General features: G+C 43.7%; 56 protein-coding genes, 1 tRNA gene and 1 pseudogene (1 of these 58 cut by a window edge). 25 read left to right on the top strand and 33 right to left on the bottom strand.

Going from position 1 to position 57,311, the window contains the following annotated elements; all coding sequences use genetic code 11:
- Window positions 1-154: 154 nt before the first annotated feature.
- From L3J70_05015 to L3J70_05005, 3 genes are all read right to left on the bottom strand, one after another.
- Window positions 155-790, bottom strand: coding sequence for a hypothetical protein (locus L3J70_05015; GenBank protein MCF6235722.1), 636 nt, complete (start codon window positions 788-790; stop codon window positions 155-157).
- Window positions 791-1,333: 543 nt separating this feature from the next.
- Complete coding sequence (locus L3J70_05010) at window positions 1,334-2,023, bottom strand: hypothetical protein (protein MCF6235721.1); 690 nt, start codon at window positions 2,021-2,023, stop codon at window positions 1,334-1,336.
- 13 nt (window positions 2,024-2,036) lie between these two features.
- Window positions 2,037-4,367 carry a BspA family leucine-rich repeat surface protein gene (locus L3J70_05005; protein ID MCF6235720.1) on the bottom strand — a complete coding sequence of 777 codons (2,331 nt, stop codon included), beginning with the start codon at window positions 4,365-4,367 and terminating at the stop codon, window positions 2,037-2,039.
- Between the two features lie 265 nt (window positions 4,368-4,632).
- Here L3J70_05005 and L3J70_05000 point away from each other — a divergent pair, with 265 nt between their 5' ends.
- Window positions 4,633-8,193, top strand: a complete 3,561-nt coding sequence (locus tag L3J70_05000; protein MCF6235719.1) for an autotransporter domain-containing protein — start codon at window positions 4,633-4,635, stop codon at window positions 8,191-8,193.
- Between the two features lie 78 nt (window positions 8,194-8,271).
- Here L3J70_05000 and L3J70_04995 read toward each other — a convergent pair whose 3' ends face one another.
- The 3 genes from L3J70_04995 to L3J70_04985 are packed head-to-tail and all read right to left on the bottom strand — an operon-like array spanning window position 8,272 to window position 11,846.
- Window positions 8,272-9,732 (bottom strand): hypothetical protein, encoded by a 1,461-nt coding sequence (locus L3J70_04995; protein MCF6235718.1) that lies wholly within the window; start codon window positions 9,730-9,732, stop codon window positions 8,272-8,274.
- Window positions 9,733-9,746: 14 nt separating this feature from the next.
- Window positions 9,747-10,655, bottom strand: coding sequence for a DUF6384 family protein (locus L3J70_04990; protein ID MCF6235717.1), 909 nt, complete (start codon window positions 10,653-10,655; stop codon window positions 9,747-9,749).
- A gap of 18 nt (window positions 10,656-10,673) precedes the next feature.
- Window positions 10,674-11,846, bottom strand: coding sequence for a cell surface protein (locus L3J70_04985; protein MCF6235716.1), 1,173 nt, complete (start codon window positions 11,844-11,846; stop codon window positions 10,674-10,676).
- A 322-nt stretch (window positions 11,847-12,168) separates the two neighbouring features.
- Here L3J70_04985 and mgtE point away from each other — a divergent pair, with 322 nt between their 5' ends.
- The 4 genes from mgtE (at window position 12,169) to L3J70_04965 (ending at window position 16,783) form a co-directional block, all read left to right on the top strand.
- Complete coding sequence (gene mgtE, locus L3J70_04980; protein MCF6235715.1) at window positions 12,169-13,521, top strand: magnesium transporter; 1,353 nt, start codon at window positions 12,169-12,171, stop codon at window positions 13,519-13,521.
- Between the two features lie 51 nt (window positions 13,522-13,572).
- A complete protein-coding gene (locus L3J70_04975; GenBank protein MCF6235714.1) occupies window positions 13,573-14,778 on the top strand; it encodes an HDOD domain-containing protein in 1,206 nt (401 codons plus the stop codon).
- Window positions 14,779-14,864: 86 nt separating this feature from the next.
- On the top strand, window positions 14,865-15,635 hold the full coding sequence (locus L3J70_04970; protein MCF6235713.1) for a hypothetical protein: 771 nt from the start codon (window positions 14,865-14,867) through the stop codon (window positions 15,633-15,635).
- Between the two features lie 92 nt (window positions 15,636-15,727).
- On the top strand, window positions 15,728-16,783 hold the full coding sequence (locus L3J70_04965) for an undecaprenyl/decaprenyl-phosphate alpha-N-acetylglucosaminyl 1-phosphate transferase (protein MCF6235712.1): 1,056 nt from the start codon (window positions 15,728-15,730) through the stop codon (window positions 16,781-16,783).
- A 1-nt stretch (window position 16,784) separates the two neighbouring features.
- Here L3J70_04965 and L3J70_04960 read toward each other — a convergent pair.
- Together L3J70_04960 and rep are read right to left on the bottom strand one after the other, a co-directional pair.
- Window positions 16,785-16,861, bottom strand: a tRNA-Arg gene (locus L3J70_04960).
- Between the two features lie 39 nt (window positions 16,862-16,900).
- Window positions 16,901-18,931 (bottom strand): DNA helicase Rep, encoded by a 2,031-nt coding sequence (rep, locus tag L3J70_04955; protein ID MCF6235711.1) that lies wholly within the window; start codon window positions 18,929-18,931, stop codon window positions 16,901-16,903.
- A 103-nt stretch (window positions 18,932-19,034) separates the two neighbouring features.
- Between rep and L3J70_04950 the strand changes: the two genes are divergently transcribed.
- The 7 genes from L3J70_04950 to L3J70_04920 all read left to right on the top strand — a co-directional run bounded on the left by L3J70_04950 (window position 19,035) and on the right by L3J70_04920 (window position 22,710).
- The gene (locus L3J70_04950) at window positions 19,035-19,244 is read left to right on the top strand and encodes an addiction module protein (GenBank protein MCF6235710.1); all 210 of its coding nucleotides are present in this window, start codon (window positions 19,035-19,037) and stop codon (window positions 19,242-19,244) included.
- Entirely contained in the window at window positions 19,241-19,537 is a 297-nt protein-coding gene (locus tag L3J70_04945; GenBank protein ID MCF6235709.1) for a type II toxin-antitoxin system RelE/ParE family toxin, read from the top strand. The genes L3J70_04950 and L3J70_04945 overlap by 4 nt, the downstream gene beginning before the upstream one ends.
- Window positions 19,538-19,548: 11 nt before the next feature.
- Window positions 19,549-20,370, top strand: coding sequence for a bifunctional hydroxymethylpyrimidine kinase/phosphomethylpyrimidine kinase (thiD, locus tag L3J70_04940; GenBank protein ID MCF6235708.1), 822 nt, complete (start codon window positions 19,549-19,551; stop codon window positions 20,368-20,370).
- Between the two features lie 3 nt (window positions 20,371-20,373).
- On the top strand, window positions 20,374-20,988 hold the full coding sequence (gene thiE / locus L3J70_04935) for a thiamine phosphate synthase (GenBank protein MCF6235707.1): 615 nt from the start codon (window positions 20,374-20,376) through the stop codon (window positions 20,986-20,988).
- A gap of 137 nt (window positions 20,989-21,125) precedes the next feature.
- The gene (locus tag L3J70_04930) at window positions 21,126-21,353 is read left to right on the top strand and encodes a type II toxin-antitoxin system Phd/YefM family antitoxin (protein ID MCF6235706.1); all 228 of its coding nucleotides are present in this window, start codon (window positions 21,126-21,128) and stop codon (window positions 21,351-21,353) included.
- Entirely contained in the window at window positions 21,353-21,751 is a 399-nt protein-coding gene (locus tag L3J70_04925) for a type II toxin-antitoxin system VapC family toxin (GenBank protein MCF6235705.1), read from the top strand. The genes L3J70_04930 and L3J70_04925 overlap by 1 nt, the downstream gene beginning before the upstream one ends.
- A 509-nt stretch (window positions 21,752-22,260) precedes the next feature.
- On the top strand, window positions 22,261-22,710 hold the full coding sequence (locus L3J70_04920) for a prepilin-type N-terminal cleavage/methylation domain-containing protein (GenBank protein MCF6235704.1): 450 nt from the start codon (window positions 22,261-22,263) through the stop codon (window positions 22,708-22,710).
- 286 nt (window positions 22,711-22,996) lie between these two features.
- Here the strand turns inward: L3J70_04920 and L3J70_04915 are convergent.
- Window positions 22,997-23,260 (bottom strand): annotated as a pseudogene (locus tag L3J70_04915) (PIN domain-containing protein).
- Here L3J70_04915 and L3J70_04910 point away from each other — a divergent pair.
- Together L3J70_04910 and L3J70_04905 are read left to right on the top strand one after the other, a co-directional pair.
- Entirely contained in the window at window positions 23,234-23,545 is a 312-nt protein-coding gene (locus L3J70_04910; protein MCF6235703.1) for a DUF4143 domain-containing protein, read from the top strand. The pseudogene L3J70_04915 and the gene L3J70_04910 sit on opposite strands and share 27 nt — an antisense overlap.
- Window positions 23,542-23,787: a DUF4143 domain-containing protein gene (locus tag L3J70_04905; protein MCF6235702.1), complete on the top strand. Its 246-nt coding sequence runs from the start codon at window positions 23,542-23,544 to the stop codon at window positions 23,785-23,787. The genes L3J70_04910 and L3J70_04905 overlap by 4 nt, the downstream gene beginning before the upstream one ends.
- Window positions 23,788-23,799: 12 nt before the next feature.
- Here L3J70_04905 and L3J70_04900 read toward each other — a convergent pair whose 3' ends face one another.
- Window positions 23,800-25,032 (bottom strand): type II toxin-antitoxin system HipA family toxin, encoded by a 1,233-nt coding sequence (locus L3J70_04900; protein MCF6235701.1) that lies wholly within the window; start codon window positions 25,030-25,032, stop codon window positions 23,800-23,802.
- Window positions 25,029-25,331: a helix-turn-helix domain-containing protein gene (locus tag L3J70_04895; GenBank protein ID MCF6235700.1), complete on the bottom strand. Its 303-nt coding sequence runs from the start codon at window positions 25,329-25,331 to the stop codon at window positions 25,029-25,031. The genes L3J70_04900 and L3J70_04895 overlap by 4 nt, the downstream gene beginning before the upstream one ends.
- A gap of 206 nt (window positions 25,332-25,537) precedes the next feature.
- On the opposite strand from L3J70_04895, the gene L3J70_04890 reads away from it, so the two are divergent.
- Window positions 25,538-26,770, top strand: a complete 1,233-nt coding sequence (locus tag L3J70_04890) for an ATP-binding cassette domain-containing protein (protein MCF6235699.1) — start codon at window positions 25,538-25,540, stop codon at window positions 26,768-26,770.
- 112 nt (window positions 26,771-26,882) lie between these two features.
- Complete coding sequence (locus tag L3J70_04885; GenBank protein MCF6235698.1) at window positions 26,883-27,650, top strand: ABC transporter permease; 768 nt, start codon at window positions 26,883-26,885, stop codon at window positions 27,648-27,650.
- A gap of 19 nt (window positions 27,651-27,669) precedes the next feature.
- On the opposite strand, the gene L3J70_04880 is transcribed toward L3J70_04885, so the two are convergent.
- Window positions 27,670-28,152: an FxsA family protein gene (locus L3J70_04880; GenBank protein ID MCF6235697.1), complete on the bottom strand. Its 483-nt coding sequence runs from the start codon at window positions 28,150-28,152 to the stop codon at window positions 27,670-27,672.
- A 171-nt stretch (window positions 28,153-28,323) separates the two neighbouring features.
- On the opposite strand from L3J70_04880, the gene L3J70_04875 reads away from it, so the two are divergent.
- From L3J70_04875 to prmA, 5 genes are all read left to right on the top strand, one after another.
- Window positions 28,324-30,192 (top strand): protein-disulfide reductase DsbD, encoded by a 1,869-nt coding sequence (locus tag L3J70_04875; protein ID MCF6235696.1) that lies wholly within the window; start codon window positions 28,324-28,326, stop codon window positions 30,190-30,192.
- 102 nt (window positions 30,193-30,294) lie between these two features.
- Complete coding sequence (gene aroQ, locus L3J70_04870) at window positions 30,295-30,777, top strand: type II 3-dehydroquinate dehydratase (GenBank protein MCF6235695.1); 483 nt, start codon at window positions 30,295-30,297, stop codon at window positions 30,775-30,777.
- Window positions 30,764-31,195, top strand: a complete 432-nt coding sequence (gene accB, locus L3J70_04865; protein ID MCF6235694.1) for an acetyl-CoA carboxylase biotin carboxyl carrier protein — start codon at window positions 30,764-30,766, stop codon at window positions 31,193-31,195. Before aroQ ends, accB begins: the two co-directional genes overlap by 14 nt.
- Window positions 31,196-31,242: 47 nt before the next feature.
- Entirely contained in the window at window positions 31,243-32,586 is a 1,344-nt protein-coding gene (accC, locus tag L3J70_04860) for an acetyl-CoA carboxylase biotin carboxylase subunit (GenBank protein MCF6235693.1), read from the top strand.
- Between the two features lie 66 nt (window positions 32,587-32,652).
- A complete protein-coding gene (gene prmA / locus L3J70_04855; protein MCF6235692.1) occupies window positions 32,653-33,531 on the top strand; it encodes a 50S ribosomal protein L11 methyltransferase in 879 nt (292 codons plus the stop codon).
- Window positions 33,532-33,540: 9 nt separating this feature from the next.
- On the opposite strand, the gene msbA is transcribed toward prmA, so the two are convergent.
- Window positions 33,541-35,271: a lipid A export permease/ATP-binding protein MsbA gene (gene msbA, locus L3J70_04850; protein MCF6235691.1), complete on the bottom strand. Its 1,731-nt coding sequence runs from the start codon at window positions 35,269-35,271 to the stop codon at window positions 33,541-33,543.
- A gap of 140 nt (window positions 35,272-35,411) precedes the next feature.
- Window positions 35,412-35,585, bottom strand: a complete 174-nt coding sequence (locus L3J70_04845) for a hypothetical protein (protein ID MCF6235690.1) — start codon at window positions 35,583-35,585, stop codon at window positions 35,412-35,414.
- 111 nt (window positions 35,586-35,696) lie between these two features.
- On the opposite strand from L3J70_04845, the gene rsgA reads away from it, so the two are divergent.
- Window positions 35,697-36,701, top strand: a complete 1,005-nt coding sequence (gene rsgA / locus L3J70_04840) for a small ribosomal subunit biogenesis GTPase RsgA (protein ID MCF6235689.1) — start codon at window positions 35,697-35,699, stop codon at window positions 36,699-36,701.
- Between the two features lie 3 nt (window positions 36,702-36,704).
- Here the strand turns inward: rsgA and L3J70_04835 are convergent, their stop codons facing one another.
- Window positions 36,705-37,532, bottom strand: a complete 828-nt coding sequence (locus L3J70_04835; GenBank protein ID MCF6235688.1) for an RNA pseudouridine synthase — start codon at window positions 37,530-37,532, stop codon at window positions 36,705-36,707.
- A gap of 26 nt (window positions 37,533-37,558) precedes the next feature.
- On the opposite strand from L3J70_04835, the gene L3J70_04830 reads away from it, so the two are divergent.
- Together L3J70_04830 and L3J70_04825 are read left to right on the top strand one after the other, a co-directional pair.
- Complete coding sequence (locus tag L3J70_04830; GenBank protein ID MCF6235687.1) at window positions 37,559-38,290, top strand: YceH family protein; 732 nt, start codon at window positions 37,559-37,561, stop codon at window positions 38,288-38,290.
- Between the two features lie 8 nt (window positions 38,291-38,298).
- On the top strand, window positions 38,299-40,401 hold the full coding sequence (locus tag L3J70_04825; protein ID MCF6235686.1) for a bifunctional (p)ppGpp synthetase/guanosine-3',5'-bis(diphosphate) 3'-pyrophosphohydrolase: 2,103 nt from the start codon (window positions 38,299-38,301) through the stop codon (window positions 40,399-40,401).
- Between the two features lie 28 nt (window positions 40,402-40,429).
- Here L3J70_04825 and L3J70_04820 read toward each other — a convergent pair whose 3' ends face one another.
- The 12 genes from L3J70_04820 to L3J70_04765 form a co-directional block, all read right to left on the bottom strand.
- On the bottom strand, window positions 40,430-41,254 hold the full coding sequence (locus tag L3J70_04820; GenBank protein ID MCF6235685.1) for a hypothetical protein: 825 nt from the start codon (window positions 41,252-41,254) through the stop codon (window positions 40,430-40,432).
- An 80-nt stretch (window positions 41,255-41,334) separates the two neighbouring features.
- Window positions 41,335-41,826 (bottom strand): PilW family protein, encoded by a 492-nt coding sequence (locus L3J70_04815; protein MCF6235684.1) that lies wholly within the window; start codon window positions 41,824-41,826, stop codon window positions 41,335-41,337.
- A gap of 42 nt (window positions 41,827-41,868) precedes the next feature.
- A complete protein-coding gene (gene pilV, locus L3J70_04810; protein ID MCF6235683.1) occupies window positions 41,869-42,318 on the bottom strand; it encodes a type IV pilus modification protein PilV in 450 nt (149 codons plus the stop codon).
- 60 nt (window positions 42,319-42,378) lie between these two features.
- On the bottom strand, window positions 42,379-43,191 hold the full coding sequence (locus L3J70_04805) for a divergent polysaccharide deacetylase family protein (protein ID MCF6235682.1): 813 nt from the start codon (window positions 43,189-43,191) through the stop codon (window positions 42,379-42,381).
- Window positions 43,192-43,194: 3 nt separating this feature from the next.
- On the bottom strand, window positions 43,195-44,496 hold the full coding sequence (locus L3J70_04800; protein ID MCF6235681.1) for a S41 family peptidase: 1,302 nt from the start codon (window positions 44,494-44,496) through the stop codon (window positions 43,195-43,197).
- Window positions 44,493-44,756, bottom strand: a complete 264-nt coding sequence (tatB, locus tag L3J70_04795; protein ID MCF6235680.1) for a Sec-independent protein translocase protein TatB — start codon at window positions 44,754-44,756, stop codon at window positions 44,493-44,495. The genes L3J70_04800 and tatB overlap by 4 nt, the downstream gene beginning before the upstream one ends.
- 6 nt (window positions 44,757-44,762) lie before the next feature.
- A complete protein-coding gene (locus L3J70_04790) occupies window positions 44,763-45,080 on the bottom strand; it encodes a phosphoribosyl-ATP diphosphatase (GenBank protein ID MCF6235679.1) in 318 nt (105 codons plus the stop codon).
- A gap of 64 nt (window positions 45,081-45,144) precedes the next feature.
- Complete coding sequence (gene coaE, locus L3J70_04785) at window positions 45,145-45,744, bottom strand: dephospho-CoA kinase (GenBank protein MCF6235678.1); 600 nt, start codon at window positions 45,742-45,744, stop codon at window positions 45,145-45,147.
- A 3-nt stretch (window positions 45,745-45,747) separates the two neighbouring features.
- Window positions 45,748-46,638, bottom strand: a complete 891-nt coding sequence (locus L3J70_04780; protein MCF6235677.1) for an A24 family peptidase — start codon at window positions 46,636-46,638, stop codon at window positions 45,748-45,750.
- Between the two features lie 13 nt (window positions 46,639-46,651).
- Window positions 46,652-47,872 carry a type II secretion system F family protein gene (locus L3J70_04775; protein MCF6235676.1) on the bottom strand — a complete coding sequence of 407 codons (1,221 nt, stop codon included), beginning with the start codon at window positions 47,870-47,872 and terminating at the stop codon, window positions 46,652-46,654.
- Window positions 47,873-47,949: 77 nt separating this feature from the next.
- Window positions 47,950-48,846, bottom strand: coding sequence for a response regulator (locus tag L3J70_04770; protein MCF6235675.1), 897 nt, complete (start codon window positions 48,844-48,846; stop codon window positions 47,950-47,952).
- Window positions 48,847-48,902: 56 nt separating this feature from the next.
- Window positions 48,903-51,050 (bottom strand): transporter substrate-binding domain-containing protein, encoded by a 2,148-nt coding sequence (locus L3J70_04765; GenBank protein MCF6235674.1) that lies wholly within the window; start codon window positions 51,048-51,050, stop codon window positions 48,903-48,905.
- A gap of 284 nt (window positions 51,051-51,334) precedes the next feature.
- Between L3J70_04765 and L3J70_04760 the strand changes: the two genes are divergently transcribed.
- Window positions 51,335-52,819, top strand: coding sequence for a hypothetical protein (locus L3J70_04760; GenBank protein MCF6235673.1), 1,485 nt, complete (start codon window positions 51,335-51,337; stop codon window positions 52,817-52,819).
- A 161-nt stretch (window positions 52,820-52,980) separates the two neighbouring features.
- Here L3J70_04760 and folE2 read toward each other — a convergent pair whose 3' ends face one another.
- The 6 genes in view from folE2 to cmoB are tightly spaced (at most 60 nt apart) and all read right to left on the bottom strand, a layout consistent with a single transcriptional unit that may run on beyond the window.
- Window positions 52,981-53,781, bottom strand: coding sequence for a GTP cyclohydrolase FolE2 (folE2, locus tag L3J70_04755; protein ID MCF6235672.1), 801 nt, complete (start codon window positions 53,779-53,781; stop codon window positions 52,981-52,983).
- 2 nt (window positions 53,782-53,783) lie between these two features.
- Complete coding sequence (gene queD / locus L3J70_04750; GenBank protein ID MCF6235671.1) at window positions 53,784-54,164, bottom strand: 6-carboxytetrahydropterin synthase QueD; 381 nt, start codon at window positions 54,162-54,164, stop codon at window positions 53,784-53,786.
- 29 nt (window positions 54,165-54,193) lie between these two features.
- Window positions 54,194-56,074 (bottom strand): 1-deoxy-D-xylulose-5-phosphate synthase, encoded by a 1,881-nt coding sequence (dxs, locus tag L3J70_04745; protein MCF6235670.1) that lies wholly within the window; start codon window positions 56,072-56,074, stop codon window positions 54,194-54,196.
- 17 nt (window positions 56,075-56,091) lie between these two features.
- The gene (ispA, locus tag L3J70_04740) at window positions 56,092-56,985 is read right to left on the bottom strand and encodes a (2E,6E)-farnesyl diphosphate synthase (GenBank protein MCF6235669.1); all 894 of its coding nucleotides are present in this window, start codon (window positions 56,983-56,985) and stop codon (window positions 56,092-56,094) included.
- A gap of 1 nt (window position 56,986) precedes the next feature.
- Window positions 56,987-57,226, bottom strand: a complete 240-nt coding sequence (locus tag L3J70_04735; protein ID MCF6235668.1) for an exodeoxyribonuclease VII small subunit — start codon at window positions 57,224-57,226, stop codon at window positions 56,987-56,989.
- A 60-nt stretch (window positions 57,227-57,286) separates the two neighbouring features.
- A protein-coding gene (cmoB, locus tag L3J70_04730; GenBank protein ID MCF6235667.1) for a tRNA 5-methoxyuridine(34)/uridine 5-oxyacetic acid(34) synthase CmoB crosses the window boundary here: on the bottom strand, window positions 57,287-57,311 show its 3' end. Its footprint extends 956 nt past the window's final position; only the last 25 of its 981 coding nucleotides appear in the window; its start codon lies beyond the right edge, outside the window — the gene reads right to left on this strand; the stop codon is at window positions 57,287-57,289.

Below are 57,311 nucleotides of genomic sequence, written 5' to 3'. Positions count from 1 at the left end.
GCTGAGCTCCTTTGTTGCTAAGCCCTGATTTCATTATTTGGTTGCCACCACACTTCGGGCATTTAACTTCTTCATAACATTTCATAAATGCTATTATATCAAATAATTACAGCTTTAAGCCATCACCGTAATTTTGGGGTCAGAGTAAAATTCTTTATGGGGCAGATCCGCCAATTGTTATTGTTGTACCCGTTGTGGGTGCTGGATCATCACCGTCACTCCCTCCACCACTGCTTGCTATCGCACCGACGGCTAATACGCCGAGGCCTATCCATAACCACTTTTTACTTGATGATTTTTCAATCTCTATTTCTGGTTTTGTCTCTGCCTCTAATATTGAGGCGGTACTTTCTGTGGTTGGGGAGTCAACCGCAGTGTTGACGTTCACGATGAGGGGAGAGAAAGAGTAACCTCGCAATAGTGTGTTGCCTGCCAGATCGGTGGCCTGTAGGTAATATTCGATGCCGGGGCTCTGAACTGCGTCGATCGTGGTGTGATACTGGTCGGTCTGCTCTTCACGCTGTAGGGCGGTGCGCTCATAGTCTGAAGTGCCGATCGTTCGGTAAAAGAGTGTAACCGATTGCACTGCGACATTATCTGTCACTGTTGCGCTCAGTTCTAAAGCTTCATCTGCATTGATCGGTTTTGTTATGGGGGTGAAAACTATTTTGGGGGCGATCAGATCGCCGGAGGGCAAGGCAAGTTGTTCGGCGAAAACGACTGGTGAAAAAGCAAGTGATTGACACAGAAGCAGAATCAGTGAGGATCTGAAAATACGAAGAGATATCATTTTATTCCAGTGAGGTTGTTTATTGTTATTTCACCTCAAGAGGTAAGCAAGCGAGGTGACATCAGTAATTCTGATTATACCGTTCGATGATCAGACTTTGTCAACCTAAATTTGAAAGACCTTGGTTCGAGTGATTAGCAACCGTATGCTGCTCAGGTTCTTCGAGTCAGTCGTTTAATTCAGATTCGAAGATTCAGATTTTTGCGTCGACCAAGCACATAGGCCAGTATCGTATTGGTTGCGTGATCAACGCCATACCATAGCCGGCGTTGATTTGATTTCTTGATAGCATTTCATGCCTCGCATTATAGAATGCTTATCAGGTTTAACCCACTACTCGCTCCTGATTACTCAAGCTTTTTAGATATAGCAGAGTACAATAGATAGATAGGCAGCAAATATACTAAAACTGCCAATGTTGCAAAGATATTTGGCGAAGATGTTTCCACGGCCAATTTATCGCTTATAAAAAAAAATAAAAATATACAGCTTACTGCCGTGAATAAGAAATACGCACTATCAAAAACAAATGAAAGAGCTCTCTTAATTTGCATTGATCATTCCTTCAACCAATCGATTAAACTCCTCTTTGTTTTTACCACTCATTTTTATTGCATCAAGAATTGGTTTCATAGCATCTTCTACCAAGATAAAGGCCATATCCAGATTCTTTTCCTTTAAAGAATAATGTATTTTTGGGTGTGTTCGTTGTAGTTGTTTACTCGCGCCGGATGCCTTCTCTATAAGGCCTTGTAATAAAAGCGCGGAAACTGCAGCACCAATACCAAACTTTGTAATACGTTTTGCGGTAGATTTGAGTACAATTTCTTTGGCCAGTTTTCTAACAACTAATGTTGTCAGGGCTATTTGTGTTGCAACTCGGCCAGACATGTAACTTGTCCCAAGCCCCGCCTTTTTTGCAATGGCTTCTACCGTAGAGTCAGGTAAAAGATCATAAAAATCAGTTATAATAATTTTTACTATTTTGCTTATTGGTCCCGCTTCTGATGATCCAAAATCAAAACCCATTTTCAAGGTATACATAATCCTCTGGCGTTCTGCTCTATTTTGCTCCTTTACAATGGCACTACCCGCAATATCTTCATAGGTTCTTCTAGCGCCATATGCTAAATCTGCAGGAATTGATATAATCCCATCTATTACCGCTTTTCCTAGCTCCTTTATGTACATTTCTCCCCCTATTGTTATTTGATTTAAAGTAAAAACGCCCATTTTACACCATTGGTCATTCGACTTGGAGCGGCGCTGGAGTTAAGGGTGCATCATCAATGACTATCAAGCCAAAAGGGTCTACAACGCCACCATCGGTGACTGTCCAGCCAAAACCTTGAATGAGGATGTCTCTTGCATCTTGTGATGTGCTGGAGTACTGGCTGTTGCCGCCATCGAATGTGACATTACTTTGCAGGCTTCGTGAACTCCACCCTTTAAGTAGGGCATCGTAATTGGCTGGGGAGAGCGTTATTTCGTTAAATATTTCGCTCATGTCTGTCACCGCAGAGACATCCCAGTTGCTCAGATTTTGGTTGAAGGCGCTGGCACCATCAAACATACCCTCCATATTTGTCACCTTAGAGGCGTCCCAGTTGCTTAAACCCTGGTTGAAGGCGTTGGCTTCGCTAAACATTTTTCTCATATTTGTAACCGCAGAGACGTTCCAGTTGTTCAGGTTTTGATTGAAGGCGCTGGCAGCGGAGAACATGCCATTCATATTTGTAACCGCAGAGACGTTCCAGTTGTTCAGGTTTTGATTGAAGGCGCTGGCAGCGGAGAACATGCCATTCATATTTGTAACCGCAGAGACGTTCCAGCCCTCTAGGCTCTGATTGAAAGCGTTGGCATCGCGAAACATCAGGCTCATGTCTGTTACGCGTGAGAGATCAGGTGCATCAGGTGCTTTCACCGCCAGGTTTTTACATGAGCGAAACGCGCTGTTCATCGACTGCCACTTGATGTTTCCCCACTGCTCTATGGTGAGTAGTTTTTCAGCATCACTATCAGGGTCTTCTTCATCATAATTGCCAGAAACAATCCGCGGAAAATCACCATTGATCGACACCGTGTATGTTCCAGCGGCTGCATAGGTGTGGGTGATACTGCCTTTCACACCGGAATCGGTTTGACCATCGCCCCAGTAAATGGTGTAATTATAACCACCGCCTTCTGTCCCTATCCTGATCTGATTATCGTCACTCACTCCAGGGTTATCAGTCTTCCAGGTGGTAATAAATCCGTTGTTCACTACATCCACCGTGCGGTCGATGGTGGTATTATTGCCTGCGGCATCCTTCGCACTATAGGTGATTGTATAGCTGCCAACAGTATTGACATCGACACCGCCAGCGATGATGACCTCCACGCTGCCATCCACATCGTCGGTGGCGCTGGCGCTGGCCTCTGTATAGGTATCCGGTTGAGCGAGTGAAACGGAATCACTGCCGTTGAGCGTGATGACGGGCGGAGTGGTATCTAACACGGTGATGCCCGCCGAGGCTACGGCGCTGCCAGTGGTGCTTCCTGTTGCAGCAACGGGTGTGACTTCAAAGACAATAGTCTGACCACTGTCGGCCGCAACCAGAGTATAGCCTGTGCTGGTGGCTCCACTAATGGCCGCGCCGTTGCGTAACCAGCGGAAAGTGCTGGCACCTTCGGCATCCTTATCCACATCGGCAAAGGTGTAGCGACCCGTCAGGCGGTCACCGATCACAGTGCCCTGACCATTATCGTCGGTGGTGCTGACATCACGGGCTGTGGGCGCACTGTTTTTGATGTTTATGCTCTCTTTACAGGTGACTTTTACCGCAGAGACCGCCGCACCATTCACCTGTCCACTGCCCTCGGTCACCTGGCATGTCTGATCCGAACTGGTGGGTGAGGTGAGTATTGTGATCGCATAGGAGGCTTTATCAGCCAGCGCGACACTGAAGGTAAAGGTTCCATCGGCCTTGGTCACCAGATCATCGCCTCCGTTGTTTTGCAATACCAATTCAGTTCCAGCCAGTCCAGTGACGGTTCCCCCTACAAAATAGTTGGAGGCATTAATGTCAGTGCCCGCCGCCAGCTCATCCAGATTGCTGATGGAATCTCCATCTGAGTCGGTATAAGTAAGAGTGGTAGAGAAAAAGTCTGCGGGGTTCTCTTTGTTGGCTTCAACAACAACCTCAATTTCTGAAGTTCTGGTGACTTCAATAGTGCCCTTAGCAGGGTCATTGATTGAGTAAATCAGGGAGAGCATTGCTGTGCCTTCCGGGAAGTCGGTTATTTTGCCGGAAAAAGTGCCTGCTTCCGTATCAACAACGAGATCTTCAACCCGCCATGGGTTTTCGGTGTCGCCATTAATAATCACATCGACAATCAGGTTGGTGTCAGTCAGTTCAAGCGCGGTCATGGCTTTGGGAAAAGGGGCGCTGAGCTGGTCGCCAGAGATAACACCTTGTTGTGGGTCTGGGCTTTGACTACAAGCGGTCAGGATAAAACTAAAAAGCAGTAGACCCAAATATTGACACCATTGAGTACCGAGGTTTTTTTTTCGCTGGGTTCTCACTTGAGTGTGCATGCGCTATATTCCTGTTGTTTTTTTTATTGAAATTATGAGTTCGTAGAAGCTCCCGCCACGGAGCAAATAATAGCAGATCAGTGCTTTGTTGTGCGAGAGCTTGGTTTAGGTGTCAATTCGTTGTCGCCCTTATGATTAATAGCTGGAAGGTGGTAAGGGGTTATTTTTACGCTTTTTTAGAGCGATAAGTCAGGTATAATGCTTGAAAATATTGGTTAAATAATAGTGAGCATATCATAAAGTATATGCCTGAATAGGATCGGTTATGGTGTTTTTAGCGCGTATTGGTAGTGTAAAAAAGCGACTCTTTGCTCTATTTTTTCTTCTTTTTACTGTAGGTATTGCTTCTGCTGACCTTGTTGTTGGGCCGTTAAGCCAATCTCCCGCTAATCCAGTGGCTCCAGGTACGACAGTTGTGTATAGCTTTTCAGTTGGTTCAACCTTGCCAGCTCTGCCAGTCGTTCCAATAAGCTCGGCCGTTTCAGGTATTTCATTGCAATCAGATTTAATTGACGATGATAAGAAGCATGAAGATAGAAGGGGTAATACTTTTAATCTTTCTATCAATACAGGGTCTGCCCTCGATAAAAGGAGAATGTTTCTTGCACCGCCTGAGTGTACTCAACAGGCGCGTTCTATCAACGTTTTTAAATGCAAATTAGAGCCTGGCGAAAAGACACTTTATAAATTTTCTCATGCAATAGGAGAAAATGAAGAGGGGTTTTCAGCCAGCTTCAGAGTGAATTGTGATGATTTTGAAGGTGATTTAAAAAATATTTGTACTGTATCTGGTATGAATCCACAAAAAATTAATACTAAAGTGGGAGATGCACCAACCCCAGGAACAGTAGAGTTCAGCGCAGCCACTTACTCTGTTAAAGAAAGTGAGGGAGAAGCAATGATTACGGTTCGTCGTACTGGCGGCAGTGATGGTGAAGTCAGCATAAGTTATGCGACCAGTAGTGGTAGCGCGACGGCAGGCAGTGATTATACTGAGACATCAGGAATCCTGAGCTGGAAAGCGGGTGATAATGAGGATAAAAGTTTCACGATTCCTGTTGCTGATGACAAATTGGAAGAAGGTATCGAAACAGTTGCTTTAACTCTCAGTACATTAAATAAAAGTACAATATTGGGTAAGCTTTCCAAAGCGACCCTGAGTATTGAAGACAGCACCGTATTAACTCCTGGAAAATTAGAGTTCAGTAGTGCGACTTATTCAGTGAAAGAAGGTGATGGAACCGCCACTATTACAGTTGAACGTATTGAGGGCAGTGATGGCGAAGTCAGTGTGAGTTATGCGACGAGTGCTGGCACAGCGACAGCAGGCAGTGACTACACAGAAACATCAGGGACTCTGACCTGGCAAGATGGTGACTCGGTGGCCAAAAATTTTACAATTCTCGTGACCTCTGACAATTTAAAAGAGGATGCCGAAACGGTCTCTTTGGCGCTCAGCAAGCCAACAGGTGGTGAAGCATTGAACAAACGTTCTCAGGCGACCCTGAGCATTGTGGACAGCACTGTATTGACCCCGGGAGTACTGGAGTTTGATAGTGCAGACTATTCAGTGAAAGAGGTTGATGGCGAAGTTACCATTACAGTTCAACGTGTGGGCGGCAGTGACGGTGAAGTCAGAGTGGGTTATGCAACGAGTGGTGGCAGTGCGACAGCCGGCAGTGACTACATCGAAGCATCAGGAACTCTGACCTGGAGGAGTGGCGACTTGGCGGATAAAAACTTTGTGATTCAGGTGGCGACGGACGAAGAACTTGAAGGGACTGAGACTGTCTCTTTAATGCTCAAGGGTGAAGCGTTGGGTGAGCGTTCTCAGGTGACTCTTAATATTGAGAATAGCTCATTAGTGGAGGCTGCGGGAATGTTTAAATTCAGCGCAGCCACTTATACCGTTGAAGAAAATGCTAAGTCAATCACTATTACAGTTGAACGTGTTGGTGGGAGTGACGGGATTGTTTCTGTGCAATATGAGAGTCAGGATGGTGATGCGATGGCGGTTAGTGATTACCAAGCAGCATCAGGTCGTCTCACTTGGGCTGATGGTGATGCTGAAAATAAGAGCTTTACCATTAATGTGGTAACAGATTCGGTGGTAGAAGAAAATGAAAGTTTGCAGCTCTCCTTGAGTATGCCTGAAGGAGGCGCAGCGCTCGGTTCTCCCAGACTTGCAACATTGGATATCATTAACAGAGCAGGGACAAGAGAGGAAGTTTCGGGAGGCGCAAATAATATTGGTGTTTTAAAGTTCAAAAAAGAGACGTTCTGGGCGCTGGAAGAGAAAGGCAAAGCCATGGTAGCGGTCACTCGCAGTGGTGGAAGCCGTGGCGAAGTTTCGGTGACGGTTGAGATTGATGGCGGCACGGCTCTGGATAACAACGTTTTGACGTGGACTGATGGAGAGAGTGTGGATAAAACTCTGGAAATCTCAATTCAGCAGGGTGAAACTGAAAAGCCTGTCAAGCTTCTTCTTGTCAATGCGACTGGGGGCGTTAGGATAGATGATACTCGGGAGGTTACGTTACGAATTGTTGACAATGCTTCTGGCTTTTCCAAGGAGCAACCCAAGCTGGATGATAAACAGCAGGTGATTGCTGAGGTGCTTGATAAGTCATGTGCTTCATTAGATGACGGTGAAATTGTTGAATTGAAAGATCAGGATAAACTGGAGCTATGTGTGGCATTAACTGAGTCCGCTGACGACTTGCCAAGTTTACAAAATGCGCTCCAACAACTCTCCCCTGAAAAAGTGATCGCTCAGGCAAAGAGTTCTGTGGAAGCACTTAACGTTCAGAACAATAACATCAGCTCTCGTATTTCTGCACTACGCATGGGTGTGCGGGGCTTGAGTATTAATCAGTTGAGCTTGAGTGTTGATGGTCAGCAACTGTCGGGCGCACTTTTCAGCAGCTTGCTACCTTATGCTCAAGGAGGTGGCGCGAGTGCTGATGGGTTCAGTAAGTTTGGCTTTTTTTCCAACGGTACTATTGCGTTGGGAGACAGTGAAGGCAGTGCGAATCAATCGGGTTATGATTTTAGTACCAAAGGAGTGACCTTTGGTGTTGATTATCGCTATCGGAGTGATCTGGTGATGGGCGTTGCTGTGGGGGTGGCAGATACCCGAGCGGATATTGATGGAAATAGTGGCGAAATGAGGATCAATAACAATAGTCTATCGCTTTATGGTTCCTATTATCAGAACAGTCAGTTTTATTTGGATGGAATTGTTAATTTTGGCTGGAGCCGTCTGGATAGCATGAGAAAAATTGAGATCTCTACCATTAACCAGATCGCGGAGGGAGAGACCAATGGTAATGAATACTCTTTAGGGGTCAGTAGTGGTTATGATTTTGCTCATAAAGGCCTTTCTTTTGGCCCTTATGGCAGTTTTAATTATGTTGTAGCCAATATTGATGGCTATGACGAGCGTTCATCTGATGGTTCATCATCTGCGGTATTGTTAGCGATTGGTGAACAAAAGGTAACCTCAATGAGCAGCGCACTAGGTGCTCAGGCATCCTATGCGATAAGCACACAAAAAGGGGTGTTTATCCCTAAATTGAGTTTTGATTGGGAGCGTGAATACAAAGATGATAGCCGCCTTATTACCGCTCGATTTTTAAATGATACTTCGAATACGATCTTTTCAGTAAGCACGGATGAGCCAGATCGGAGTTACTTTAATATGAACATAGGTTTTTCAGCTGTACTTTCGCAAGGTCGCTCTGGTTTTGTTAATTACAGCCAGGTGATTGGGCGGGATAAAATTAAAACCTACTCTCTCTCTGGCGGGGTGAGGCTTGAGTTTTAAAGTCCCGTTTGTAAATCTCACGCCTTCAGGACTGAGAGGTGTGTAGTGGTCTTAGGTGTCGAGAGCTCCTTGTCCAATTTAAAATCCGCCTCCTGTGCGGAAGCCACCACCACCGCCGCGAGAGCTCCAACCACCAATTTTAGGTAGGCGAAAGCCGCCACCACTTGATCGGCCACGGCCACTGGGAAGATGCCAGGGGCTGCGGCGGCGTCCAGGAAGGCCTAAGCCTCCACTACCGAAGTCTGGCCATGCGCCTACATCCCGGTGGCGCTGAGAGCGTTCGAATACACGCCACAGTTCATTGCTGTTGACCAGACCATTGACAAACTGGCCAAGCATAGAGACGATCAGGTTTTCATTGCCAAAACCGGATCGGACATCATCAAAGCGGCGGTTTTTGAATTGTCGGCGAATACTCTCCAGTTGCTGTAGGCGATCCAGTTTGGCTTCATGTATCTTACGGTGATCTCTGAGTTCTTCCTTTAAATCATCATGTTGTTTACGTAGTTCAGCGATTTCACGAACGACCAGATTATCCTGGGGGCTGACCGTTTTATGCGCGGCATCATTGAGTTCGTAAATGCTCTTATTGTTCAGAGTCGCTGTCAATGTTTGCAGGCTTTGTTCCATGTAGGTGTCTTTGTCTTCCGCAAATTGGTTGCGCTGATTTAAAAGCTCATTGAGTCTGTTTTCCTGTTGCTCAATATCATCATCAATATTGTCAAGCGCTTGCAGAGATTTCGAATGATCTTCTTGCAGGGCAGGCAGGCCAGCTTGCTCTGTCTTTTCTGTCTCAATTTTAGCCAGCAATTCAAGCGCCTGATCCGAATCTTTGCGCGCTTGCTCGGCATGGGTGTTCAGACGTTTTGGAATTTCAAGCAAAGTCCAGTAATTGACTCGGTATTGGTCATAGTTGCACAGGTTTTCAACCCAGCGATCCAGGAACCGAACAAGTGGGTTGCCTTTGTATTCTGATGTTCCATATTTACGCTTCCACAGGTACATAAACAGGCGGTTATTTTCATAGGCTTTGCCTTTTTCTTGCCGATCTTGTTCGGCCATCTTAGCCTTTTCATCGGCTTTGTCAGCGATGCTGTCAAGCAATCGAGCATTCTGAAGTTGCTCTTGGTAGCGGCTATCCTCTTCCAGTTCAGCTTGAATTGTATTTTCAAGATTGATGATGGCGCGGGCTTTAGCATTCACTGTTTCCAGTGCGGTGCTGCGATCCTGCTCCCGTTGTTTTAAAGCTTTTGTATTGTGGGTAATGTCACTTTCCAGCTGGACGTAGGCCTGCTGGCGCTTTTCAATGAATGCGAGCGCGCGTTGGTCGGAGGCATTCAGGTCACCGATAAATGAGTTTTGTGAAATTTCATCCAGACGAACTTTAGCCAACTGTTTTAGTGACTGTGCTTGCGTGCGTAAATTGGCCTGCAGTGCCTCATTAGTGCTATTTAGGTCGCTGCTAATGCGATCAATGTCTTGGCGCACCGAACCCACGCCCTGATCAAGATGTTGTAAAGTTTGAAGACCGCTGATCATGTTATTTTATTCCTTTACCAGCTTGTGATGGCAGCGCCACTGGTCGATATGCTGTATTCAGGCTGAAGCATGCCACGACTTTTTTTGCCCACGTTACGGTTTTGGATGATACCATCATCCTGTTTGTCGGCAACGATACGTTGATAGGTTTCGGGCGCAACACGAATTCCCCATTTGCTGACTCTTTTGATCTGACCGCTCTCTTCGTTGGCAATGGGCAGTGTGAGTATATTGCCTTGATTATCGACGGCTTCTACAATCAAGTAATAGTTGCGGGCACGCTCATTAACATCGGGGATGCGCCATAAGCCTGAACGTTCACCAGGTCGTTGGACTATGCGTAGCGTATAGGCCGTTTTCAGCTGCCCTAGCATCAAGCTCAGGGCTTCAACAGCCTCTTGAGCTTCATCATAGTTTTCACTTTTCAGAGCTTGTTTACCACTTTTTTGTAACTGTCGAGCCTTTGTGATCACGCCTTGATCTTTTGCAACCGTGATCACTTCTTCATAATGCTGAGTCAGTTGACTCGGCAAGGCATTCTGGGCAATAACCCCCGGCCGGATGATGGCGAAATAATACAAAATTGGCAGAGCAATCAGAACAGCCAAACCGAGCATAACGGGCTTTAACCATTTGTCACGATTGACATAAATTGTTGCTAAACGGCTCATGAAGGAGGCTTCGGGCGGCGAATATTCGAAACGATCCTCTTCCATTGCCCGCACACCTTCGGCTAATACTTGATCACTAATATCCAGACCTTGGGCTTGATAGATTCCACGCAGTTTTTTAATCAGCCGCTCACGGCGGGTATCAGCATCCAGCTCGCGGTCAACTAGGAGTTGTTGGTGTCGGAGGGTATCGACAACATCCATGGCCGCCATCAGATCTTCCAGTGGTACTTTTTTTGTTATGCTCGCCATTAGCCTGAGACCGCCAAATTAGACTTTTTGTGGTAATGGTAGAGAGTCGCCACGACGAATAATGGCAGCCAGTCGTTGCTTGCCGTCTTCAACGGCATCACGAATTTCTTCTGCATTGTTTGTCGAAAGTTTACGCATTTCTGCAATAATTTCTGTACTGCGCTCCTGAAAATTAACGACGGACTCAACCAGTTTTTTTACAGCATCGGCACGTATCGTCGGGCCATACCCTGCTTTAATCGCCGCCTCTTGAACCTTGCCACCAATATCTGCCAGATCTTCCAGGCTTTTGGAAACACCTTCTTTCATGGCTTCCAGTGCCTGGGTGCTTTCATGCAAACCAAACAGACCCGTGAAAGAGGCTGACAGGGCGGTGAAGACGGTTTCATTAGTGCCGAAGAAGGTGATGGACTGTTTGTAAACTCGATCTTTTGCGTTGGTCGTTTGCATCAAACGCATCATAATCACTTCTGAAGTATTGTAGTTTACGGTCAGGTTGTCTGATAGATCTTTAGCGATTTGATAGCGGTCTTCAGCAAATTGCAGCTCACGCATGCGTTCGTCACGAGTCAGTTCCAGTTTAGCTCGGTCTACAAGAGCATCACCGGTAAAGTTGTCCACGGCTTCTGAAGCCTGTTTGAGTTCGTTCTGTGTCTTATTCCACAGCACTTCTGCCTTTTGTAAAATATCCAATGCATAGATTTCGGATTCCTTCATAGCACCACGAAAATCCTGATATGCATTGAGTATTATGCGTTCTCTCTCAATTTGGTCATTCGTATCGCTGGCGACTTCCAGATAGATTTTTTTGATTTTCTCAAAGCGGGAAGAGATATCACCGCGTGTGACTTTCATCCATACATTACTGATGCGTTCAAAAGTATCAATTTTACCGTCGTCAATCTGCTGAACCATGCTTTTGGCATCTTCACGAATACTATTGAATGCTGTAGTAATCTCTTCGTAACGTTCACCTATATTCATCAGCCCCAGTTGTTCTCGTACGACATCATTAAAAACAGACGCTTGGGATAAGGTTCGGGCGATGGCTAATGACTTTTCTTCATCAATATCGGAGATGCGTTCAAGCAGAGAAAGGATCGGCGCTTCTTCAACGGTCTCTGGCACCAAGCCGAGATCACGAAGTTGGTTCATGGCTTTATCAAGATACTTCAAAGGGGTACTGCTCATAATGGTGCTCCGTTTACGGGTTTGCCGAAATTGGGAAGAGTAAACACTCTTTCCCACAAGTTCATAGGTCGCTCCCTAATATAATTCAAATAGTAGGGGTAAGGCAATGCTGTTAGTTTATCCGAACTTTTCTGAGCTTAATTTGTGCTGAAAATTCCAGATGAGTATATCGTCGTATCGATACCATCAATTGAATTTGCACAAACAGTATCATCTAAACCCATATTTAACGGATTATTTGAATCGCGCCCCAAAACAGTGTTTGTATCAGTTAGACTATGCATCATCATAATAAAAACCTCGAAAACTAAATAGATAACCAATGCCTGAAATCGCAACTCAGCATCATCAAGAACGCCTGAAACTGCTTACTGAGACATTAGAGAGCGGTGCTTTGGCTAGCGTGCGCCAGATGCTTAGCAGTTTGCATCCGTCTGAGATCGCGCATTTACTCGAATCTTTGCCCGTTTATGAGCGTGAACTGGTCTGGGGTGCTGTCAGCAGTGAGCATGAAGGCGATGTACTGATTCATGTGAGTGATGATGTTCGCTCTGCCCTGATTGATGAAATGGATACCCAAAAACTTGTTGCCGCCACTGAGGGATTAGCGGCCGATGACTTGGCTGATATTTTACAGCAGCTTCCCGAAGCCGTGCTTCAGGAAGTATTGCAATCCATGGATGTTCAGGATCGTCATCGCCTTGAAACGGTCATGTCCTACCCGGAAGATACCGCGGGTGGTTTAATGAATACGGATGCCGTGACCGTGCGTGGCGATGTGACGTTAGAGGTTGTTATGCGCTATCTGCGTAAGCGTGGTGAACTTCCTGATACCACCGATAAACTCATTGTGGTTGATCGCAATGATTTCTATCTTGGTGTTTTATCGCTCAGTGATCTGCTCACTCATTCACCTGCAGAGCAAGTTGCAACGGTTATGAAGTCGGATGTGCAAGCACTGCTTGAGAGCACTTCGGTCTCTAAAGTCACTCATCTTTTTGAACATCGTGACCTGATTTCCGCCCCCGTAGTGAATGAATATGGGAAGTTGCTTGGGCGCATCACTATTGATGATGTGGTCGATGAAATTCGTGATTCCACAGAGCATTCAATGCTGGGTATGAGCGGCCTGGATGAAAATGAAGATATGTTCGCTCCTGTATTGGTCAGTGCACGCCACCGGGCAATCTGGCTGGGGCTTAATTTACTCACGGCCTTTCTCGCTTCATGGGTGATCGGATTGTTTGAAACCACCATTGAAAAAATAGTTGCGCTTGCCGTGTTGATGCCCATTGTCGCAAGTATGGGCGGCATTGCTGGCAGTCAAACTATGACACTCGTCATTCGTGGTATGGCGGTAGGCCAAGTTGGGTCAGCCAATGCGTCACGCGTATTTACCAAAGAACTCAGTGTGGGGTTTATTAATGGTGTGTTATGGGCCATTGTTGTAGCCATTATTACAGGGCTTTGGTTTAGCTATCAGATTGGTTTGATCATCGCCGCTGCCATTGTTGTCAACATGGTCATTGCAGCCGCTGCGGGGGTTATGATTCCACTCTTGTTGAAAAAGTTTGGAGCCGACCCTGCGCTCGGTGGCAGCGTCATGCTTACAACAGTCACCGATGTTGTTGGCTTCATGGCATTTTTGGGGTTAGCGACATTAGTCTTATTGTAAAATCGATTGCGGCCGATAGGTTAGAAACCTATTTACACAGGACGCTTCATCATGCTAGATATTTTTATTGGCCGACAACCCATATTTGACCGAAAACTTAATGTAACTGCTTACGAACTTCTGTTTCGGAGTAGTGAAAAAAATAGTGCTGAAGTTATTGATGGTGATAGCGCAACCTACCAACTTCTTTCTAATGCTTTTATTGAGATCGGCCTGGATAAAATTATTGGGCAACATGATGCTTTTATTAATGCGACTCGAAATTTTATTATTGGTGCATACCCGTTACCGATCCCGGTAGAGCGTGTCGTTGTTGAAGTATTAGAAGATATTGAAGTCGATAACGAGCTGATTGAATCACTCAAAAAACTCTCAAAAAAAGGCTATCGAATCGCGTTAGATGACTTTGTTTACCACGAGCGTCTGAAACCTCTTGTTGAAGTTGCTGATTTGATCAAAATTGATATCCTGGCATTAGATAGACCAACAATTACTGAGCATGTAAAAATTTTGCGTCAACTGGGTATCAAAAAACTATTAGCAGAAAAAGTAGAAACGCAGGATGAATACGCTTTTTGCAAAGAGTTAGGGTTCGATTATTTTCAGGGTTACTTTTTTGCTCAGACCCGAATTATCAAAGGTAAAAAATTACCCACAAACCGCCTCAATACCATTCAACTCATTGCTGCACTACAAGCACCTGATGCTGAAGTACAAGAACTCACAAGAATCATCAGCTGCGATGTTACGCTCAGCTTTCGATTACTACATTATCTGAACTCTGCTTTTTTCAATTTACCAAAAAAAATAACCAGTATTCAAGATGCAATTATCTATCTGGGTCAGGCTAAAATTAGAAATTGGGCGACATTAATCGCTCTCACTAAAGTTGACAATAGGCCGAGCGAATTAATTTTAATCACTTTGGTTCGTGCAAAAATGTGTGAGTTATTAACTCAAAAAGCGGGGGAAAAAGATGAATCTGCATTTCTTGTCGGTCTATTTTCCGCGTTGGATGCTCTATTAGAAACGCCGATAGAAGAAGTGATTGCAACCATTCCATTAGCAGACCATGTAACGAGCGCCATTCTCAAAAAAGAGGGCATCATGGGGGAAGCGCTTCAGTGTATTTTAACTTATGAACATGCCGACTGGGACTTGGCAAAATTCAGTCACCTTTCACCTTTCGAACTCACCAACTGTTATGCAGAAGCGATTCAGTGGGCAGAAGAAACGATGCAAGCCATGAACCGCTAAAGAGTTACGCCATATTTACCGATACGAAAAACAGGTACACCCCATTCACAAGGATCGTTCCTCACTCACTTTTTGTGGAATCTAAGATGATTCATTCACCAATTGATAATCGCCAGTTATTCGCCTCAATAATATTTGCTTCTTTAGTGTTTATCACTCTGATGCTTTGTCCGTTCAACACAACAAGCGCATCTGGTACGAACTCTTTCAATGTTAAAACGGTTATAAAAAATACTTCATACCCTTGGTATGAAAAAGCCTTGGATACAGTTTATGAAGTGAACGGTGAACAGGGAAAAACTTTGGTTTTAACGCGCGATAAAACATATCGTTTCAAGATCAATACAGGTCTTAAACATGACTTTTACTTTTCAAACAATGAGTCAGGGCGTGGTGCTGGAGTCATCACGAGCGGCATCAGCAAGCAATTTATACATAAAGGCATCATTCACTTTACACCCACGCTTGATACCCCAGAAGAAGTTTACTATCAATGTCAGAACCACCCCTATATGGGAGGGAAAATTTATATTGTAAATGAAGGTGAAAGCTTTACGCCGCCCTCTCAGAATATCAAGCCTGTCGAACAGGTAAAAGCTGAAAAAATAACCCCACAAAAACTAGCCCGACAGCATCTAGGCCAAGCGAGTGCAGCTCTTAATGCCAGTGCGGAACGTATTGCTAACAGTCAAAATGAGAAAGCAAAAGTATTATTTAACCGTGCTCTGGCAATTTCAGAAGATGCCAATGCATGGCTTGCTGGAGGTGACATCATCTCAGCCACAGAGGATACGGATATCGTGTTGATGCTCATTAATGCAGCTGAAAAAAAATTGCTGGAAGAACAAAGCCTGTAATACCTAAATTCAAATGTGAATTAAGAGTAAATTTTTTTCACTTTTTGACGATACAACTTTAAAATATTTTATAAATTTAAGGTAAGGATACGATGCAAAATTTTATAATCTATTGTTTTGCGGGTGTAACAACAGGGTTGTTTCTTTGGTCACTTCGCACAATAGCATCACGCATCGGTTTTGTAGATCATCCATGCTCGCGTAAAGCACACTGTGGGCAAGTGCCACTGGTGGGTGGTATTGCCATGTTTTTTGGTTTTATATTGGCTGTTTTTGTAGGGGGACTCATTAATGACCCTGCATTTTTGGCTTTTATTGTGGCTTCTGCTTTGCTAGTGGGTATGGGAGCTATTGATGATTATATTTCACTCTCAACACGTATACGTTTCATTATTCAGTTTATTGCTGCGTTCATTATGGTCGTTTGGGGGGGCGTGGTTATTGAAGATTTGGGTGCGTTAACAGGTCATGGCTCTATTGCTTTGGGGAGTTGGGCTGTGCCATTTACTATTGTTGCTATTGTTGGGATGATTAATGCCTTTAATATGACAGATGGTATTGATGGTTTGGCCGGTAGCCTGGCGATGTTAGCATTTTCTCTGATGAGTATTCTTGCCTTTTTGAATGGGCAGAGTGGCAATGGTTTGATTTTATTGCTGTTGGCCAGTGTGGTGGCAACATTTCTTTTGTTTAATTTGAGAGTGGGCAAAAGAGAGCAGGCGCTTGTGTTTATGGGAGATGCTGGCAGTATGTTTTTAGGGGGGGCTTTGTGCTGGTTCGCTATTGTTCTGACTCAGGGTGAGACAAAGGTGGTGGAACCTATTGCTGCCATCTGGATTCTGGCTATACCTCTTCTGGATACGTTATGCCTGATTATTCGCCGCTTAAGGCGTGGAGAATCTCCTTTTTCTGGCGGAAGAGATCATTTGCATCATGTTTTGATGGACTTTGGTTTAAGCGTGAATAGAACCCTATTGACCATTTTTAGTATATCAATCCTGCTGGGTGGCTTTGCAGTGATAGAGTCTATTTTTTGGAATGTTGGATCTTATTTTTATGTTATAAGTTTTCTTGTTCTGTTTGCAGCTTATCTATGGGTTATGTGTTTATGGGATGATCAGTCTATAAAAACTGAAGTTTTGGCATAAATGGCGCGCCCGACAGGATTCGAACCTGTGACCTTCGCCTCCGGAGGGCGACGCTCTATCCAGCTGAGCCACGGGCGCTTAATGAGGGGCGTAGGATACCTGACTTAATGGTCACGTTCAATTACCAAGCAACCCACGCAAATTTGCTAAATGTGCTTTACCTCGCTCCTGTCTCTCTTCGGGATCGACCTCTATTTTTCCACCTTCCCAAACCAGATCATCCGCAGGAAGCTCGTCAAGAAATCGGCTGGGCGCACAATCAATCATCTCACCATAACGCTTGCGCCGAATAGCCAGACTGAATGTTAAATTATGTTGCGCCCGCGTAATACCGACGTAGGCCAAACGTCGCTCTTCTTCAAGATTATCTTCTTCAATACTGGTGCGATGTGGCAACAACTCCTCCTCCATTCCCACCAAAAAAACATTGGGGAATTCCAGTCCTTTTGCGGCGTGCAGCGTCATCAGGTGTACGCTGTCTTGCGTGTCTTCCTCTTCATTACGTTCAATGATATCCATCAACATCATATGCGCGACCATATCGGCCAGACTTTTTTTACCTTCGCCCTCATCTTCTTTTTCATGAATATTTTGCAGCCACGACAGTAGCTCCGTAACATTTTCCATGCGCCGCTCAGCGGCTTTCAAATCTTTACAACTGTCTTTAAGCCACCCTTCGTAACCGACACTTTGAATCATCTCTCGAACGGTAGCGATAGGGTCGCCACGCGCCGCTCGATCACCCGTATCCACCACCCACTCGGCAAATTGCTTTACTTTTGAAATCGCCCGCTCACTCATCACCTGGGTCAACCCCATTTCGAAACAGGCATCCATCAGACTAATCTCTCGCCCAGTGGCGTAGCTTGCAAGCTTTTCAACCGTTGTCGGCCCAATTTCACGACGTGGTACATTGACGACTCTTAAAAAAGCATTATCATCATCTTGATTCACCAGCAGGCGCAAATAAGCCATGATGTCTTTCACTTCGCTGTATGCAAAAAATGATGTGCCGCCCGTCAAACGGTAAGGCACATTTTGCTCTCGTAAAATACGCTCAAATAGTCTTGATTGATGATTGCCGCGATAGAGAATGGCGTAGTCACTATGGCGTGTGCGGTGTTTGAAGCGATGGCTAATAATTTCTGAAACCACACGTTCGGCCTCGTGCATTTCATCGCGTGCCTGAATTACACGGATGGGATCGCCATAGCCCATATCACTCCACAATTTTTTCTCAAACACATGCGGATTGTTACTAATCAGCTTATTGGCTGCTTTGAGAATACGGCCATAAGAGCGATAATTTTGCTCCAGCTTGATGATTTCAAGCGTGGGATATTCTGTTTTTAGCAAAGCCAGATTTTCAGGTTGTGCGCCTCGCCAAGAGTAAATCGACTGATCATCATCCCCCACCACTGTGAACGCGGCGCGTGGGCCGACTAAGAGTTTAACCAATGTATATTGGCAGGCATTGGTATCCTGATATTCATCCACTAATAGGTAGCGAATACGATTTTGCCAACGCTCCAGAACTTCTGGATGATTTTGGAACAGGTGAACCGGCTGCATAATCAGGTCATCAAAATCCAGCGCATTATAAGATTTCAAATGACGCTGGTACGCTTCATAAAGCGTTGCACTCAAACCCAGTACAGCATCACCGCTCACATTGGCCTCTGCCAGTGCCGCTGCTGGGTCAATCAATGCATTTTTCCAGCGCGATATTTGCCATTGCATCTGTTTGATAACATCGGCATCGACATCATCATTCTCACGCCGCATCAGCTCACGCAATAATGTTGCGGAATCTGTCGTATCGAAAATGGAAAAGCCAGATTTATAGCCTAACGTTTTTAACTCTCGACGAATAATGTTCAGCCCCAACGTATGAAAAGTGGAAACCATCAAACCACGGCTGTTTTTACCTTTCATCATCTCACTAATACGTGACTTCATTTCACGCGCTGCTTTATTGGTAAAAGTGACTGCAGCAATATGCCGCGCGGGAATATCACACTCGTTAATCAAGTAAGCAATTTTGTACGTAATCACTCGCGTTTTACCACTGCCCGCTCCGGCAAGCACGAGCACAGGGCCATCAAGATAACGCACTGCTTTTTTTTGTGGAGCATTCAGCTTGTTCATAGTTCAGTCGTGCATATTGTAAAGTATCCGCAGTATACCGACTCACGCCTGTTCTGTGTTATGTTCTAATGTTAGTAGACAGTAAAAAACGGTAATTTTAAAAATGATAGCCCATCTACACGCCCTCCCAATCGTTGAACGAATAAAGTTAGTGGAAGATCTATGGGACAGTATTGCTGTAGATCAAGCCACAATAAAAGTGACAGACGAACAAAAAGATGAACTTGATCGACGGCTGGATGCTTATGAGTCCGATGGAAACAAAGGTCGCTTAGCCAGTGAATCTATCGCAGCGATCAGAAAGAGTTTGTGAGTTACAGATTACATATACGACCAGAGGCCGAAATAGATATTGAAGAAGCTGCAATATGGTATGAAAAACAGCAAAAATCTTTAGGTGATGATTTTCTTGATGAAATTCAAACTTCATTAGAAATAATATCAGATAACCCTTATTTATACGCTGAAGTTCACAAGCAGGTTCATCGCGCCCTCATTCATCGTTTTCCTTTCGCAATCTATTATCTAATAGAAGAAGAACTACTCATCATCGTTGCAGTAATGCACGGCAGTCGCCATCCAGCACGATGGCAAAAAAGAACATAAATTTTATGCTCATGCCTACATCCAGTACCACCCCCATTATTCTCACATTTTCTGGCTGCGACCCAAGCGGTGGCGCGGGTATTCAAGCAGACATAGAAACCATCAGCAGCATGGGCTGTCATACTGCACCGATCATTACCGCCCTTACCGTACAAAATACACGGCAAGTACAACGCTTCACAACCGTCGACCCAAATTTCATCATTGATCAAGCACAAACTGTGCTGGAAGATCTTCCTGTGGCGGCCATTAAAATCGGCATGATTGGCCATACTAAAATTATCGAAGCGATTCATACCATTTTAAAAACCCACCCTGAAATCCCCGTGGTATATGACCCTGTTCTCGCCGCTGGCGGTGGCGGTGCGCTGACCACAGGCGTTATTTGTGATGCCATCGTCGAACTTCTATGCCCATTCACGCATATTTTGACACCGAACAGCATTGAAGCCCGCGCCTTGGCTGATAAAGAGGGCTCACTTTCTGGCTGCGCGGCAGCACTCATGGAGGTGGGTTGTCACTATGTGCTGATCACCGGCGGGCACGAAAGTACAAAGGATGTTGTCAACACCCTTTATGGTGAAAGCAAACAGCTTGATACCTACCATTGGCCACGCTTACCACACAGCTACCATGGCTCAGGTTGCACATTATCTTCTGCCATCGCGGGCTTGCTGGCACACAATATGGATATTCGATCAGTGATCAAAAAAGCTCAGGAATACACTTGGGATACACTCAATTCAGGCAAGCGCATGGGTAAAGGGCAACATATTCCCAATCGCCTGTTCTGGGCGCGTGGCAACAATAGTCACAGGTCACAAAAGTCTTAAGTAATGCGCGGACTCTATGCCATCACTGATAGCCTGCTAATACCTTCGAGTTCATTAATTGAAACGGTAGAAAAAGCCCTTCAAGGTGGCGTATCCATACTTCAATATCGAGATAAAATATTGTCACCCAACGAGCGCTTACAACAAGCCAGCGCATTGAAACTGCTTTGCGATAAATACCGTATTCCACTGATTATTAATGACGATGTTACTCTTGCCAAACAGGTGAAGGCCGATGGCGTTCACCTGGGTCATGATGATGCATCACTATTACAAGCTCGCAAAGAGTTAGGCTCACAAGCCATCATTGGCATTTCATGTTACAACTCATTAGAGAAAGCGATTCAAGCAGAAAAATCTGGCGCTGACTATGTCGCCTTCGGAGCTTTTTTCCCATCCTCCAGTAAACCCAATGCGGCGCAAGCGAACATATCGCTTCTAAAACAAGCGCATCAAACACTCCATTGCCCAATCGTCGCCATCGGTGGCATTACACCTGAAAATGGCAAGCAATTAGTTGCAGCAGGAGCCAATATGCTGGCAGTGATCAATGGTCTATTTGGTCAAATAGATTCAGCCGAAGCGGTGCAGTGCTATGTGGAGCTTTTTGAAAAATAATTCACATGCTCTTCACTGAGCCCCGCCAACTGCACCACTTGCTTCTTTACCATGACGGCGGATAGCGCGCTATTGTATATAATCACTGCGCTTGCTATTGTGACTATATGCAATAGTCACTTAAAGGAGTGTTTGTTATGGAGTTGATTTCCAAGAGCGAATTTAAGGCTCATGCTCTTGAGGTGTTGCGAGACATAGAGCAAAGCGGTAAGCGTAGAATAATTACTAATCGTGGTAAGCCTACGCTGGAAATTAGAAAATTAAGAGAGTCTCAAGCTACCCCGCTAGAAATATTAAAGGGTACAGTTGTGAAGTACGAGTCACCTACAGGGCCGGTCGCTGATGACGATTGGGAAAATGCATAATGATTGTTATAGATACGCATGTTTTAGTTTGGTTTGTCAGTGGCGACAATCAGCTATCAGTCGCCGCCAGGGAAGCCATTGAAAATACTTTGAGCGCAGACAGTGAGGTTATTATCTCTTCTATATCAGCATGGGAAATTGCCATGTTGATAGAAAAAGGCCGTTTAGTTTTGAGTATGGATGTTGAAAGCTGGATAAGTGAAGTCACAGAGATAGATGGGTTGCGATTTATTGCCGTCGATAACGAAATTGGTATCAAGGCGACTCAATTACCTGGTGATTTTCACAAAGACCCTGCCGACCGAATCATTGTAGCAACGGCTAGAAAACTCGCTGTTTCTTTGGTTACGGCAGACAAAAAAATAATTAAATACGAGCACGTTAAAACCATTTGGTAACTACTGGAAAACCTCATGAATCTTTGCAGCCCGTAGCGATACCGTCCAATATCAGGGTTATCTGCTATACCTGATATGGTTTTATAAAGCTGTTCTGTGTATTCGATGCTCTGGTTCGGGCGATTCCCCTAAACATGGGCGAACACATAGGTTCGCCCCTACATCGGGTGGTGCAATGGTTTAAAATATATTTTACAAAAACAGTCATAAACACACATCAAAACCTGCGCATTTTCAGCACATATTGCTCATAACCAGCATCAATCATCACTGTGGCAGCCCTGTCTTGATATCACCAAGCAAGAGTCGAAGTAGTGCAACGAGTTGTTCTTTATAAAACATTTGTCATTTAAAAACTAATTTAGTAGAAGCTGGCACGCAACATGCTATACAAAATGTAATGCGGCACTTCTAGTTAAGATTAAATTTTACTAGAAAAATGCCGCTGTTAACGAAGCAAACTCAAATACACTACTGGAGATATTTTTATGAATACACAAATTTGCAAAATGAAAGCTCAAGCACAAAAAGGTTTTACACTGATTGAATTGATGATCGTTGTAGCGATTATTGGTATTTTGGCCGCTGTGGCGATTCCAGCTTATTCAGATTATACCGTAAAAGCTAAGGTTGGAAATGCTTTAGCCTCTATAAGTAGCCTGAAAACAGCTATTTCTCTATGTATTCAAGAAAGTGGTGGTGCGGCGGCTGGTTGTGATACTAACTCAAACGACATTCCTACTTTTATTGCAACCAAAGAAGTTGCAAGTGCCGCAGTCGATGAGGGCGTAATCACCGTAACTTTTGCGACTGGCATCACTACTGGTGTGGATGGTTTAGTATTTATTGTAACCCCTACTCCAAATGCTACAGGCATAATATGGACTAATGATGCTGATGCCACTGGCACAGTTAGCAGTACCGTTGCTATCACCGCAATTGAAAAAAATAATATTTAACCACATCAAATAATGCATTCCATGCACCAGAACTGAAAAGCAAGAGAGGCAACTCTCTTGCTTTTTTGTTTTTTAACCCCGAAAAACCATCAGTTTTATTTCTCGAAATTTTCCATCCATATCATTTTTATTATACCAACACCTATTCAACCACACCGTGGTAAATTTATATTTTGTGAAATCAAAGGGGTCAGTGTCATTGATTGCGTTGTTGAAAACGTAGGGCGGATAAGCTTGCGCCATCTGCCGAGAATTCGATATCGTCTATATTTTCTGCATCACTCGGCTATAACACCCAATTATCCAACCGCAATCCCTCAACCCGCTCAAACTCACGGAGGTTATTTGTAACTAACGTCAGCCCCTCACTTCTTGCATGCCCAGCAATATGTAAATCGTTCACACCAATCGTTACTCCTCTACGCTCCAAATCAACACGGATATCTCCATAATGAGACGCTGCTTTCTGGCCATAATCTAAAACATCCAGGCGAGAAACAAAACTCTCGATCTGTTTCAAGTTGTGATCAGGTCTTTCACTTTTCTCCATGCGGGGGTTACATCGGCAACAGGCAAAAAATGGTTTGATGTATTACAGGCAAGTAATATTTTCACAACACTGGAACCTTATTTTAATAATCAGCTAAAACGCTTGATTAAGTCCCCTAAAGTGTATCTAAAAGATCAGGGGCTTTTGAATTTTTTGCTCAATATTCATAGTGATGAAGAGATGCGCAACTCCCATTATTATGGCGCGCTATTTGAAAACTTTGTTTATAACGAACTATCTCGTCAGGCAGAGTTAAATAATTTCAAGCGATCTCTATTTTTTTGAGAGATAAAAACAGTCTTGAAGTTGATTTCGTGTTGGAAAGAGGAGATAAAATTAAATTAATAGAGGCCAAGACGGCAGAATACCCTAAAGAAGCCCTCGTGAATTTAAATAAAATAAAAGAGAAGCTGGGGGGGAAGCAAGAGGTTGAATTGTTTATTGCCTGCCAAATACAGAGTGAAGCACCCCAAGTTATTTACGAGTGCACCTTTTACAATCCGTTAAAACACCCAATGAGCTGGTAAGAAACACAAAAATTAAATTCTGGAATTAATTTGCTTTGAAATTTTATCGGCTGAACCTTTAGTCACTCCTGCTTCCTGAGCATACCGCGCCCACTGAAAAACAACACTCTGAACTTGTTCTATAGTCTCCTCGGCATTGCTGAGCGAAAACTTCTTGCCCAGTTGTAAAAGGTGATCAACCCCTGGCTTTTTTCCTTCACCAACAACAAGCATGCTTTGCTCACCACTCGGGCCGTAAGAAAAGGTAAGGTCATAGGCGGGGGCAAACTGCCATTCATTCTGATCATTTAGAACATAAGAAAAATTTTTGCTGTGATCGTCACGATTATGTGCCAGCACGTTAAAGCAAGCCAATCGAAAAACTTTTTCGACTTCTATCATATTCTTCGTCAATGCTTGCGTAACTCGCAAAACCATTTCGTAATCAAGGCTTGGTGTACGGTGATCCGCATGAATCAGTCCACATAAGCTATGCATGTGCACTGGTTTATTGCCTTGGCGATCAAAACGTCTGATTCCAAAATAACGGCTGCCCGCTTCACTCTCAAACAGATGTGTTTCTGGCATTTCGATGCCTGCAGCTTTGGCCATGAGGCTATAAGCATATTCAACTGCACCGATATCGTTAGGGTCTATTGTGGATGGAAACTTAATCACCCAATGGGAAAAATCTTTTGGAAGCTCTTGAATGCCATGAATCACCTTTTTCTTGTTCTCACTCACCCCTGCGACAATTTTGGGCCTCGCGCCTGCAGATGAACCATTTAACAGCAACAGCTCTTCAAACACTTCATCATGTTCACCTTTTAGGACAATTTGGCTCTCTTTGGCAATTTTATCCAGTTGAATGTCATTTTGAGACAGTTCGTAGCTTAAAAGCACAGGTTCATAGCTCAGCGCACCCATTCCCGTTTTTCCGACATGAGCCAGCCTGTCGAGTGGTGTCAGCTGTTTACGGTTAATGCCATATTTTTCAACTTGGCGATCAAGCAATAAACGCCCCCAACCATCAGGCAAACTGTCATTAAACACCCCAAACAAACCATCAAATATTGCATCTTTACAAATCTGAGCACCTGATTTAAGCGCCAGTTTGAAAGGTGATATTTGAATATCAAGGTCGATAAACGTTTCATAATATTCAAAATAAATAGAGCGATCTTGAAGAGCCAACCGTCCCAACGGTATATTTCCCCCTCCATGCCGCCAAAAAACATTCAGCAACTTCACTGCTTGGCCGGTCATTTAATGTGGCCTTTTTTAGGAATTTTCTTCTTGTTCAGAATTTCATTCAGAGAGACTTGTTGGGTATTAGCACGAGCGATGCTGTCAAAATCATTTAGACATTCCAGTACGAGCGCCAATTTCAGAAGGGATTCAAAGGAGATTTTTCCTGTCACTTCAAAGCGCTTCAGTGAGCTGGTATTGACCCCTGACCGTTTAGCTAAACCTTCACGAGTCAAGTGCATCACCAGCCTGCGTTCTTTGAATCGCTGGCTTATATCCTGTTGTATCTCTTGTGGTGACTTTATTTCAAAAGGCAAAATAATATCTCGATAAATAAAAATACCAGCTTTAAAGGTAATATATTATCTTTTTAAAGTCAATTGTTGGTTGGTGTTGATTTATAAGTTCTACTCACCCTCAGCTATTGCTTGGTGCGTTTGATAGGCTTACTATACGGCGTATTATTGTTATGCCTAAGAGAGATAGCAATGACCTGACCCTCAAAAAATGAGACAACATTGAAATGATAAAAATAACCGATCTGATAAAAGTTTTTCCTGGCGGTGCCAAGGCATTAGACGGTCTGAATCTGGAGGTTAATAAGGGTGAAATTATGGGTCTGCTTGGCCCTAATGGCGCAGGGAAAACAACCACTATCAGGGTGCTATCCACTCTTTCCGGATTTGATACAGGAAAAGTGATAACAGCTGGTTTTGATGTTGATCGCGAGCCGGAAAAAGTACGTGAATCTATCGGTGTTGTCGCGCAGCAGACGGGGGTCGACTACTTTTTGACGGGGCGGGAAAATCTTATATTGCAAGGCCAGCTCTACCGGATGAAGCGCAAAGAAATTCTAGAGCGTATCGAAGAACTCACGACCTATTTTGACCTGAAGGATGCGCTGGATCGTACCGTTGCGACCTACTCAGGCGGAATGCGCCGTAAACTGGATATTGCAACCGCACTGATTCATCGTCCCAAATTACTGTTTTTAGATGAACCCACACTGGGGCTGGATATCAAAAGCCGCCAGATGTTGTGGCAATACATTGAAAAGCTGAATAAAGAGTTTGGCCTGACTATTTTATTGACGACTCATTATCTGGAAGAGGCCGATAGTCTGGCAGATCGTGTCGCCATTATCAGTCAGGGTAAAATTCAGGCGCTGGATACACCGCAAGCATTGAAAAATGCAATTCATGGTGACTCTGTTGTACTGACGTTTGACCAGGTTGATAAGAGTGTTCAGGCATTTGCCTGGAATCTGAAAGACCTGGATTATGTTAGTCGAGCAACGTGGGACAGTGACAAGCTATATGTTTATGTGGATAACGGCGCTGAAAGTATTCCACGTCTTGCAACCATCGCAAGTAAAGAAGGCATTACTTTAAAAACAATGATGCTGACATGCCCTACACTGGATGATGTTTTCTTGAAATATACAGGTTCAAGTATTGAGTCAGGTGAAGAAGAGGGCGGTGATGAGTGGTGGAAGCAGTGGGCAGGCAAAGGCGGCGGCGGTAAGTGGGCGAAGCAATGGCAAGAGAGTAATGAAGAGGCGACTGCTGACTCAACAGCCTCTGATTCTGGTGCAGAAAAACTAACACAGATTGAAAAAATCCCTGAGCTCCAAAAAGAATCATCAGAAGAGCAGCGGCCACAGAAAGGTGATTGGAACAAGGGCAACGGGGGTAAAAGCGATGACCAGTGGGAAGAGGGTGACTGGAAAAAGCAGCAGGAAAAGTGGAAAAAGTAATATACTTTGAAGAGTGACACCTCGTTCCCAACGCTGGAGCATGGGAACGAGGGTGAAAGTCGTTACTTTTGAGCTTTTATTCGATATAAAAATTTTAAAAAAGGTTAAATAAATGTTAGCAGATACGTGGTATCTATTTGCCAAGTACATGAAAATCACAATCAGAATGCCCATGTGGTCGCTGTTTACACTGATTCAGCCGCTCATCTGGTTGGTGATTTTTGGGCAACTTTTTCAAAATATGGCGCGAGTCCCAGGGTTTCCACCGGAAACCAGTTATATCGACTTTTTTATTCCAGGTGTTTTGATCATGACGGTGCTGTTTGGCTCGTCATGGTCGGGAGTGAGTTTGCTGCGGGAAATTACAGCCGGTTCAGTGGATAAAATGCTGGTTTCCCCCGTTTCACGTGTGGCCATTGTTCTCAGCCGCATTCTTCATTCCGCTGTGCAGGTGATCGCACAGGTGTTTGTTATTTTGATCGTTGCATGGCTCTTTTTTGGCTCAGCTATGAGCTTTAATCCCCTGCATGTGATTATGGCATTATTGATCGTCTTTTTGCTGGGTATTGGCTTTGCTGCATTATCAAACGGTTTTGCGATTGTTTTACAGCGCGAAGAGCCTTTGGTGATGATCGGTAACTTGATGACATTGCCGTTGATGTTTTTTTCCAGCGCTATGGTGCCAGAAAACTTTATGCCGACATGGATTCAATATATTGCAACGATAAATCCTATTAATTATGCCGTTGATGCTGTGCGGGCAATTTTGATTGGCACACCCGACTTTAACGTTTACATGACGGGGCTGCTGGTGATGTTTGCTTTTGCTGGCATCACATTGGCATGGGCGGTACGTTCGTTTAACACGTTACGAGATTAGGTGTTGCTGGGGTTAATACTCATGGTTCGATTTTATTGTTTTTATCTGCAGGGCTTTTTTTATCGTCCACGCTATGAAACTCTCCTTCAATAATATTTGAGTCATGTGATTGTTGCCCTGTTCTTTGCTGGAACCCCTGACCTTGCATTCGACTTATTTTCTGAAATAAAAACAGACGAATGACACCGCGACGTAATGTGGGCACTAAGCAAACAAAGCCCAAGGCATCGGTGAAAAATCCAGGTGTTAGCAAGAGTGCGCCACCCACAAGCAACATAAGGCCCTCAAGTAACTCCATAGCGGGGACTTTTCCTCGGGCGATATTTTCTTGAACCCGTCGAAACGTCGCAATCCCTTGAATTCGCAATAAAAATGCGCCCACAATGGCGGTTAATACAATCAATAAAATAGTATAAAATGCACCGATAATACTGCCGACCTGAATCAGCAGATAAATCTCAATGATAGGGATGATTAAAAATAGTAAAAACAGTACTTTCATGATTTTATTCCCGATAGTCGTCACATGTTAATAGAATACCAGAAAGTTTATGATATGGGCGCTGAACGAACTCACAAGGGTGATTGCTGTCACTATGAATGATTTATAAATCTTATAAAATAACAGCGTGTACTTTGTGATCGTTCCTAACTTTAAAATAATCGAGCGTATATGAATTTCTTTAAACGACCATTAATGAGTTTCTCTGTTTTATTACTGCTGTTATTTTCTAATGTTGTGGGCGCAGTTTTTAATAATGAGCCGCTCAGGCCTGAAGAGGCGTTTATTTTTACTGTTGATGTGGTGGATGAAAATACACTACGCGCCAAGTGGGATATTACAAAAGGTTATTACCTCTATAAGGATAAGTTTAAATTCAAAATCAAAGAGGCTGAGGGAATTGAGATTACTCAAGTCTCTTTTCCTAAGCCAGGTGAGCTCAAATATGATGAATATTTTGGTGAAATGGAGGTTTATTATGGGCAGGCGGTTGTTGATTTAACGATCTTTCGAAGCGACAATCAAGCCACTGAATTTACACTCGAAGCAAAATCACAGGGCTGTGCGGATAGTGGCTTTTGTTATCCACCCCAAACAGAATCTATGCCGGTGGCACTTTCTGCGATCAGTACATCAGGGGGTGGGGTCGTGGCTTCCACGCCCAGTCAAAGTGCCCCCCAATCAATCACGCCGACCGTTGTTTCCGAGCAAGATCGCATTACAAGCTCATTAGGTGATGATGGCTTTTTCTGGACAATATTAACCTTTTTTGGATTTGGATTACTGCTGGCGCTCACACCGTGTGTATTTCCGATGATCCCGATTCTCTCCAGTCTTGTCGTTGGGCAAGGAGAAAAGATAGACACACGTAAAGCGTTTATATTGTCTTTGATTTATGTTTTAGCGATGGCAGCCACGTATGCGGTTGCCGGTGTGATCGCGGGTTTGTTTGGCGCAAATGTCCAGATTATGTTTCAAAATCCATGGGTTATTAGTGCCTTTAGTGTGGTTTTTGTATTGCTCGCGCTATCAATGTTCGGCTTTTATGAGCTGCAACTGCCCGCAAGTTTACAAAGCAAGCTCACAGCGCACAGCAATAAACAGTCAGGTGGAACATGGATGGGCGCTGGAGTGATGGGCGTGTTATCGGCATTGATTGTTGGGCCATGTGTCGCGGCACCTTTGGCAGGAGCGTTGATTTATATTGGCCAAAGCGGTGATGCTTTACTGGGCGGTATGGCGCTGTTTGTAATGGCTTTGGGAATGGGGATGCCGTTATTGGTGATTGGCACATCAGCCGGTAAGTGGTTGCCGAAAAGTGGTGGCTGGATGAATGCAGTCAAAGCTGTTTTTGGGGTGTTGTTGCTGGCCGTTGCCATCTGGATGTTGGAGCGCATTATTCCAGAATCGGCCACTTTAATGTTGTGGGCGGTTTTATTGATTATTTCAGCCATTTATATGGGCGCACTGGAGCCATTACCCGCTGAAAAAACAGGTTGGCGAACCTTATGGAAAGGTTGTGGTTTAGTCATGTTGTTGTACGGTGTGTTGCTGATGTTTGGTGCAGCGAGTGGCGGCAAAGATCCACTGCAACCACTCAAAAAATTGAGTTTTTCGAGTGGTTCGACAAATATGAATGCCGTATCTGAGCACCTGGCTTTCACATCAATTAAGGGCTTGGCAGGATTAGAGCGAAAAATGCAGCTTGCAAAAGCACAAGGGCAGCCCGTGATGCTCGATTTTTATGCCGATTGGTGTATCTCCTGTAAAACAATGGAGCGTAATGTATTTTCTGATCCATCCGTGATGCGAATATTGTCGGGTATGCTGACTTTGCAAGCGGATGTGACCGAAAACGACGAGTTGGATAAAGCGTTATTGAATAAGTTTGAACTGATTGGGCCGCCGAGCATTCTGTTTTTTGATCGTAATGGTGATGAGTTAAGGGGTTACCGTATTGTAGGTGAAATGAACCTTGAAGAGTTTCAAAGTCATCTTTCAGGGGTACTCAGTGCCTTGAATGGGCAGAGTCAAGGTTAAGTTGCCGCGAACTCCCAGAAAATCACATAAAAAGTCTGGACAATGATAGACACGTTGGGCACAATCCTCTGAATAGCTTTACCAATATTTTCAGGAAGAGTCATGGCAAACTTTCTGGTGCTTAACGGCCCTAATCTCAATTTACTAGGTGGGCGTGAACCCAAGCATTATGGCCATGATACTTTGGCCAGTATTCATGGGCGCTTGGACGAACAGGCCAAAAAAGCGGGTCACTCACTGGGTTTTTACCAGAGCAATGCAGAGCATGAACTGGTCGATCGCGTGCAACAAGCGCGCGATGATGGCACTGAGTTTATTATTATTAATCCCGCCGCATTTACACATACCAGTATTGCATTGCGTGATGCTTTGAGTGCTGTCGAGATTCCATTTATTGAAATTCACTTGTCAAACGTTCATGCACGCGAAGCCTTTCGCAAACACTCCTATTTTTCTGATATTGCTGTGGGCGTGATTTGTGGCTTAGGTGCCAAAGGTTATGAGCTGGCTCTGCAAGCGGGCATTGACTATTTAAATAAAAAAACAAATTTTAAAATTATCGGGTTAAATAATGGACATACGTAAAGTTAAAAAGTTGATCGAATTGCTGGAGGAGTCTGATCTGGCAGAAATTGAAGTTCACGAAGGCGAAGAGTCGGTTCGTATCAGTCGTCATAGTCAAGTTTCAGCTCCGGTTATTGTGGCACCTGCACTTGCGGCACCTTCGGCTGCTGATCAGAGTACGGCTTCTGTTGATGACAGCCCACCTGGGCATACGATGAACTCACCTATGATAGGTACCTTTTATCGCTCACCGTCACCGGAGGCTAAAGTTTTTGTTGAGGTTGGAGATCAAGTGAAAGAGGGTGATATCGTATGCATTATTGAAGCGATGAAAATTTTGAATCAGATTGAGGTCGATAAATCGGGTGTGATCACTGCGATTCAGGTTGAAGATGGGCAGCCTGTTGAGTATGGGCAGCCGATGTTTATTATCGCTTGATTATTCATATCGATACCTTAAAACAGCAGAATATAGTGAGCAAAAAAATGCTTGATAAAGTTGTAATCGCTAATCGTGGTGAAATTGCGCTCAGGATATTACGTGCCTGTAGTGAACTTGGTATTAGGACTGTTGCGATACATTCTTCAGCAGATCGTGATCTGAAGCATGTTCGTCTGGCTGACGAATCGGTCTGTATTGGGCCACCGGCATCCGCTGAAAGTTATCTGAATGTGCCGGCGATTATCAGTGCAGCAGAAATCACTGATGCCACGGCCATTCACCCAGGGTATGGTTTTCTCTCGGAAAATGCTGATTTTGTTGAGCGTGTTGAACAGAGTGGATTCACTTTTATTGGCCCTCGCGCGGAAACGATTCGCATCATGGGGGATAAAATTTCTGCGATTAAAACCATGAAAGAGGCCGGTGTTCCTTGTGTGCCAGGTTCTGATGGGCCGTTGGGGGATGATGCCAAAGTGAATCTGGAATTGGCTAAAGGCATTGGTTACCCCATTATTATTAAAGCGGCTGGTGGTGGTGGTGGCCGGGGAATGCGCGTGGTTCACAGTGAAGCGGCTTTAAGTAACGCGATCACTGTGACACGTACCGAAGCAATCAACGCTTTTGGAAATGGCACACTCTATATGGAAAAATTTCTCAGCAACCCCCGCCATATAGAGTTTCAAGTGTTGGCGGATAAGCATGGTAATGCGATTCACCTAGGGGAGCGTGACTGCTCAATGCAGCGCCGCCACCAAAAAGTGATTGAAGAGGCTCCTGCAATTGGTATTACTGAAGCGATGCGCGATAAAATTGGTATGCGATGTGCAGAGGCTTGTAAACAAATTGGTTACGTGGGGGCAGGAACTTTTGAGTTCCTTTATGAAAATGGTGAGTTTTATTTCATTGAAATGAATACCCGTTTGCAAGTGGAGCATCCTGTTACAGAGATGGTGACAGGCGTTGACCTGGTTAAAGAGCAGTTACTTATTGCGGCAGGCAATCCACTGGCCTTCAAGCAAGAAAATATCAAACTCAATGGTCATGCCATTGAGTGTCGAATTAATGCGGAAGACCCTAAAAATTTCATGCCATCACCAGGGATGATTACACAGTATCACGCCCCAGGTGGGCCAGGAATTCGTGTTGATTCTCATATCTATAATGGTTATACCGTGCCACCACACTATGACTCAATGATTGGTAAATTAATTGCTCATGGTGATTCACGTGAAACAGCTTTGGCACGTATGCGTACGGCGTTGAAAGAAATTTCAATCGAAGGTATTAAAACAAATGTTCCATTGCATCAGGATATTATGAATGATGCTGCTTTTCAGACTGGTGGAACAAGTATTCACTATTTAGAAAAAAAATTAGGGCTGCAATAGCTCAAACCTTGTTGCTGACCGATGAAAATTCGGTCAATGCACTCTTTCTACACTCTTAAGATTCTTATGTTTCAGTTGAAATTTGAAGTAAAGCAATCGGCTGTTGAGCCACTCTCTGAACAGCTTTCAGACATCGGTGCGCTGGCTGTCACACTGCAAGACAGCGGTGATGAACCACTTTATGAGCCGCCACTGGGTGAAACAGCGTTGTGGAAAGGGAACTATGTGATCGCTCTGTTTGAAACTCAAAGTGATGTTGATGTTGCTTTAAAGCAATTATATGAAACCCGTGGTGAAGAAAAACTGCCTGATTTTGCGATTGAAGAGTTAGAATACAAAGTTTGGGAGCGTGCCTGGATGGATGATTTTCATCCTATACGTTTTGGCTCTCGTCTCTGGATTATACCGAGCTGGACAGTGGCTCCTGACCCTGAAGCAGTGAATATTTTACTCGATCCTGGCCTTGCTTTTGGAACGGGCACGCACCCGACGACAGCGCTTTGCCTCTCGTTTCTGGATCAAACTGACTTGGCTGACCAGCAAGTAGTGGATTATGGCTGTGGCTCTGGAATTCTTGCAATTGCCGCCGCCAAACTGGGTGCAGTGCAGGTTGTGGCGATTGACCACGACTCACAGGCACTTGAAGCTACCTTGGATAATGCACAAAAAAATAGTGTTCAAACGCGTATCGTTGTCAAACTACCAGAAGAGGCTGAAGTCGAGCCTGTCGATATCATGGTTGCAAATATTCTAGCCCAACCGTTGATTGAACTGGCCTCTGAACTAGCTTCAAGAGTCAAAATAGGCGGGCAAATTGCTCTGTCAGGAATATTAAGCGAACAGGCTGATGCCGTTGCTAAGGCTTACTCAGCTTGGTTTGATATCAAACCACCTGTTCAAAAAGAGGGTTGGGTGCTGCTGTTTGGGCAGCGTGTGGTTGAGTAATTATCCGAGCTAAACACTTCCCTGTTCAAATTGTAGTGTGTAAAGTTTTGAATAAGCGCCTTTTTTATTCAACAATGTTTGATGAGTGCCGGTCTCAATAATTTTTCCTTGTTTCATCACAACAATTTTATCAGCTTGTTCAATCGTAGATAACCTGTGGGCAATGATCAAAGTTGTACGCCCTTGTTTGGCCGCTTCCAGTGCGGCTTGTACGTGGCGTTCTGATTCATTATCCAGTGCTGAGGTTGCTTCATCAAGAATGAGAATGGGCGCATTCTTTAACAGGGCACGAGCAATAGCGATACGTTGGCGTTGACCGCCCGACAGGCGTACTCCATTCTCACCGACAAGAGTCTTAATACCTTCCGGTAGTTTTTCAATGAATTCCATGGTATGTGCTGCTTTTGCTGCCGCAAGAATCTCTTTTTTACTACTGCCAGATGAAGAACCATAGGCGATATTCGCTTCAATAGTATCGTTAAACAAAATGACATCTTGAGTGACGATTGAGATATTTGATCGTAAACAATCCAGTTGGAGTGATTCAATAGGAGTATCGTCTAATAAAATCTGGCCGTCAGTTGGTAGGTATAGTCGTGGAATTAAATTAGCCAGAGACGATTTTCCACTGCCTGATTGCCCAACAAGTGCGACGGTTTCACCCGCTTGTATCAATAAATTAATGTTGTTAAGTGCGGACTCTTCACTGGCTTTGTATTTCAAGTGAATATTTTTAAATTCAATTTTCCCTGTCACATTTTTAATTTTTTTGGTGCCATTGTCTGGCTCAGGAAATTCATCAATAAATGCAAAAATACTGTTTGCAGCCGCAAGCCCACGTTGCAAGTGTTCGTTAATACTCGTTAGGCGCTTGATCGGTGAGAAGAGCATCGCCATGGCGGCTAAAAACGACAAAAAGCTTCCTGCTGTCACCTCCTGATTGGCTGATGCAATATAGATGATGACAGCCAATGCAAGAATGCCAACAAATTGAACGACAGGAACACTGAGCGCAGATGCTCCTTTGATCTTCATTTCATAACGCCGCAACCAGTTGGCTGTTGCTTTAAATCGTTTATTTTCATAGTTATGTCCGCCAAAGACTTTAACTACACGTTGGGCTTTGATTGTCTCTTCCAGAATGTGGGTTAAATTACCCATGGAGTTTTGTAATAAATGGCTCAGCTTTCTCATTCGCTTGCTGACGACTTTAATAACAATAGCAATAACAGGAATGATGAGGAAAAAAATCAAGGTCAACTGCCAATCAAAGTAGAGCATCACGCCCAATAGCCCAATAATGGCTAATGAATCACGAACCAGCACAACTAAAACCAGAGTGGCTGCTGAGCTGACTTGATTGACATCATAAGTGAATTTGGAAATCAGACTTCCTGAATTGGTATTGGCATAATAGTCGGAAGGTAAAACAAGGAGCTTGGCAAACATCTCTTTCCGTAAGTCTAACACTACTTTATTGGCCACCCAGGCTAGTGCAATCGTGCTTAAATAAGTTGAAATTCCACGTATCATAAAAAGTGCAATAAATGCCAATGGCACCCATACTATATAATCAGGGTCACGCTCCACAAAGCTACCATCAATCAGTGGTTTCATCATGGCAGCAATTGCTGGGTCACTTAAACCCGTGATTGCAGTTGCGATAAGAGCAACGATGAAAATACGCCAATAGACGCGTACATAGCTCATCAGGCGTAGATAAAGTGCTTTGCTGTTCATGCAGTTGATATATTCTGAATATTTAACTGAAACAACTGTTTTATCCTGTTCCCCTGGGCGGGTCAAGAGGTATGGGGAATAATTTGAAGGGAGTTTTTGAAATAGGGGTGAGGTCACCCCTATCGGAAAATCAGGTCAGCTTACTTAACTGAGCAGGATTTTTCTTCTTTGATAATGCCAGATTCAACCGCGTTGATCGCTTTCTGGTCATGCTCATTAGCAGGACAACCACAGCTATAATCGCTTTCTGTTGCATGCAATCTTGCTTGTTCAATATGCCATTGTGCTACTTTGAGGTGTTGATCTACGTTCATTTGCTATAACCTTACTTTATATTTTAGATTTGTTTAATACTTGAGTAATAAGCTCAAGTTTTTTACTTTAACATAAAATCAAATAAAAATTTGAATTAATGAGATATATTTATGGCTAAACGTCGGATCAGTGAGCAGCAAAAGCGACGTATTCATCACAGGCAGCAGCAGCGACGAGAGAAGTCTGATCAGATATTGGGAAATATATCTGAGCATGGATTGGGATCTGAGCAATCTGGGCAGGTGATTACCAATTTTGGTCAAAGCCTGATTGTTGAAGATGCGGATAAAAAAGTATTTCGTTGCTTTGCCAGGCAGAATGTTGGGGCGATTGTTTGTGGTGACTGGGTCATATGGCAACAAGATAAAAAAAATGAAAATGTAGGGGTAATTGTTGCAATTGAAGAGCGAAAGACGCTTTTGCAAAAGCCTGGGTTTGGCGGCAAGCTGAAACCGATGGCCGCTAATATTGATCAGATCGTGATCGTTTCTTCTATTTTGCCAGAACCTAATCCCTACTTAATTGACCGCTACTTGGTCGCTGCTGAAAACTTGCCAGCGAGGCCGATTGTTTTGCTTAATAAAATTGATTTATTGAATTCACAAAGCCAGATCTTGATTGATAATATTGAAGCTGAATATAGTAATATTGGCTATCAAGTGATCAAAACGAGTCAAACTCTGGGCTTTGGTTTTGATTCGTTGTTAGATGTGCTTAAGAATAAAATCAGTATCTTTGTCGGGCTTTCTGGTGTCGGAAAATCATCTTTAATTAAGCATCTTCTACCTGAGCAAGACATGAGGATTGGAGAAGTGTCTGAGGCCACTGGAGAAGGAAAGCATACGACAACCAATTCAATGCTTTATCATTTGCCGAGCGGAGGGGAATTGATTGATTCCCCTGGCGTTCGGGATTTTGGTTTGTGGAATATATCAGCAGGTGATGTGTTGCATGGCTTTAAAGAGTTACGGCCCCATATAGGAATGTGCCGGTTTTCTAACTGTGCTCATCAAAGTGAACCCAAGTGTGCCATCCATATGGCTCTGAGTGAAAATAAAATCAGCCAAAAACGTTTCAACCATTATCAAAAAATGATAGCAGAATATGTTGAATAATCCCTAAATTATAGAAAATAGTACTTCCGGCAAGGTGTAAACTTTTTTTGTAGCATCCACGGGAGAGGCGAAAGATAAATAGCAGGATGTGAGGCACAGGTCTTTATCATATGGAGCCATTTTTTTGCCATACAGTCTATCGCCGACGATTGGAAAACCTGCTTCTGATAAGTGCTGTCTGATCTGGTGCTTTCTGCCGGTCTCTATTGATACCTTAATGGTTGACTGGTCTGTTTCAATATCATATTTAAGGGATGTAGTATGGCTTATTGCAGGTTTGTTATTAACCTCTGAATCCAATATTTTCTGGTCAGGAAATTGGCCATGTACGATGGCTTGGTAGTGCTTTTCAACTTGGCGATTTTGAAATAATTTGGAAAAGTAGGCGGCTACTTTTTTCTGGTGTGCAATAATGATCAGGCCTGTGGCAGCACGGTCAAGTCTATGAACAATAAAAGCGGGGCGCTGGGGGCTCAGATTTTTTTCCACCCAGCGGTTTATGGTGCAATGATCTCCCCATTTTGAACCTTGGCAGAGCATTCCGTAGGGTTTAAACCAGATACTGTATAGATCTTCGTCTGCAATTAAAATGGCATCGTCAGGCTGCTTTTCTAGAACCTCCGTATCATAATAAAGATGTAACCTGTCGTTTAGTTTTAACTGTTTATCTGCTCGTCTGATACGCTGTGTACGCTGGCTTCTGGTCAACCACACCGCGCCTTTTGTCATAGTTTTCTTGATGGTCTGTTTTGTTAACTCTGTTGACTCCCACAGAATATCAACAGCAGTTTTGTCTGAACTATCGATATCTATATGTTTTTCTAGCTTCATAATTAAAGGAAGGTTACCTTAGTCGAGTGCTTTTTATTATAATACTTCAAAGCCCCTTCATTACTCTTTTTATTACTGATGATATGACACTAGATTTAAATACTTTCCAAATCCGCGTATTAGGTTGTTTGATTGAAAAACAGCTGACGACACCTGACTATTATCCGCTGACTTTAAGTGCCTTAACCAATGCATGCAATCAGAAGTCGAACCGTGAGCCGGTGATGGCGCTCTCTGAATCTGATGTTCTGGATGCCACTCAAGGCCTGATTGAACTGAATCTGGCGCGTGACCAGCAAATGGCTGGAGCCAGAGTATTAAAGTATGCACATAAACTCAGTGACACGCTGACTCAGCAATATGATTTTTCTCAAAATGAGTTAGGTGTATTGTCGGTACTATTTGTTCGTGGCCCACAAACTGTGGGTGAAATTCGTACTCGTACGAGTCGAATGTGTCATTTTGCATCACTGGCAGATGCCGAATCCACTCTAAAAGCTTTAATCGAAAAAGAGAGTGGGCCTTTTGTTTCACCGATGGCGCGAGAGCCGGGACGAAGGGAGATTCGTTACCAGCACTTATTTGCTGAGCCAGCCGATGAAATCTCTTCATCACTACCAGGTTTAAGTCAACCAGTCCTCAGCCAACGCTCCAGTGAATTAGATGATTTACGCGATGAAGTATCGGCTTTGCGAGTGGATGTGGAGTCTTTAAAAAATATTGTTGACCAATTATTGGAAAAAATTAATGCGAACTAAAAAATTCCATGAAAAGACAACGCATTAATCAATGGAGTAAAAATTTTAGCCAAAGTGATGTTCAACTCATTCAATCGGCTTTAGTTTTTTCTGGTAATAAAAAACGATCAAACAGTAATGATCAGAATCAAATTGCCGAAATTTTAGATCATCTCAATGTCGATAGTGAAACCATTGTTGCGGCCATATTACTGACAAGCTTAGAGCTTGGGGTATTTGACCAATCTACGATGGCTGAGGTTTATTCTGCTTCAATTTGTGATCTGGCAATTCAATCACAAACGTTGATCAATCTGGAACAGCGCTGGGTTGATACACTTCAAGGCAATTTGGGAGAAAGCGACAGTAGCAGCCACCACATGATGCTGTTAAATATGATGAAAGATATCCGTGTGGTATTTATTATTCTGGCGTACCAAGTGCTAAGAATGCATCGTTTAACACAGCTCACAAAACCTGAACAGCATCGAATTGCAAAAGAGACGGAACAAGTTTTTGCTCCCTTGGCAAATCGTTTAGGTATTGGGCAGCTCAAGTGGGAGCTGGAGGATCTAGCCTTTCGCTATTTGCATCCTGTCGAATATAAAAAAATTGCGAAAGAGTTAGAAGAGTGCCGAGTTGATCGTGAGCAATACATGCAGAGCATTGTTGATGAGCTGCAAACTAAACTCAGTGATGCGGGTTTGGCGGTGGAAGTTCAGGGTCGAGCCAAGCACATTTTCAGCATATGGAAAAAAATGCAGAAAAAGGATTTAAAGTTTTCTGATTTATACGATGTGCGAGCTGTTCGGATCATGGTTGAAGATCTCTCTTCTTGTTATTCGGCATTAAGTGTTGTGCATGATTTGTGGCAATTTATTCCCAGTGAATATGATGATTATGTCGCAGCGCCGAAAGCGAATAATTATCAAAGTCTGCATACTGCGGTTCTTGGCCCTGAAGGTAAAACAGTAGAAATTCAAATTCGTACGTACGAAATGCATGCGTATGCTGAATTGGGTGTGGCCGCACATTGGCGCTATAAAGAAGGAGGGAAAAGGGACAAAGAGCTGGAGGAGCAACTTGAATCATTACGTGATGCGCTCAATCAAACCGAAGCCATTGATGTCTCGCTTCAAAAGCCCTCACGAATTTATGTACTGTCACCTAAAGGCCATGTTGTGGAGTTGCCCTTCAATGCAACGCCGCTGGATTTTGCCTACCATATTCATTCAGAGGTTGGAAACAGATGCCGTGGTGCTAAAGTGAACGGGAAGATGGTTCCTCTTACTTTCTCGTTATTGAATGGTCAAACGGTTGAAATTATTACTGCCAAAGATGCGCAACCCAGCCGTGATTGGTTAGCTCAGCATTTTGGTTATTTGAAATCCTCTCGAGCTCGGTCAAAGGTCAAGTCCTGGTTTAAGCGTGAATTTAGAGAAGAGCATATTCATACAGGTAAAACCTCAATCACTAAGCAAATGGGTGTATTGCCGAGTCATTCGGTTTTAAACTCCCTGAGTAAAACCTTTAACTTGCATCAAGTTGATGATCTCTATGCTGCTATTGGACGTGGTGATCTGGGAGTTAATCAGGTATTAAATTCACTTAAAACACCCAAAGATAAAGAAAAAGAACAGCAACTTCTTTTAAAGAGGCATGAAAGAAGTTCGAACCAGTTAAAAAGTAACCTTGTTGTTGAAGGTGTTGATGGCTTAATGACAACTTTAGCTCGATGTTGCAAACCATTTCCTGAGGATCCAGTCGTAGGCTTTATTACAAAGGGTCGGGGAGTCACTATTCATCGTGAAGATTGTTCAAATGTAGCGGCATTGAGGGAGCGGAACCCTCAGCGATTTGTTGATGTCATCTGGGGTGGAAAACAGACTCAAAGTTATGAAATTGATATCGAAGTGATTGCATTGGATCGAACGGGTTTGCTGCGTGATGTGATGGCAGTTTTATCCAAATACTCAATTAATGTGAATGCGGTAAATACCTTTACAGATAAAAGCTTGCAGCAGGCGAGAATGCGCTTGACTTTGAATATTGGTGATCCAGCACAACTGGCTTCAGTATTGGAAAAATTAATTCATTTACGCGGGATTTTTGAGGCTAGACGAATCAAGTGAAGGAGTGAGCACAGTGACAGAAAAGAGTCTATTTGGGTAACTCTACAAATTCAGAGCACTGCCCATGGTCAGATACTCTTTTACCACGTAACAATGATGCTTGATTGATGCTTCGCAATGCGGCCAAAGCCTCTTTTTGATTCACAACATCTTTCATCGCTTTTTTGAAAAAAGATCGGAGCGAACCTTTTAGGTGGACATTAACTTCTGAAATGGGGATCTCTTTCAGAACGCAGAAGATTGCAAGCGCATAGGTGACTTCAGTTTCAGCCAGAAAACCACTACGATCCATCGCAGGGGAACGGCACCGTCCACAACCTCCTCCTTTATAGGGGTGGGCGGTATTGGCCATGATTAAGCCAAACCCCATATAAACCGTGACAATTTCCATTATGTGTGGCCACTGCTCTTCATCACAGGGGGGCGGCTCTTGAGCCTGACAGCCTAGGTGATGAGCCAGGGCGTGAGCATAGTTGGCGATCATTGCCGGCGGATTAGCAACTTGCTGGGGCTCATAAAGTAGTGGCAGTTTTAACTCGTTAGAATTTTCAAGTGCTTGCTGGATATTGGGTTCTGTAGCTGGGTCAGTATTGTAGTGGTGCTGATTGATCAGGCGTGTCGGCCAGTGGGGTACACCCGCATAACCTTTGACACGATCCAGAATGAGTGTTGCCATACCCTCAACGCTACTTTCTCGCCCGGGAAAATGTTGGTCAGAAGGTGTGACCAATATAGACTCATTATAAAAAGTATCCGTGCCGAAGTTTTTCAGTGACCAGGCAAATGTGTTAAAGAGCAAATCAATAATCTCTTCTTCAAGAAGCGGCTGTTTTTTAAATAAAGAAAGCACCATATTTGCAACTCTGACCGGTTCATAGGGAGCTGCCAGTATAACGAGAGCTTGCTCATGCGGAAAGCTGCTTTTTACTTGAATCAGGGGAGCTTGATCGTTGTTGTGAATAATCTTTGTTGCATGGTGAGCGTAATGCGCACACTGATAACGTTATTTTTTGATGGATCTTTTGTATATTGGTTGACTGAATTGCTCATACCCTGACCAAATAAAAATTGCATTTCATCAATCCCGTTGACGAGTGGTTGGGGGGTTCCACCATTGCCATTACACATGAGCGTGCTGTTTTTTAAAAAGTATTGATTGACGACAGGTTGTTCAGAACTTTTGACGCGATTATTATTACAATCGCGTGTCGCATGGTAGGAAATTTCAAGGCGTTCATCCCCTTTTTCTGTGTTTAAAGTGGCTGTGTTGGCTAAACGAATATCATTGCTGAGCAGCATGATCGCAAGGCGGCTGTTTTCTAATAGGCGAGCGATATTTTCGTGATAGAGATAGCTCTGTTTGGTTGATATGAATATTTGCCACAAACCAATAGAGATGAGGGCGGCGAGTGATGTAGCCACCATAAGCTCAACGAGCGTGAGCCCTTTTTGATTCTTGGAGTACAATTACAAGTTAAATTCGAGTTGATAGCTGTGGTGGTTTTGTGGATCAGTCTGGTTGAGCCAATTGACCTCAATAGTAAAATTATTGAGTCCGTTTTCTTGTATGGCTCCAACGCCATCAGGCAGCAATAATGCAATGTTTTGTTGCCATTCATAAATGTCGTATTGGGCGATCTCTTTTGGTAAACAGGCTCTGGAAAAGCAGTTTGGCTTGTTTGAAACACTGTTTGTATTTTTATAGTTGAACGTCGGATTAGATTTTATGCGTTCGGCCATATCATGAGCTTGAAGAGTTGCCTGAGTGAACAGGTAAGCATGGTGGCTGGTTTGAATGCTTTTTATCTGGAGCCCCGCGAGTGCTAACAGCCCCGTTGAAAGTACAAAAAGGGCAATAAGTACTTCGATCAAAGAAAATGCGAACTGTCCTTGTTTCTCTATTTTAATCTGGCTCACTGTTTCTCTTCCTTGAGACCGCAACGTCGTTGATATATTAACGTATGGGTTTACGGGATGCTAATACAAAACCTTCTTTTTTACCAGATAGGTCTTTTCTTGAGTCTTTGTTGGTAGATTCTTCTGTCGCACGAGCTCTGATAGTGAAACCAGTTCAATTCCCTGACTTTTGAGGTTGGGTAACTCTTGCCTTAACATATTGATGGTTTCGGGGAAGGGGTGGCCTATTGCAATGGCATAGCCTTTTTTCTTGGCGAGTTTGAGCAATTTTCTATATTGCTGTCGAATTTTATTTGGATTGACCCAGGCATCTAGGAAAACATCACGCTGCAAGCTTGGAACTTGAGTCTCATTGGCCATTTTATAGGCGACGGACTGGTGGGCTGTTCGGCTGTCGATAAAAAATAAATCCCCCTGTTGACGAACTGCATTCATCACCCATTGCATATGACCCGGGTGGCGGGTGAGCAGGCTACCCATGTGGTTGTTGATGCCGATGGCGTGGGGAATGGCTTGTAGATTGTCACGAATAGTCTGAGTAACCTCTGTCTCTGTCATGTTAAGAGTCAAGCCACCGCTGCCCAGATTATTATCATCAATGGATGCCATGGGTTGGTGCAATAAAACTTCTTTTCCTTGCTGGAATGCTTTTGTGGCGAGTTTTTTCGCATGTGGGGTATTGGGTAAAAATGCATAAGCAATGGAGCCTGGCAGATCAATCGCGCGTGAATCTCGCTCTAATGAGTAACCCAGGTCGTCAATGATGATGGCAATTTGAGGTTGTGCAGAGAGCAATGCTGGAAAAAACAGTAACGTCATGCAAAGCAGCCGAGCCTTGCATATGATTAACGGTCTTTGTCGTTTCAAAGACATCCCTTAGGTATCCTTTTGTAAAATGTAGAGCCCTTTCAGAAGGTTTAATGCTTCATATAATGGATAGTCATTGATTGAATGAGCTGAGTCTTCAAGCTTGCTATCAGATTTATTTGTACTTTTTTGTTCCAGATGGCCTTTTAAATCTGCTTCAAAAACGGTTTGGTTTTCTGATAAATCATTTTGGGTGAGTGCCAGATGATCCAGTAATATATCAGGCTCAATGCCTTCGGCTTGAATGGAACGGCCTGAGGGTGTGTAGTAACGTGCTGTGGTTAGCTTTAATGCTGCGCCGTTACTAATGGGTTGAATCGTTTGTACTGATCCCTTACCAAAGGTTTGGCTTCCCATAATCACCGCACGTTGATGGTCTTGAAGAGCGCCTGCAACAATTTCAGAGGCTGAGGCAGAGCCGCTATTGACTAATACCACGATAGGACGGCCTTTAAGAATATCTGTCGGGGTGGCATTGAAGCGCATATCTGAATCAGCAACACGCCCTTCAGTGTATACAATTAAGCCTTTGTCAATGAAGGCATCCGAAACCGCCACGGCTGCACCGAGTACTCCGCCGGGATTGTCACGCAGGTCAAGTATTAAACCTTTGAGCTCACCCTCTGATTTTTTACGGAGTTGACTGATATGGCGCAGCAGACGTTCAGCGGTGCGGCTTTGGAATTGCGTTATTCTGATATAACCAAACTGATCTTCAAGCAGTCGGCTTTTAACACTTTTAACTTCAATAATGGCGCGTGTTATTTCAACATCAAAGGGGCGTTCCTCACTGTCACGTACGATGGTGAGGGTGATGGTGCTACCGGGTTTGCCTCTCAGAAGTTTGATGGCTTCATTTAGTGAGAGGTTTTTAGTGGATTTATCATTAATACGTATAATTAAGTCACCGCTACTGATTCCTGCACGTTTGGCGGGTGTATCATCAATTGGAGAGATGACTTTAAGAAAATTATTTTCTGTACTGATTTCAATGCCGAGCCCACCAAATTCACCCGAGGTGCCTGCTTGTAGCGCTTTGTATTCGTCTTTATCAAGGTAGGTTGAGTGTGGGTCAAGGTTTGCTAACATGCCACGAATGGCATCTTCCAGTAGTTTGCTGTCTTTTACTGGTTCAACATAATCGCTTTTGATTCTGTGCAACACCTGACTGAAAGTCTGGAGTTCATTGAGAGGTAGTTTTGCTGTGCTAATGGGGGTTTCTGGTGCTGATGTTGGTTGAGCCCAGCTAGACGCTGAATTTAAGCTGAAACTGAGCATCAATAGCAGAAGGTGATATTTGTTGGGCTTCATAATTGATCTGGTTTTTTTTGGCTAGTCGTCAGGGATTCAAGGTGTTCGTGGTCATCAATTTTGCCATCTTTTTCCAGCTGCAGGATTTCAGCGTTGTGCAACTCCTGATTGATATCAGCTTTTGTGTTTTGAATAAAGCGGCGTATCTTATTGACCCATCGGTTTATGTTACGCACCAGTGAAGGGAACTCATCTGGGCCGACGATGAGTAGTGCGATAATACCAATTAATGCGATTTCCCAAAAACCGATATCAAACATGATTCTCTACTTTTTTCTCGCCGCTTTTTCTGCAAGACCTGATGTTCCAAAGCGGTGTTCCAGTTCGTTTAATATATCATCGGATGTCAGGTTCATATGACTTAACATCACCATAGAATGAAACCATAGATCGGCCGTTTCATAAATTACCTGCTGTTTGTCACCATTTTTTGCAGCGATGACAGTTTCAGTGGCTTCTTCACCCACTTTTTTCAAAATGGTGTCTAACCCTTTGGCATGTAAACTGGCGACATAAGATGATTCAGGAGCCGCATTACGACGCTCTTCGAGTATTTGGGTAAGATGGTTGAGAGTATCGGCCATGATAATAAAGTATTGTGAATAACAGTTTGGCAGACTACGGTATTCTGTAAAACAGCGCAAGCTGCTAATGATTTTCTGCCAGTGTTATATACTTTTGATGTAGCTGTTGCACTGTGATTTGTAGTTCAACAAGGCTTTTATCATTGACGATAATGTCATCCGCAGCACAAAGACGAGACGGCCGATCTATTTGTGCTGCAATAATGGTTTCAATTTCTTTCCTTGATAAATGGCCGCGAGCCTGAACCCTTTCACTCTGTATATTGATTGGTACGTCAATGACTAAAACTCGGTCAACTTGATCCGTTTTTCTGGACTCCAGTAATAGTGGAACATCAAGAATGCAGTAGGAGGCTTTTAATAATGAAATTTGATGCAGCATGGATTCCCATATCAGTGGATGCAAAATAGATTCCAACACCTTTTTTTTTGAGGTGCTCTGGAATATGATTTTCCGCATCTTATTGCGATCAAGTTCTCCAGCTTGATTCAACAAATCCTTCCCGAAGGCATTAATAATCTGTTTTAGTGCGGGCTGCTCAGGTTTGACGAGTGCGCTTGCAATCTGATCAGCATCAATAACAGGGGTACCCATTTTTTTGAACATCGCTGATACGGTACTTTTTCCGCTACCGATTCCACCCGTTAAACCCACGACTAACATTGCTTAAGCAAGCCCGACCCAGCGCATGTAAATATTAGTAATATCACTGCCCCAGATCAGGCAAATCCAACCTGCTGTCGCGAGATAAGGGCCAAACGGAATGGGCTTGCTTTTGTCATGATTTCTAAAAGCAATTAATGAAATTCCAACAATCGCTCCAACTAATGATGATAATAGAATGATCACAGGTAAAGCTTGCCAGCCCATCCACGCCCCTAGTAAAGCTAGCAGCTTGAAATCACCATACCCCATGCCTTCTTTGCCGGTGAGCAGTTTGAAAACCCAGTATATTGACCATAAAATCATGTAGCCCAGAATCGCACCGATAATTGCATCGGCAGGGTGAGTGAATATACCGAATAAAGCCAGCAATAATCCTGCCCATAAAAAAGGAAGGGTTATGTTGTCAGGTAAAAGGTAGTGATCAAAATCAATCATGGTAAGGCAGATCAGTGCCCAGGTAAGCAATAACGCTGCGCCTGTTTGCCAGGTAAAACCAAAATGCCATGCAACAGTGACAGATAACAGTGCCGTGATGCCTTCAATAATGGGGTACCGACAAGAGATATGGGTGTCACATTTTGAGCATTTAGCCCGTAACAACAGGTAGCTGATAATAGGGATATTTTCCCATGCTTTGATTATGTGACCACACGAAGGGCAAGTGGATCGAGGGACGGCAAGGTTGAAGGGCTCGGCATTTTTTTTTGGCGTATCAGTTTGAATGTCTTCATTTTCAATCAGGGCATCACACTGCGCGTGCCACTCTCGTTCCAGCATAACGGGCAAACGATAGATGACCACATTGAGAAAGCTGCCCACCACTAAGCCGAGTAACCCCGCGACAGTAATGAAAAGTAACGGGGATTCTTGTAAATAAATGATTAAATGCATTGTTCTCTAAGTATTACACTACTTCGCCCATTTTGAAAATAGGCAGGTACATGGCAACCACAAGGCCACCGATGATGACGCCGAGGAAGGCCATAATGATCGGCTCCAGTAAGCTGCTTAATCCATCAACGGCATCATCAACCTCTTCCTCATAAAAACTGGCCACTTTGCTTAACATGGAGTCAAGTGCTCCTGACTCTTCACCAATGGCGACCATCTGCACGACCATGTTGGGGAATATGCCGCTTTGGCGCATGGATTGATTCAGTGTTGTTCCTGTGGAGACTTCATCTCGCATGCGCAGTATTGAGTTTGTGTAGATAATATTTCCTGCGGTACCTGCAACGGTACCCATTGCTTCAACCAGTGGCACGCCTGCTGCAAACATGGTTGAGAGTGTACGTGCGTAGCGCGCTATGATTGCCTTGGTAATAATGTTGCCGATGATTGGAGCCTTAAGTATCATCTGATCCATAGTTCGTGCCACATTGTGAGAGCGCTTTTTAGCTTGAACCAATGCAATAATGACAAGTGCAATGGAGCCAAATATGGCCCACCACCACTCCTGTAGTCCACGGGATAATTCTACGACAAATTTTGTCATAGCGGGAAGTTCTCCTCCAAAATTAGTGAACATGGCTTCAAACTGTGGAACAACAAAAAGCAGTAATATTGCTGTGACAACAAACGCAACAATCATAATAGCAATGGGGTAAAACATCGCTTTTTTGATTTTCCCTTTAATGGCTTCTACTTTTTCTTTGTAGAGTGCAATTTTATTCAGTAAAGTTTCTAGTATACCGGCTTGTTCGCCCGCATGAACAAGGTTGCAATACAAGTTATCAAAATACTTAGGGTGCTTTCGCAGAGCATCGGCGAGTGAATTTCCACCTTCAACATCGGCTTTTACTGCCATGATCAGATCTTGCATGCTCGGATTTTCGTGGCCACGGCCAATAATTTCAAATGATTGAATTAAAGGCACACCCGAACTCATCATGGTGGCCATTTGCCGACTAAAAATAGAGATGTCTTTAGGGGTTATTTTTTTCTTTGATGCGCCGAACAGGGGCTTGGCCTTTTTCTTGACCTTGAGCGGCATAATTCCCTGGCGTCGTAATGTGGCTTTAACCAGTGCGATACTGGTGCTCTCCATCTCACCTTTTATGCGGGCTTTTTTCTTGTCAAGCCCTTCCCAGATAAAAGTACTTTTTTTGATTCCTTTCTTTTCCATGATTAACTCGTGCTCATTCTGTAAACCCTGAGCCACTTTTATCGGCTTGCAGCGCTCTAATTTTAAATTAGACAGATTCAAACAATCTGCTTATAGCGTGTAATGTCTGTGAAATGCTCTATTCTACCGCCCTTGTAAAGCCCAGAGTGAATGGGCTTGCTGTTGTATTCAAGCCAGCGTGCTTCGCTGTTGTGATCAGGTTTGAGTAAACATTCCAAGTGTTTGATATGGTTTCTGCGTGTAATTGAGTTTTTGATCTCTAAAAGGCAGTCAGTGTGTTCGAAGGAGTCCTTTATTTTCTCTGTATAAAATTGCTCTGCAGGTAGACCGATAGTTTGGCTTAGGTGTATATCAAAATATTCTTCAAGTGTCTGGTTGAACCAGGTGACCTTATATTTGCTATCCAGAATGATGATTGCAATAGATGAAATATTTAATGCATCATTAATAAGTGAGCGATAACGTTCTTCGCTTTGCATAAGAATTTCACGCTCCCACTCCAGCTCCTTGACTTTTTTGGTCAGCTTTCTGGAGAGTCGTTCGGCGTAAAGGTTTTCAATCCGTTGTTCATCGCTTTCAGTGGGTGGTGAATTCAGTCGCTCTGTATCTGCAAGCTCAAGTGTCTCCTTGATAATACCAAGCAAGATCCACATCTCTATTGGTTTTACGATGAGGCGTGTCGCACCAAGCGCCAATGCCAAACGTTCATCAAGGCTTTCGACAAATGTTGCCGAATAAAAAATGAAGGGGGTATGCTGTAGTTTTGGGTTGCCTTTAATATGACGGCAGAGCTCAAACCCATCCATTTGTGGCATCAAAATATCAGAAATAATTAATGAGGGAGGTGATTTTTCGGCTAAGGCTAATGCGTCCTGGCCATTACTTGAGCTCTCCACGGTATAGCCTTGTGCTGTGAGTGCGGTTTCCAGGAGTAGTCTTGAGTTTTCATCATCTTCGGCAATTAAAATTTTCATGTTCTATTTCCGTATACATCCTTGGGTTGGTGCGACCAGACTTAATCAGAGCCTCCCTAATGAGGCCACGGCTTTTTGTGGGTTAATTTTTTTGGAATTTTTAGGGAGAAAGTACTCCCGTTTTTAAATTCACTTTCTACAGCAACACTACCTTCCAATATTTCTACCGTAATTTTTTTACATAAATATAATCCTAAACCTGTGCCAGGTGTTTTGATGCGTAGGTGTGTATCAATACGTTCGAAGGGCTGGAACAGGCGAGTGAGCGCTTCGTCATCTATGCCAATGCCGCTGTCTTTCACGATAATTTCAACGTGACCATCCAGGTCATTTGCTTTGATTTCAATTTTTCCATATTCAGTGTATTTAATCGCATTGCTAAGGTAGTTGAGTAAGCATTGCAGCAGACGCTTTTTATCGGTATACATTTGAATGCCTGATGGGATGATTGAGTCGAGAGCTAATCCCTTTTTTTCACGGTGTGGCTGAGTGGTTTGAAGCGCTTCGTTGATGAGTTCATCCAATATAAATGATTCGGGGTAAACATCGGTATGGCCCGCTTCTATTTTTGAAATATCAATGATGTCAGTAATAAGCGACAACAGGTGTTTGGCAGAGCTATAAACTCGAGTCAGCTGATCTCTTTGTTGTTTGCTGATGTCACCTGACATGCCATCAAGAATAATGCCAGTAAAACCAACAATGGAATTAAGTGGTGTGCGCAACTCGTGAGACATGGAGGCTATGAACATGGATTTTAATTGATCGAGCTCAGTCAGGCGTTCGTTCGCTTTCTCAAGTTCACTGGTGCGCATAATCACAATATGATCCAGATTATCGTAAGCTTTTTTGAGTGCCGCTTCAGCTTGTTTGTGTTTACTGATATCGCTGAGAGATACAATCCTTATTTTTTCTTTGGTTTCAGTTTCAATGGTTCGTGCTCGTACAGCGACTGGAATCGGTTTTCCATCACTTTTAATCACAGTTGTTTCATAGGTTCCCGGTTCGCCCGTTGCCATTAATTCGGTGATATTTTGACGGCGATCTGGGCTAACGAATTCCAGCAAGTTATGGTTAAGTAATTCCTCTGCTTTATAGCCAAAAATTTCAGTTGTGGCTGGATTGATGTCCAGAATTTTTCCCTTGTCGTGTAAAAACAGCCCTTCAAATGAGGCATCAAAAAAATTATTTAAGCGCTCTTCACTGCTTTTCAGGGCTTCTTCAGCTTCTCTGCGACGTTCAAGCTCACCGTGTAGTTCTAACGTTTTTTTGTGAACCATTTTTCTCAAGCTAAAGTTCCATAATAGAACAATAGCCATGCATACAATTGCTATGGCCGTAATAAGAGCAATTATGAGCCAAAATGAGCGCTTTTCAACGAAGGCTTGCTTATCAAGTGATATCCATTTTGTAATAATTTTTTCTTTTTTCGTGTCACTAATGCTATCCAGAGTTTTTTGTAAAATAGAGTTCAGTATCGGCCAGTCTTTGCGTGAAGCAATTGCAAGACTCCAGCTAAACGTTGATTGGCCAGCAATTTGCAGGTTGCTTAATCCAATCTTTTGAATGTAATAGGATGCAGGCGCGGTATTGACAACGATGGCATCGGCTAAACCAAACGAGACCATTTTTAGCCCAGCTTTGATGTTTGGTGTAGTGATAAGTTTAATATCAGGGTGATTCGTTTTAAGGTATTCGTGAGAAGCGTAGCCATCAATACTGACGACATAAAGGTTTGTAAGGTCATCCAGTGTGAGGTGGTTGCTTTCGCCCTGGCGATTTATTATTGCTGCGGGAAAGCTTAAATAGGGTGAGGTAAACAGCATGTACTGCTCACGCTTTTCAGTTCGAGCTGCCTCTCCCCATAGATCAATCTCTTTCTGCTTTGTTTTTACAAGCACATGCGCCCAGCTTTCAAGTTGTTCAACTTTGAATTGTAATCCTGTTTTTTTCTCAATAATCTTGAAAAAATCAGCCGTAATACCTTGGTGTTGGCCTTGTTTATCAAAAAATTCAATGGGAGGAAAGTTGGGCGCAGGAGCGATACGCAGGATTGGGTGCTCTAAAATCCAAGCGCGTTCTTCTGCTGTTAGAAATGTTGCGTTTTCCGCATTGTCGTCAGATCTTCCTGAGGATGCATATAAAGTAATAGAGAGCAGGAACAAAAAAAGCGGCGGCCATTGAAGTGCCCTAGCTGGCTTCATAGATATTTTCCCTCTGTTTACTCTTGGAACCTATGAGTAAAAAATTAATACCTGATCATCATCTTACAGCCTTTATTGTTAAGAGCAAATCAATTAAATTTAGATCTAAACCCTTTGTAACAGCCAAGACTTTTTTCTTTTTTTCTTTTCTATATAAAATAGAGCGTTTAAAATACTTGACGTTATACCTGATGTATAGGTAGGATGTCAGTCAGGGGTTGTTTTAATTTTTGCTAAACAACTAATAAATAATAAAAAACGCCGTAGTTTGGGAGGGTTTGATAATGAAGAAAATACGTATATTTACAGTTGCAGCGGCTGTGGCTCCAATGTTGAGTGGAGTTGTTTACGCAGAAGCGCCTGCGCCAGTGCCATTTGATGGCTGGTATGTTGAAGATGGACAAATTGTTGACATATTAGGCGGTGTGGATTTGATTCGTGATGATGGTTTTCTGCAATCGCAGTTTTCTGTTGATGGTCAATCTTATATCCGTCAAGTTATTGTTGACGCTAATGATCCTCGAGAATTTGGTTCGCCGATTAATGGTACGCCGGGCTCGCTTGGCTTCTCTGATGAGTCTATTATTAAAGTTGACTATTCTCAGAATATCTCATCGCCACAGCAAACTGATGGTGTGATGTTGAAATCACAAATTCGTGATTACTTTACTTCAGCAGATGGCGGTGGCCCTGTGATAGGTCGACCTTATGGTACAGGTAGTGCCACTGATGCGGCGTATCGGTTTGATTTGATTGCAGTCATCAATACAGGCTGGGCAACAGCAGATAATGGTGTTGAAGTTGATATAGGCAATACTTACTATATCGGTAGTGGTTCTACAGGTGCGGGTAACGATCTGACAATCACAGGCCAATCATTTAATTTTGGTTTCTGGCTGAATACTGAATTCGATATTAACAATGAGCAAACGGGTGGCGCACTCTTGATGACTCAAGGGGTTGCTTTGGATAAAAATGGTCTGGAGACAGGCATTGGTGATAGTACATCGTTTGTATTTGAAGAGCTTGCGGGTGCAAGCACTACGGATGCGGGTGGTGCGACAGGTGTTACTGGGCTATTTTCCGATATTCTGGGCTATACACCACAAGTTACCTGGGAAGGTGGTGATCGTGTTCAGGCCTTTGGTATCGGGCAAAGCATGCAGCTTGGTTTAGGTGGCGCGGGTGATTTTGGTCATGTGCAAGTCACTAACTATGGTACGGACGGTGTTGTAAAAGAGGTTGGTTTTGCAAGTACTGGTGGTGGCCAACGCCAAGCAGATATTCGTAAACAGGGTGGCCTGGATTCATGGGCAACAAACGTAGATTTTGTTGCGGCTTTTCCACGTCCGATTGAGCTATTTTCGAATGATGATGATGGCATTGTAGAGCGTGGTGAGAATGATCTGAATGGATGGACTCCAAACATTCCGCCTGTTGGTACTGCCGGTTTGTCTGGTTTGTTACAGCCTCATCCACATGGTTACTCTGAAGATCGTCCTGAACCTGGTGATATTAATGACCCAGCTGTAGGTGGGAACGGCATTACTGGTATTCCAGGGTTTTCAGCACCAGGTGCAGCCGATCCTGATCAGGAAGCTGTTGTAGAGGCTGACAATACCACGGGTGGTACACAAGATGTCTCAGCAGGGGATACCATTGTTGATACAGGAGTAGGTGCAGATGGAACGGGTGCTACATCAACGGTACCCGCAGATGAGTCTATGGCTCCTCCAGCAGGCCCTGCATCTGGACCAGTGGTTCCATAATGGAAAAAGTCATATAGAAATAAGTATATGATGTTGTACTAAAAAGAGGAAGGGATCAATCCCTTCCTCTTTTTTTTGGAAGATTTTTGATAAGTACAGATGTTTGTACGTAAATAAATGATATCTATTAAGGTCTGTAGAGCTGAATTCAGGAGAGGTTGCTAAACTTTCTTTTCAATTAAAGCATATGCCGAATGGTTGTGAATGGATTCAAAATTCTCTGATTCAACGGTATAAGACAAAATGCGTGAATCTTGATTTAGGTGTGCGGCGACATCACGTACCATATCTTCAACAAATTTTGGATTGTCATAAGCTTTTTCGGTGACATATTTTTCATCAGGTCGCTTGAGTAGAGCAAAAATTTCACAGGACGCTTCCTTTTCAATTAAATCAATCAGGTCTTCAATCCATACAAAGCTTTTTGTGCGTACCTTTACTGTGACGTGTGAGCGCTGGTTATGCGCGCCATACTCTGATATTTTTTTCGAGCAAGGGCATAAACTGGTGACAGGAACGACCACTTTAATATCAACAAAACTTTCACCATCAGTGATTTCGCCGTAAAGAGTCACATCATAATCCAGCATACTTTTTACTTGGCTAATAGGCGCGACTTTACTAATAAAATATGGAAAATTCATCTCAATATGGCCTGAGCCTGCTTCAAGGCGTACCGCCATCTCTTGCAGCATATCATTGAATGATGCGATAGATATCTCATGCTCTTGCGTATTTAATATCTCCACAAAGCGGGACATGTGCGTGCCCTTGAAGTTGTGGGGGAGGTCAACATACATATTGAAGTTTGCAATCGTATGCTGCTCTCCATCACTACGATCTTTGATTCGAATAGGGTGTCGAATATCTTTAATGCCTACTTTATTGATAGCAATTTGACGGCTGTCTGGGCTATTTTGTACGTCAGCAATGGAAGGTCTGGGTCTGTTTGTTGTAGGCATTTTTAACTCTCTGTGTAGTGCACACTGGCACGTTCTGTTTCCCATAAAGTGATTGCTTTAACTTGTATCACTTCATCATTAATTTCTTCTGACAGTGATTTATATAAAAATGCTGCAATATTTTCTGCTGTAGGATTAATCCTGTTGAATGGTTCAATTTCATTTAGATAGTGATGGTCAAGCTGATCTGTAATCGTTTTAGTGGCTGATTTTACAGCTTTAAAATCAATAACCATGCCTAGCTTATCAAGCTGGTGCGAGATAATTTCAACCTCGACTTTCCAGTTGTGGCCATGCAGACGGCGACACTCCCCTGGGTAATCGCGTAAGCTATGGGCGGAGGCAAATTCGGTAATGATTTTTAATGTATAACAAGCGGTCATGGGAATAAATATAGCAGGTTAAAGTATTGTTAAGTAACGGAAGTTTTAAAAAATTCAGGGTGAGATGTTACGGCATTAATAATTCCGTTAGCATCCAACCCATACTCAGTGAGTAGTTGTTCACGGTTGCCTTGACCGGTAACCTTGTCTGGCAGGCCGAGATTGATCATTGAGCATTGAATATTTCTAAAAGCTAAAAATTCATTGACGGCACTGCCTGCGCCGCCTGGAAGGCTATTTTCTTCAATAGTGATGAGTAGCTCATGATTATTGGTCATCTGCTCAATCATCTTTTCATCAAGGGGTTTGATAAAGCGCATGTCGACGACTGATGCATCTAATTTCTCCCCAGCTTTTAATGCGGCTTGTAACATACTGCCAAATGCAAGGATGGCAACTTTTTTACCCTCTTTGACTAATCGGGACTGGCCAATTGTCAGGGTGATCTGCTCTTTATTGATGGTAGCACCCGAGCCACCACCGCGTGGGTAACGAACTGTGCTGGGGCCGTCATGTAAAAAACCTGTGTCGAGCATTCGCCGACACTCATTTTCGTCGCTGGGTGCCATAATCAACATATTAGGAATGCAGCGTAAAAAGCTAATATCAAATGCACCTGCGTGTGTGGGGCCATCTGCACCAACAATACCCGCACGGTCAATAGCGAACATAACGGGTAAGTTTTGCAGGGCGACATCATGAATCAATTGATCATAAGCGCGTTGCAAGAAGGTGGAGTAGATTGCAACAACAGGTTTCATTCCTTCGCATGCTAAACCGGCTGCGAGGGTGACGCTGTGTTGTTCTGCAATTCCCACGTCCAGATAGCGTTTGGGGAAGCGCTCAGAAAATTCGACCATACCAGAGCCTTCGCGCATGGCAGGCGTTATACCGATCAGGCGCTCATCTTTTTCTGCCGTATCACACAACCACTCACCAAATACTTCGGTATAGGTGGGGCCATTTGTAGGGGATCGAACCTTTTCGCCTGTATCAGGGTTAAATTTAGGAACACCATGATAAGACGTTGGGTTATTTTCTGCCGGAGTAAAGCCTTTCCCTTTTTGGGTGACTATGTGTAAAAAACGTGGGCCTTTGAGATTTTTCAGATTTTCGAATATTTTAATGAGTTTGGGCAAATCATGGCCATCAATAGGGCCAATATAGTTAAAGCCCAACTCCTCAAACAGTGTGCCAGGGACGACCATGCCTTTTACATGCTCCTCTGTACGGCGAGCCAGTTCCCAGACGGTGGGCATACGTTCCAGAAGTGTTTTACTGCCTTCACGGATGGTCGAATAAAATTTTCCAGAAATGACACGAGCAAAGTATTTAGAAAGGCCGCCTACATTTTTTGAGATAGACATATCATTATCATTCAGGACGACGAGCAGGTTGGCATCAAGGTCACCGGCATGATTCAAGGCTTCAAATGCCATGCCTGCCGTCATTGAGCCGTCGCCAATAATGGCAATGGCATGGTGATCATCGTCTCGCTGTTCACTGGCAATCGCCATGCCTAACGCTGCGCTGATTGAGGTGCTGGAGTGGCCAACACCAAAGCTGTCAAACTCACTTTCACTGCGCTTGTTGAACCCTGAAAGCCCCCCTTTTTGGCGAAGTGTTGCCATCTGTTCACGGCGGCCCGTAAGAATTTTATGGGGATAGCTTTGGTGACCAACATCCCAGACTAATTTATCACTCGGTGTGTTGAATACGTAATGCAGTGCGATGGTCAGTTCAACGGTGCCCAGTCCCGCAGAGAGGTGACCACCTGTTTTAGCCACGGACTGAATCATAAAGTGGCGAATTTCGGTTGCTAGGCTGAGAAGTTCAGTGATATCTAATTGCCGCAGTTCTTCGGGCATGTTCGTTTTTTCAAGCAGCGGGTAGTGGTGTTGATTTTCCATGAGTTCAGCCAATACTTTTAGTTGTTTCGTTGGATGATGTATTGCGAAATCCAGCGCAATGGGTCAGCTTTATTGTCTAATGCATCTAGGCTATGAAGTGCATTCTGATGTAGATCTTCAGCCATTTGCTTGGCTTCTTTTAAGCCGATTAACGCAGGGTAGGTGGACTTATCATGCTTGAGGTCGGCACCTTGAGGTTTGCCAAGTGTTTGAGTGTCACCTTCAACATCAAGAATGTCATCTTTGACTTGAAAGGCTAAGCCAATGCACTTGGCGTAGTGATCAAGATTTTTCAGAGTGTGAGGCTCATGTGTCACTGAGCTCATAGCGCCGAGCTGTATACTGGCGCGGATAAGTGCGCCTGTTTTAAGTATGTGCATATTTTCCAGTTCAACAAGTGAAATGGTTTTCCCTTCTGAAAGCAAGTCAATCGCTTGCCCACCGACCATGCCGCGGGAGCCGCTTGCCACGGCAAGCTTTTGAATCATATGGAGTCGGATTTGTGGGTCTTTGAGCATGCTTTCATCTTGGGCTAAAATCTGGAAAGCAAGAGATTGCAGGGCATCACCGGCAAGGATTGCTGTGGCTTCATCAAAGGCTTTGTGGCATGTTGCCTGGCCGCGTCGTAGATCATCATCATCCATCGCGGGTAGATCGTCATGGATTAATGAGTAGGCGTGAATAAGCTCAATCGCACAGGCTGGGCCATCAAGTGTTTCAGGTTTTAATCCGAGCGCTTCACCCGTGAGATAGACCAATATGGGTCGAATGCGTTTGCCGCCATTCAAAACGGAATACCGCATGGCTTCATGGAGGTGGCCAGGTAGTGTTTTTTCGCTTGGCAGCCATTGGTCAAGCACATGCTCTACGCGTGCTTGATATTTGTGCATGATATTTAGCAAATCATCCATTTTATTCTGCGAGATCCGTAAAAGGCTTTAAAGTGTTTTGCCGGTCTTTGCCAATAAGAATTTCCACTTTTTGTGTCGCCTCTTTCAGTGACTTCTGGCAAAGTCGAGTCAGTTCAATGCCACGCTCGAAATGTTTAAGTGAATCTTCAAGGCTGGTATCACCGTTTTCCATGGTTTCAACCAGCGTTTCAAGCTCTTCAAGCGACTTTTCAAAGTTAGGCTCGTTTTTTTTTCTGGCCAATGTGCTGCGTTCCTGAAAACTGAGAAAGTGGAAGCAACGTATTCTATCAAATTTTTTCTTTTATTGGGCAGTCGCAAGCCATATT

Source organism: Gammaproteobacteria bacterium (assembly GCA_021648145.1).
GTDB lineage: Bacteria > Pseudomonadota > Gammaproteobacteria > JAADGQ01 > JAADGQ01 > S141-38.
The sequence above is the reverse complement of the archived record's forward strand: the minus strand, read 5'-3'. Positions and strand labels throughout refer to the sequence as shown.

Coding starts and splice junctions, on each gene's coding strand:
- L3J70_05015 (MCF6235722.1), bottom strand. CDS start 790: ATGATATCTCTTCGTATTTTCAGATCCTCACTGATTCTGCTTCTGTGT.
- L3J70_05010 (MCF6235721.1), bottom strand. CDS start 2,023: ATGGGCGTTTTTACTTTAAATCAAATAACAATAGGGGGAGAAATGTAC.
- L3J70_05005 (MCF6235720.1), bottom strand. CDS start 4,367: ATGCACACTCAAGTGAGAACCCAGCGAAAAAAAAACCTCGGTACTCAA.
- L3J70_05000 (MCF6235719.1), top strand. CDS start 4,633: ATGGTGTTTTTAGCGCGTATTGGTAGTGTAAAAAAGCGACTCTTTGCT.
- L3J70_04995 (MCF6235718.1), bottom strand. CDS start 9,732: ATGATCAGCGGTCTTCAAACTTTACAACATCTTGATCAGGGCGTGGGT.
- L3J70_04990 (MCF6235717.1), bottom strand. CDS start 10,655: ATGGCGAGCATAACAAAAAAAGTACCACTGGAAGATCTGATGGCGGCC.
- L3J70_04985 (MCF6235716.1), bottom strand. CDS start 11,846: ATGAGCAGTACCCCTTTGAAGTATCTTGATAAAGCCATGAACCAACTT.
- mgtE (MCF6235715.1), top strand. CDS start 12,169: ATGCCTGAAATCGCAACTCAGCATCATCAAGAACGCCTGAAACTGCTT.
- L3J70_04975 (MCF6235714.1), top strand. CDS start 13,573: ATGCTAGATATTTTTATTGGCCGACAACCCATATTTGACCGAAAACTT.
- L3J70_04970 (MCF6235713.1), top strand. CDS start 14,865: ATGATTCATTCACCAATTGATAATCGCCAGTTATTCGCCTCAATAATA.
- L3J70_04965 (MCF6235712.1), top strand. CDS start 15,728: ATGCAAAATTTTATAATCTATTGTTTTGCGGGTGTAACAACAGGGTTG.
- rep (MCF6235711.1), bottom strand. CDS start 18,931: ATGAACAAGCTGAATGCTCCACAAAAAAAAGCAGTGCGTTATCTTGAT.
- L3J70_04950 (MCF6235710.1), top strand. CDS start 19,035: ATGATAGCCCATCTACACGCCCTCCCAATCGTTGAACGAATAAAGTTA.
- thiD (MCF6235708.1), top strand. CDS start 19,549: ATGCCTACATCCAGTACCACCCCCATTATTCTCACATTTTCTGGCTGC.
- thiE (MCF6235707.1), top strand. CDS start 20,374: ATGCGCGGACTCTATGCCATCACTGATAGCCTGCTAATACCTTCGAGT.
- L3J70_04930 (MCF6235706.1), top strand. CDS start 21,126: ATGGAGTTGATTTCCAAGAGCGAATTTAAGGCTCATGCTCTTGAGGTG.
- L3J70_04925 (MCF6235705.1), top strand. CDS start 21,353: ATGATTGTTATAGATACGCATGTTTTAGTTTGGTTTGTCAGTGGCGAC.
- L3J70_04920 (MCF6235704.1), top strand. CDS start 22,261: ATGAAAGCTCAAGCACAAAAAGGTTTTACACTGATTGAATTGATGATC.
- L3J70_04900 (MCF6235701.1), bottom strand. CDS start 25,032: ATGACCGGCCAAGCAGTGAAGTTGCTGAATGTTTTTTGGCGGCATGGA.
- L3J70_04890 (MCF6235699.1), top strand. CDS start 25,538: ATGATAAAAATAACCGATCTGATAAAAGTTTTTCCTGGCGGTGCCAAG.
- L3J70_04885 (MCF6235698.1), top strand. CDS start 26,883: ATGTTAGCAGATACGTGGTATCTATTTGCCAAGTACATGAAAATCACA.
- L3J70_04880 (MCF6235697.1), bottom strand. CDS start 28,152: ATGAAAGTACTGTTTTTACTATTTTTAATCATCCCTATCATTGAGATT.
- L3J70_04875 (MCF6235696.1), top strand. CDS start 28,324: ATGAATTTCTTTAAACGACCATTAATGAGTTTCTCTGTTTTATTACTG.
- aroQ (MCF6235695.1), top strand. CDS start 30,295: ATGGCAAACTTTCTGGTGCTTAACGGCCCTAATCTCAATTTACTAGGT.
- accB (MCF6235694.1), top strand. CDS start 30,764: ATGGACATACGTAAAGTTAAAAAGTTGATCGAATTGCTGGAGGAGTCT.
- accC (MCF6235693.1), top strand. CDS start 31,243: ATGCTTGATAAAGTTGTAATCGCTAATCGTGGTGAAATTGCGCTCAGG.
- prmA (MCF6235692.1), top strand. CDS start 32,653: ATGTTTCAGTTGAAATTTGAAGTAAAGCAATCGGCTGTTGAGCCACTC.
- msbA (MCF6235691.1), bottom strand. CDS start 35,271: ATGAACAGCAAAGCACTTTATCTACGCCTGATGAGCTATGTACGCGTC.
- L3J70_04845 (MCF6235690.1), bottom strand. CDS start 35,585: ATGAACGTAGATCAACACCTCAAAGTAGCACAATGGCATATTGAACAA.
- rsgA (MCF6235689.1), top strand. CDS start 35,697: ATGGCTAAACGTCGGATCAGTGAGCAGCAAAAGCGACGTATTCATCAC.
- L3J70_04835 (MCF6235688.1), bottom strand. CDS start 37,532: ATGAAGCTAGAAAAACATATAGATATCGATAGTTCAGACAAAACTGCT.
- L3J70_04825 (MCF6235686.1), top strand. CDS start 38,299: ATGAAAAGACAACGCATTAATCAATGGAGTAAAAATTTTAGCCAAAGT.
- L3J70_04820 (MCF6235685.1), bottom strand. CDS start 41,254: ATGGTGCTTTCTTTATTTAAAAAACAGCCGCTTCTTGAAGAAGAGATT.
- L3J70_04815 (MCF6235684.1), bottom strand. CDS start 41,826: ATGGTGGCTACATCACTCGCCGCCCTCATCTCTATTGGTTTGTGGCAA.
- L3J70_04805 (MCF6235682.1), bottom strand. CDS start 43,191: ATGTCTTTGAAACGACAAAGACCGTTAATCATATGCAAGGCTCGGCTG.
- L3J70_04800 (MCF6235681.1), bottom strand. CDS start 44,496: ATGAAGCCCAACAAATATCACCTTCTGCTATTGATGCTCAGTTTCAGC.
- tatB (MCF6235680.1), bottom strand. CDS start 44,756: ATGTTTGATATCGGTTTTTGGGAAATCGCATTAATTGGTATTATCGCA.
- L3J70_04790 (MCF6235679.1), bottom strand. CDS start 45,080: ATGGCCGATACTCTCAACCATCTTACCCAAATACTCGAAGAGCGTCGT.
- coaE (MCF6235678.1), bottom strand. CDS start 45,744: ATGTTAGTCGTGGGTTTAACGGGTGGAATCGGTAGCGGAAAAAGTACC.
- L3J70_04780 (MCF6235677.1), bottom strand. CDS start 46,638: ATGCATTTAATCATTTATTTACAAGAATCCCCGTTACTTTTCATTACT.
- L3J70_04775 (MCF6235676.1), bottom strand. CDS start 47,872: ATGGAAAAGAAAGGAATCAAAAAAAGTACTTTTATCTGGGAAGGGCTT.
- L3J70_04770 (MCF6235675.1), bottom strand. CDS start 48,846: ATGAAAATTTTAATTGCCGAAGATGATGAAAACTCAAGACTACTCCTG.
- L3J70_04765 (MCF6235674.1), bottom strand. CDS start 51,050: ATGAAGCCAGCTAGGGCACTTCAATGGCCGCCGCTTTTTTTGTTCCTG.
- L3J70_04760 (MCF6235673.1), top strand. CDS start 51,335: ATGAAGAAAATACGTATATTTACAGTTGCAGCGGCTGTGGCTCCAATG.
- folE2 (MCF6235672.1), bottom strand. CDS start 53,781: ATGCCTACAACAAACAGACCCAGACCTTCCATTGCTGACGTACAAAAT.
- queD (MCF6235671.1), bottom strand. CDS start 54,164: ATGACCGCTTGTTATACATTAAAAATCATTACCGAATTTGCCTCCGCC.
- dxs (MCF6235670.1), bottom strand. CDS start 56,074: ATGGAAAATCAACACCACTACCCGCTGCTTGAAAAAACGAACATGCCC.
- ispA (MCF6235669.1), bottom strand. CDS start 56,985: ATGGATGATTTGCTAAATATCATGCACAAATATCAAGCACGCGTAGAG.